General features: G+C 66.9%; 35 protein-coding genes and 3 tRNA genes. 23 read left to right on the forward strand and 15 right to left on the reverse strand.

The window, feature by feature from the left end:
* Positions 1 to 29: 29 nt before the first annotated feature.
* The gene (gene nth, locus QRO95_RS13720; protein WP_285302820.1) at positions 30 to 722 is read left to right on the forward strand and encodes an endonuclease III; all 693 of its coding nucleotides are present in this window, start codon (positions 30 to 32) and stop codon (positions 720 to 722) included.
* A gap of 81 nt (positions 723 to 803) precedes the next feature.
* Here the strand turns inward: nth and QRO95_RS13725 are convergent, their stop codons facing one another.
* The gene (locus QRO95_RS13725) at positions 804 to 2,036 is read right to left on the reverse strand and encodes a porin (protein WP_032127900.1); all 1,233 of its coding nucleotides are present in this window, start codon (positions 2,034 to 2,036) and stop codon (positions 804 to 806) included.
* A 552-nt stretch (positions 2,037 to 2,588) separates the two neighbouring features.
* Between QRO95_RS13725 and pstS (QRO95_RS13730) the strand changes: the two genes are divergently transcribed.
* From pstS (QRO95_RS13730) to rnt, 11 genes are all read left to right on the forward strand, one after another.
* Positions 2,589 to 3,605: a phosphate ABC transporter substrate-binding protein PstS gene (gene pstS, locus QRO95_RS13730; RefSeq protein ID WP_049463600.1), complete on the forward strand. Its 1,017-nt coding sequence runs from the start codon at positions 2,589 to 2,591 to the stop codon at positions 3,603 to 3,605.
* 413 nt (positions 3,606 to 4,018) lie between these two features.
* Positions 4,019 to 5,107, forward strand: a complete 1,089-nt coding sequence (gene pstS / locus QRO95_RS13735) for a phosphate ABC transporter substrate-binding protein PstS (protein WP_049399479.1) — start codon at positions 4,019 to 4,021, stop codon at positions 5,105 to 5,107.
* Positions 5,108 to 5,189: 82 nt separating this feature from the next.
* On the forward strand, positions 5,190 to 6,158 hold the full coding sequence (gene pstC / locus QRO95_RS13740; RefSeq protein WP_008267250.1) for a phosphate ABC transporter permease subunit PstC: 969 nt from the start codon (positions 5,190 to 5,192) through the stop codon (positions 6,156 to 6,158).
* On the forward strand, positions 6,158 to 7,021 hold the full coding sequence (gene pstA, locus QRO95_RS13745; protein ID WP_032127902.1) for a phosphate ABC transporter permease PstA: 864 nt from the start codon (positions 6,158 to 6,160) through the stop codon (positions 7,019 to 7,021). Before pstC ends, pstA begins: the two co-directional genes overlap by 1 nt.
* 19 nt (positions 7,022 to 7,040) lie before the next feature.
* A complete protein-coding gene (gene pstB / locus QRO95_RS13750) occupies positions 7,041 to 7,871 on the forward strand; it encodes a phosphate ABC transporter ATP-binding protein PstB (protein WP_005408788.1) in 831 nt (276 codons plus the stop codon).
* A gap of 97 nt (positions 7,872 to 7,968) precedes the next feature.
* On the forward strand, positions 7,969 to 8,676 hold the full coding sequence (phoU, locus tag QRO95_RS13755) for a phosphate signaling complex protein PhoU (RefSeq protein ID WP_008265615.1): 708 nt from the start codon (positions 7,969 to 7,971) through the stop codon (positions 8,674 to 8,676).
* Positions 8,677 to 8,881: 205 nt separating this feature from the next.
* Complete coding sequence (locus QRO95_RS13760) at positions 8,882 to 9,241, forward strand: hypothetical protein (protein ID WP_285302810.1); 360 nt, start codon at positions 8,882 to 8,884, stop codon at positions 9,239 to 9,241.
* Complete coding sequence (locus QRO95_RS13765) at positions 9,228 to 10,103, forward strand: DUF692 domain-containing protein (RefSeq protein ID WP_180855169.1); 876 nt, start codon at positions 9,228 to 9,230, stop codon at positions 10,101 to 10,103. Before QRO95_RS13760 ends, QRO95_RS13765 begins: the two co-directional genes overlap by 14 nt.
* Complete coding sequence (locus QRO95_RS13770) at positions 10,096 to 10,851, forward strand: DUF2063 domain-containing protein (RefSeq protein ID WP_032127952.1); 756 nt, start codon at positions 10,096 to 10,098, stop codon at positions 10,849 to 10,851. The genes QRO95_RS13765 and QRO95_RS13770 overlap by 8 nt, the downstream gene beginning before the upstream one ends.
* Before the next feature lie 26 nt (positions 10,852 to 10,877).
* Entirely contained in the window at positions 10,878 to 11,399 is a 522-nt protein-coding gene (locus QRO95_RS13775; protein WP_121503829.1) for a DoxX family protein, read from the forward strand.
* A 235-nt stretch (positions 11,400 to 11,634) separates the two neighbouring features.
* Entirely contained in the window at positions 11,635 to 12,219 is a 585-nt protein-coding gene (gene rnt, locus QRO95_RS13780) for a ribonuclease T (RefSeq protein WP_005408782.1), read from the forward strand.
* Positions 12,220 to 12,314: 95 nt separating this feature from the next.
* On the opposite strand, the gene QRO95_RS13785 is transcribed toward rnt, so the two are convergent.
* From QRO95_RS13785 to QRO95_RS13795, 3 genes are all read right to left on the reverse strand, one after another.
* A complete protein-coding gene (locus QRO95_RS13785; RefSeq protein ID WP_121503830.1) occupies positions 12,315 to 15,341 on the reverse strand; it encodes a ligand-binding sensor domain-containing diguanylate cyclase in 3,027 nt (1,008 codons plus the stop codon).
* Between the two features lie 177 nt (positions 15,342 to 15,518).
* Positions 15,519 to 16,928: an ATP-binding protein gene (locus QRO95_RS13790; protein WP_285302811.1), complete on the reverse strand. Its 1,410-nt coding sequence runs from the start codon at positions 16,926 to 16,928 to the stop codon at positions 15,519 to 15,521.
* Positions 16,929 to 16,934: 6 nt separating this feature from the next.
* On the reverse strand, positions 16,935 to 17,663 hold the full coding sequence (locus QRO95_RS13795) for a response regulator (protein WP_005408779.1): 729 nt from the start codon (positions 17,661 to 17,663) through the stop codon (positions 16,935 to 16,937).
* Positions 17,664 to 17,867: 204 nt separating this feature from the next.
* Between QRO95_RS13795 and QRO95_RS13800 the strand changes: the two genes are divergently transcribed.
* Genes QRO95_RS13800 through QRO95_RS13810 form a run of 3 tightly spaced genes read left to right on the forward strand, consistent with a single transcriptional unit; the run spans position 17,868 to position 22,500 of the window.
* Positions 17,868 to 19,109, forward strand: a complete 1,242-nt coding sequence (locus QRO95_RS13800; protein WP_071228425.1) for an efflux RND transporter periplasmic adaptor subunit — start codon at positions 17,868 to 17,870, stop codon at positions 19,107 to 19,109.
* A complete protein-coding gene (locus QRO95_RS13805; protein ID WP_285302812.1) occupies positions 19,106 to 21,064 on the forward strand; it encodes a MacB family efflux pump subunit in 1,959 nt (652 codons plus the stop codon). The genes QRO95_RS13800 and QRO95_RS13805 overlap by 4 nt, the downstream gene beginning before the upstream one ends.
* On the forward strand, positions 21,061 to 22,500 hold the full coding sequence (locus QRO95_RS13810; RefSeq protein ID WP_285302813.1) for an efflux transporter outer membrane subunit: 1,440 nt from the start codon (positions 21,061 to 21,063) through the stop codon (positions 22,498 to 22,500). The genes QRO95_RS13805 and QRO95_RS13810 overlap by 4 nt, the downstream gene beginning before the upstream one ends.
* 76 nt (positions 22,501 to 22,576) lie before the next feature.
* Here the strand turns inward: QRO95_RS13810 and rlmB are convergent, their stop codons facing one another.
* The 3 genes from rlmB to rnr all read right to left on the reverse strand — a co-directional run bounded on the left by rlmB (position 22,577) and on the right by rnr (position 26,518).
* Positions 22,577 to 23,320: a 23S rRNA (guanosine(2251)-2'-O)-methyltransferase RlmB gene (gene rlmB, locus QRO95_RS13815; protein ID WP_005408775.1), complete on the reverse strand. Its 744-nt coding sequence runs from the start codon at positions 23,318 to 23,320 to the stop codon at positions 22,577 to 22,579.
* A 93-nt stretch (positions 23,321 to 23,413) separates the two neighbouring features.
* Positions 23,414 to 23,908: a GFA family protein gene (locus tag QRO95_RS13820; protein WP_279943068.1), complete on the reverse strand. Its 495-nt coding sequence runs from the start codon at positions 23,906 to 23,908 to the stop codon at positions 23,414 to 23,416.
* A gap of 144 nt (positions 23,909 to 24,052) precedes the next feature.
* Complete coding sequence (gene rnr / locus QRO95_RS13825; RefSeq protein WP_032127913.1) at positions 24,053 to 26,518, reverse strand: ribonuclease R; 2,466 nt, start codon at positions 26,516 to 26,518, stop codon at positions 24,053 to 24,055.
* Positions 26,519 to 26,646: 128 nt separating this feature from the next.
* On the opposite strand from rnr, the gene QRO95_RS13830 reads away from it, so the two are divergent.
* Positions 26,647 to 26,731, forward strand: a tRNA-Leu gene (locus tag QRO95_RS13830).
* Between the two features lie 163 nt (positions 26,732 to 26,894).
* Positions 26,895 to 26,979 (forward strand) — tRNA-Leu (locus QRO95_RS13835).
* Between the two features lie 78 nt (positions 26,980 to 27,057).
* Here the strand turns inward: QRO95_RS13835 and QRO95_RS13840 are convergent.
* Complete coding sequence (locus QRO95_RS13840) at positions 27,058 to 27,804, reverse strand: sulfite exporter TauE/SafE family protein (protein WP_285302814.1); 747 nt, start codon at positions 27,802 to 27,804, stop codon at positions 27,058 to 27,060.
* A 99-nt stretch (positions 27,805 to 27,903) separates the two neighbouring features.
* On the opposite strand from QRO95_RS13840, the gene QRO95_RS13845 reads away from it, so the two are divergent.
* The 3 genes from QRO95_RS13845 (at position 27,904) to QRO95_RS13855 (ending at position 29,542) form a co-directional block, all read left to right on the forward strand.
* Positions 27,904 to 28,803: a LysR family transcriptional regulator gene (locus QRO95_RS13845; protein WP_285302815.1), complete on the forward strand. Its 900-nt coding sequence runs from the start codon at positions 27,904 to 27,906 to the stop codon at positions 28,801 to 28,803.
* Positions 28,804 to 28,853: 50 nt separating this feature from the next.
* Positions 28,854 to 28,938: transfer RNA gene (locus QRO95_RS13850), tRNA-Leu, on the forward strand.
* Positions 28,939 to 29,263: 325 nt separating this feature from the next.
* Positions 29,264 to 29,542, forward strand: coding sequence for a hypothetical protein (locus QRO95_RS13855; protein ID WP_285302816.1), 279 nt, complete (start codon positions 29,264 to 29,266; stop codon positions 29,540 to 29,542).
* A 110-nt stretch (positions 29,543 to 29,652) separates the two neighbouring features.
* Here QRO95_RS13855 and emrB read toward each other — a convergent pair whose 3' ends face one another.
* Genes emrB through emrR form a run of 4 tightly spaced genes read right to left on the reverse strand, consistent with a single transcriptional unit; the run spans position 29,653 to position 34,370 of the window.
* Positions 29,653 to 31,239, reverse strand: a complete 1,587-nt coding sequence (emrB, locus tag QRO95_RS13860) for a multidrug efflux MFS transporter permease subunit EmrB (RefSeq protein WP_032127920.1) — start codon at positions 31,237 to 31,239, stop codon at positions 29,653 to 29,655.
* A 7-nt stretch (positions 31,240 to 31,246) separates the two neighbouring features.
* Entirely contained in the window at positions 31,247 to 32,425 is a 1,179-nt protein-coding gene (emrA, locus tag QRO95_RS13865) for a multidrug efflux MFS transporter periplasmic adaptor subunit EmrA (RefSeq protein WP_125893864.1), read from the reverse strand.
* An 11-nt stretch (positions 32,426 to 32,436) separates the two neighbouring features.
* Complete coding sequence (emrC, locus tag QRO95_RS13870; RefSeq protein ID WP_049463707.1) at positions 32,437 to 33,930, reverse strand: multidrug efflux transporter outer membrane subunit EmrC; 1,494 nt, start codon at positions 33,928 to 33,930, stop codon at positions 32,437 to 32,439.
* On the reverse strand, positions 33,927 to 34,370 hold the full coding sequence (gene emrR / locus QRO95_RS13875) for a multidrug efflux system transcriptional regulator EmrR (protein WP_032127923.1): 444 nt from the start codon (positions 34,368 to 34,370) through the stop codon (positions 33,927 to 33,929). The genes emrC and emrR overlap by 4 nt, the downstream gene beginning before the upstream one ends.
* Positions 34,371 to 34,542: 172 nt before the next feature.
* Here emrR and QRO95_RS13880 point away from each other — a divergent pair, with 172 nt between their 5' ends.
* Together QRO95_RS13880 and parC are read left to right on the forward strand one after the other, a co-directional pair.
* A complete protein-coding gene (locus QRO95_RS13880; protein WP_285302817.1) occupies positions 34,543 to 35,424 on the forward strand; it encodes an AraC family transcriptional regulator in 882 nt (293 codons plus the stop codon).
* A gap of 60 nt (positions 35,425 to 35,484) precedes the next feature.
* Positions 35,485 to 37,728 carry a DNA topoisomerase IV subunit A gene (parC, locus tag QRO95_RS13885; protein ID WP_121503835.1) on the forward strand — a complete coding sequence of 748 codons (2,244 nt, stop codon included), beginning with the start codon at positions 35,485 to 35,487 and terminating at the stop codon, positions 37,726 to 37,728.
* 287 nt (positions 37,729 to 38,015) lie between these two features.
* Here the strand turns inward: parC and bfr are convergent, their stop codons facing one another.
* On the reverse strand, positions 38,016 to 38,504 hold the full coding sequence (bfr, locus tag QRO95_RS13890) for a bacterioferritin (RefSeq protein WP_285302818.1): 489 nt from the start codon (positions 38,502 to 38,504) through the stop codon (positions 38,016 to 38,018).
* Positions 38,505 to 38,627: 123 nt separating this feature from the next.
* Here bfr and QRO95_RS13895 point away from each other — a divergent pair, with 123 nt between their 5' ends.
* Positions 38,628 to 40,955, forward strand: coding sequence for a penicillin acylase family protein (locus QRO95_RS13895; RefSeq protein ID WP_285302819.1), 2,328 nt, complete (start codon positions 38,628 to 38,630; stop codon positions 40,953 to 40,955).
* Between the two features lie 39 nt (positions 40,956 to 40,994).
* On the opposite strand, the gene QRO95_RS13900 is transcribed toward QRO95_RS13895, so the two are convergent.
* Together QRO95_RS13900 and asnB are read right to left on the reverse strand one after the other, a co-directional pair.
* A complete protein-coding gene (locus QRO95_RS13900) occupies positions 40,995 to 42,383 on the reverse strand; it encodes a cation:proton antiporter (protein WP_049399512.1) in 1,389 nt (462 codons plus the stop codon).
* Between the two features lie 100 nt (positions 42,384 to 42,483).
* Complete coding sequence (gene asnB, locus QRO95_RS13905) at positions 42,484 to 44,175, reverse strand: asparagine synthase B (protein WP_049399515.1); 1,692 nt, start codon at positions 44,173 to 44,175, stop codon at positions 42,484 to 42,486.
* Positions 44,176 to 44,206 lie beyond the last annotated feature (31 nt).

A 44,206-nucleotide genomic window follows, 5' to 3' on the forward strand; every position in this document is an offset into this window, starting at 1 on the left:
AAGGCCCGCGCCACCGGCAAGGAGCAGTAATGGCCGCTGCGAAGAAGACCCCGCGCGCGCCGGCGCGACGCGGTGGCAGCATGCCGCGCGCCGACGTGGTGGAGATGTTCACCCGCCTGCGCGAACTCAATCCGCACCCGAAGACCGAACTAAAGTACAGCTCACCGTTCGAACTGCTGGTGGCGGTCGCGCTGTCGGCGCAGGCCACCGACGTGGGCGTCAACAAGGCCACGCGCCGCCTGTTCCCGGTGGCCAATACCCCGGCAAAGATCCTCGCGCTTGGCGAGGACGGGCTGAAGCAGTACATCGCCACCATCGGTCTGTTCAACGCCAAGGCGAAGAACGTGATCGCCACCTGCGCGATCCTGCTGGAGAAGCACGGCGGTGAAGTGCCGCGCGATCGCGATGAACTGGAAGCGCTGCCGGGCGTGGGCCGCAAGACCGCCAACGTGGTGCTCAACACTGCGTTCGGTGAGCCGGTGATGGCGGTGGACACGCATATCTTCCGCGTCTCCAACCGTACCGGCCTGGCCCCGGGCAAGAACGTGCGCGAAGTGGAAGACAAACTGGTGAAGGTGATTCCGGCCGAGTTCCTGCTCGACGCGCATCACTGGCTGATCCTGCACGGACGTTATGTGTGCAAGGCGCGCAAGCCGGATTGCCCGGGCTGCGTGATCGCCGACCTGTGCCGGTTCAAGGAAAAGACCACGGCCGAGGCGTGAACGCGTTCGTGGTGTGACAAAACAAGGACGGCGGGCACAGGGCCCGCCGTCTTTGCTTGTAGACAAGAGTGCTTCAGGACATCAGAACGACAGGTCGCCCCAGACGCCGAACTCCTTGGTCTTGTCGTTCTTCTTGTCGCTGGCGTTGGCCAGGTGCGTGTACTTGTACACGGTCGACAGCTTGAGGTTCTTCATGACCGGGAACTCGACGCCGACGTTCCAGTACTTGTCGCTCAGGGTCGGGTCCAGCGTCTTGCTGACGTCGGTGTCATCGTAACGACCGAACACGTTGATGCCGCCGTCGGTGACGCGCACGCTGCCCCACACCGACCAGCCGCTGGTCTTGTCGGTGGCAACGGTCATCACGTTGTTGAGGTTCTTGGCCTGGAAGTACTCGCCACCGACGCGGAAGTCGCTGCTGGCGTAGGCCACCATCGCGTTGGCGCGGGTGTAGGTGTTCTCGGCGCTCTGGATGTCGGTTTCCTTGCCCAGCTTGCCACTGTAGCCACCGACGGCAACCACGAAGTTCTCGTTCGGGGTATAGGCCGCGCGGCCTTCCACGTCCATGCCCTTGCTGCGGGTCGGGTTCTTGTAACCGGCGCCGGACACGACCGAGACCGCGTAGTTGAAGTTGTTGCCCAGGTTGCCGAAGCCATGCAGACCCCAGTCGGACGAGTTGCCGTACTTCAGGCGATCGGTCAGGGTGTTCTCGACATAACGCATGCCGTAGAACTTCTCGACGTACGGAATCCACGGCATGTCGGCGGCACCGACGCGCAGATTGAAGGCCGGGTCGAAGCTACCCTGCACGTAGGCCTTCTTGACGAACAGTTCGGTGTTGCCGATGGCCGAGCTGTACTGGAAGTCGGTGGTCAGGTTGGCCGACCAGATGTCGTTGAACTTGTGGTCGACGGTCAGGTAGAAGCGCTTGACGTCCAGACCCGTGCCGCTGGCGGCGGTGTCCTTGCCGTTGCTGGTCTTGTCGATGTTGGTCAGGTCGAAGAACATGCGACCGCCGATCTTGTTGTCATTGACCAGCTTGGCCAGCTTGTCGACGCTGGTCTGGGTCTTCTGCGCACCTTCCAGGGCCTGGGCCTGGGTGATGTTCACTTCGGACTGCGCGTCAGATTGTGCCTGCAGCGCCTGCGAATCGTTCTGCAACTGCTGGACCTGGGCCTGCAGGGCAGCGATCTGCGCCTGCAGCTGCTGCAGCTGTGCCTGGGATACGCCCGTGCTGGCGGGAGCTGCGAAGGCGTCGGCGGAAACCAGACCGAGGCTTGCAACGACCGCGGCGGCGAGCAAATGGGAACGCATTTTGGATTTCTCCAGAGGGTTGGAATGGCTTGGGCAGAACGCCACGCCGGCTGGCCGGTCAAGCGTTTTGCGAACATTCCGTTAAAACCATGACAGCCGAATGACAACCTGAGCACCAACCACAGATTTCTTCGTGCGGTCATGCGTACGACTCATTTGCCGCCACATGCTTGTCGATCCCTTGCGGCATATGGCGTCACGTATCAGCGTCCCGGCCCGGGCCGACCGCCGCGCAGCGCTCAACTGCATTGGTGGTTTCGTGTGGATGACGCGGCATCACTGCGGAATGCCAGGCCGGGATGGCATTGACGACCACACCGGGCAGTCCATCAGCGACATATAGAACGTGATCGCAACCGGGCCACGGCCGTCTCCGGCGCATGGTCATCACGTTGCCCGCAGCACTCAGAACCTTCACGCCCCTGGCTGTGCGGGCGCCGGGCAGCGCTGTAACGGTTGCGTCATACAACGGTCCCTGCGCTGTCATCGAACCGTTATGGAATGTGCGCCGGGCGGGTAACCCCGCATCCCAATCAACCCAGGAGCCACCCCGTGATCCACGCCTTCAAGTCGCGCGTTGCCGTTGCCGTCTTCGCAGCGTCGTCCGTGTTCGCCGCCAACGCCGCTGAAATCACCGGCGCGGGCGCCTCGTTCATCTACCCGGTGATGTCGAAGTGGTCGGCCGACTACAACGCCGCCACCAGCAACAAGGTCAACTACCAGTCGATCGGTTCCGGCGGTGGTATCGCCCAGATCAAGGCCAAGACCGTTGATTTCGGCTCCTCCGATGCTCCGCTGAAGCCGGAAGAACTGGCTGCTGCGGGCCTGGCCCAGTTCCCGTCGGTGATCGGCGGCGTGGTGCCGGTGGTCAACGTTGCCGGCATCGCCCCGGGCGCGCTGAAGCTGGACGGCACCGTGCTGGCCAACATCTTCCTGGGCAAGATCAAGACCTGGAACGACCCGGCCATCGCCGCACTGAACCCGGGCGTGACCCTGCCGAGCGCCAAGATCACCGTCGTGCACCGTTCGGATGGCTCGGGCACCACCTTCAACTTCGTCAACTACCTGTCCAAGGTCAGCCCGGAGTGGAAGAGCTCGGTCGGTGAAGGCACCTCGGTCCAGTGGCCGGCCGGCATCGGTGGCAAGGGCAACGAAGGCGTTGCCGCTTACGTGAAGCAGATCAAGGGCGGCATCGGCTACGTCGAACTGTCCTACGCGCTGCAGAACAAGCTGTCGTACACCGCGATGAAGAATGCCGCCGGCCGCTTCGTGCAGCCGAGCGACGCCTCGTTCGCCGCCGCTGCTGCCAGCGCCGACTGGGCCAGCGCCAAGGACTTCTACCTGGTGATGACCAATGCCCCGGGCGCCGAGTCCTGGCCGATCACCGCCACCAACTTCATCCTGGTGCACAAGAAGCCGAAGAACCCTGCCAACGGCAAGGCCACCCAGGAGTTCTTCCGCTGGGTCTACAAGAGCGGCGATGCCCAGGCCCGCCAGCTGGACTACGTGCCGCTGCCGGACAGCCTGGTCCGCCAGATCGAGACCTACTGGTCGCAGAACCTGAAGTAAGCAAGCGCGTTCCCCCGCAGGAACGGGATCGGCGGGTCCTCTCTCCCCCGCCGATCCCACCCCGGGCGCGAGATCCTCGAGATCTCGCGCTCTTCTTGTTTTTGGGGGCACCTGCCTCTGTAGAGCCGAGCCCACGCTCGGCTGGGTGCTGGAGCGTGCGGACCAACGGTCCGCACCTACCGAGGGCAGGGAGCAGCTGAGCGTGGGCTCGGCTGTACCTTGTGCCTGCCGTCATATCGGTGCGCAGATCCGGGGTCTCCGGGGAGCTTCCGGATGGAGGCCAACCCCGTGAAACCCTTGTCAGAACGTGATCCAGGACACCTCTGTCATGGTCGTAATACGGCTGTAACAAAAACATCATTTCATAGCCGCATCCGCCGACGACGTCGGCTCTTCCCCGCTATGGAGTGACCATGAAACTGCACTCGGCCGGCCTTGCCGCTCTTTCCCTGGCCATCGCCCTGGGCCTGTCGGCCTGCGGTGGCGACAAGCAGGCCGCGCAGCAGCCGGCTGCCGACGGTGCCGCCGCCCCGGCCGCTGCCGGTGCCAAGGTGACCGCCGAAGTGTCCGGCGCGGGCGCGTCCTTCATCTTCCCGCTGGTCTCCAAGTGGTCGGCTGACTACAACGCCAGCACCGGTGCCAAGATCAACTACCAGTCGATCGGCTCCGGTGGCGGTATCGCCCAGATCAAGGCCGGCACCGTCGACTTCGGTTCCTCCGACAAGCCGCTGAGCAGCGAAGAGCTGGCCCAGGCCGGCCTGGCCCAGTTCCCGTCCGCCATCGGCGGCGTGGTGCCGGTGGTCAACATCGAAGGCCTGGAAACCGGCAAGCTGCGCCTCAGCGGCGCCCTGCTGGCCGACATCTTCCTCGGCAAGGTCAAGACCTGGAACGACCCGGCCATCGTCGCCGCCAACCCGGGCGTGAAGCTGCCGGACGGCAAGATCACCCTGGTCCACCGTTCGGACGGTTCGGGCACCACCTTCAACTTCTCCAACTACCTGTCCAAGGTCAGCCCGGAGTGGAAGAGCAAGGTCGGCGAAGGCACCTCGGTGCAGTGGCCGGACGGCGTCGGTGGCAAGGGCAATGAAGGCGTCGCTTCCTACGTGAAGCAGATCAAGGGCTCGATCGGCTACGTCGAACTGGCCTACGCGCTGCAGAACGGCATGCCGTACACCGCCATGCAGAACGCCGCCGGCAACTGGGTCGAGCCGAGCGCGGAAACCTTCGCCGCTGCGGCTGCCAGCGCCGACTGGGCCAGCGCCAAGGACTTCAACCTGGTCATCACCAACGCCCCGGGCGAGCAGGCGTGGCCGATCACCGCCACCAACTTCATGCTGATGCAGAAGCAGCCGAAGGACGCCAAGCGGAACCAGGACACCCTGGCCTTCTTCAAGTGGGCCTTCGAGAACGGCCAGGCCCAGGCCAACGAGCTGCACTACGTGCCGCTGCCGGCCGAACTGGTCAAGCAGATCGAGGCCTACTGGGCGACCGACCTGAAGTGATGGACACGACGGTGCCCGCCCCGAGCGGGCACCGCTTCTTCCACGCCGTGCCGCCCCGCCCCTTCCTGGCCCTGCCGTCCCCATGAATGCCATCGCCCAGCCTGTAGCCGCCCCGTCCACGCGTGATGCGCGTGATGCCCGCAACGACAAACTGTTCCGATGGGTGCTGGTCGGCACCGTCATCTTCGTCCTGATCGCGCTGGCCTGCGCCGCGCTGTCGATGCTGTGGGGCGGCCGCCATGCCCTGCAGATGCAGGGCCTGAGCTTCTTCTTCTCCGCCGACTGGAATCCGGTCGAAAACAAGTTCGGCGCCCTCGCCCCGATCTACGGCACCCTGGTCACCGCACTCATCGCGATGGTCATCGCCGTGCCGGTCAGCTTCGGCATCGCCTTCTTCCTCACCGAAGTCGCGCCGCGCTGGCTGCGTGGCCCGGTCGGTACAGCCATCGAACTGCTGGCCGGCATTCCCTCGATCATCTACGGCATGTGGGGCCTGTTCGTGCTGGTGCCGGTGATGACCGAGTACGTCACCCCGTTCCTCAACGAGACGCTGGGCGAATGGCCGATCATCGGCCCGATGTTCCAGGGTCCGCCGCTGGGCATCGGCATGCTCACCGCCGGTTTCGTGCTGGCCATCATGGTCATTCCGTTCATCTCCTCGGTGATGCGCGAAGTGTTCCTGACCGTGCCGACCCGCCTGAAGGAATCGGCCTACGCGCTGGGCTCCACCAAGTGGGAAGTGAGCTGGGACATCGTCCTGCCCTACACCCGCTCGGCAGTGATCGGCGGCATCTTCCTCGGCCTCGGCCGCGCCCTCGGCGAGACGATGGCAGTGGCCTTCGTGATCGGCAACAGCGTGCGCCTGTCGCCGTCGCTGCTGGAGCCGGGCACCACCATCGCCGCACTGATCGCCAACGATTTCGGCGAAGCCACTGAAACCTACCGCTCGGCCCTGCTGCTGCTCGGCTTCGTCCTCTTCATCGTCACCTTCGTGGTGCTGGCCATCGCCCGCCTGATGCTGATGCGCCTGTCCCGCAAGGAGGGCAACTGATGTCCACCACCGCTGATTCGCTGTACCTGCGCCGCCGCATCGGCAACGTCGTTGCGATCACCGCCTCCTGCGCCACCGCCCTGTTCGGCCTGTTCTTCCTGGGCTGGATCCTGTTCACCCTGGCCTCCAAGGGCCTGGCCGGCATCAACTGGGATCTGTTCACCAAGATGACGCCGCCGCCGATGCAGGAAGGCGGTCTCGCCAACGCCTTCTTCGGCAGTGCCGTGATGTGTGCGCTGGCGATCGGCATCGGCACCCCGCTGGGCGTGCTTGCCGGCACCTGGCTGGCCGAGTACGGCAACGCCCGCAAGGCCGGCACCGTGGTCCGCTTCGTCAACGACATCCTACTGTCGGCGCCGTCCATCGTGCTTGGCCTGTTCGTCTACACGCTGTACGTGATGCAGACCGGCGGCAACTTCTCGGCGTTCGCCGGTGCCCTGTCGCTGGCCTTCATCGTGCTGCCGGTGGTGGTGCGCACCACCGACGAGATGCTGCGCCTGGTGCCCTCGCAGATGCGTGAGGCAGCCCTGTCGCTGGGTATCCCGCAGTGGAAGGTGATCGTGCAGGTGCTGTACCGCAGTGCGTCGGCCGGCATCATCACCGGCATCCTGCTGGCGCTGGCCCGCATCTCCGGCGAGACCGCACCGCTGCTGTTCACTGCCTTCGGCAACCAGTACTGGAACAACAACATCTTCCAGCCGATGGCCTCGGTGCCGGTGGTGATGAACCAGTTCGCCGGCAGCCCGTATGAATCCTGGCAGGTGCTGGCCTGGGCCGGTGCCCTGGTGCTGACTGTCTTCGTGTTGCTGGTCAGCCTTGCCGCCCGCGGCATCCTGCTGCGCAACCGTATCTCCCATGACTGACCTTTCCGTGGATAACGCCATGAACGACCTTTCCAACGCCGTGCCGATGCAGCGCATCGCCGTGCCGTCCTCGCACGAGAGCCTGCACACGCCGTCGCCGGTGAAGCTGGCTGCGCGTGGACTGGACTTCTACTACGACAAGTTCCATGCCCTGAAGGGCATCAACCTGGAGATCCCGGAAAAGCGCGTGACCGCGCTGATCGGTCCCTCCGGCTGCGGCAAGTCGACCCTGCTGCGCATCTTCAACCGCATCTACGCGCTGTACCCGAAGCTGGAGGCGCGTGGTGAAGTGCTGCTGGACGGCGAGAACATCCTGTCGCCGAAGTACCCGATGAACCGCCTGCGCAGCAAGGTCGGCATGGTGTTCCAGAAGCCGGTGCCGTTCCCGATGACCATCTTCGAGAACGTGGCCTACGGCATCCGCCACCACGAGAAGCTGAGCAAGGCCGACATGGCCGACCGCGTCGAGCAGGCACTGCGCCAGGGCGCGCTGTGGGACGAAGTGAAGGACAAGCTGGGGCAGAGCGCACTGGGCCTGTCCGGTGGCCAGCAGCAGCGCCTGTGCATCGCCCGTGCCGTGGCCCTGCGCCCGTCGGTGCTGCTGCTGGACGAGCCGACCTCGGCGCTGGATCCGATCTCGACCAGCCGCATCGAGCAGCTGGTGGAAGAGCTCAAGCACGAGTACACCATCGTCATCGTCACCCACAACATGCAGCAGGCCGCGCGCGTGTCCGACTACACCGCCTTCATGTACCTGGGCGACCTGATCGAGCACGACCGCACCGAAGTGATCTTCTCGCAGCCGTCGCAGCGGCAGACCGAGGATTACATCACCGGTCGCTTCGGCTGAAACGTCAGTCGACAGACAGACAATGTCAGTCGAGCATGGCTCGACTCTACAAATCACGCCAGCCAGGCATGGCCTGGCTCTACCCGGATTGCAGACCATGAATCTTCCCAACGACCACATCGTCAAGAGCTACGACGAAGAACAGCAGCGGCTGGTGGCCGAAATCGTGCGCATGGGCGAGATGGCCGTCGCTCAGCTCGAAGCGGCGATGGACGTGATCGAGAAGCGCGACGAGAACGCCGCCCATCGCATCATCGCCAACGACGAAGCGATCGATGCGCTGGAGCAGCAGATCAGCCATGACGTGATGCGCCTGGCGCTGCGTGGGCCGATGGCGCGCGACCTGCGCGAGATCCTGGCCGGCCTGCGCATCCCGGCCGACATCGAGCGCATCGGCGACTATGCGGCCAACGTTGCCAAGCGTTCGATCGCGCTGGGCAAGGTACCGCCGCTGCCGCAGATCCAGGGCCTGCGGGCGCTCGGCCGCCTGGCCGCGCAGCAGGTCCGTCGTGCCATTGCCGCCTACCGCGACAACGATGCCGATGCTGCGCTGGCGCTGCGCGAGGACGACGCCCGACTGGACGCGCAGTACACCGCGCTGTTCCGCGAGCTGCTGACCTACATGATGGAAGACCCGCGCAACATCACCCCCTGCACGCATCTGCTGTTCATGGCGAAGAACCTGGAGCGCGTGGGCGACCACGCCACCAACATCGCCGAGAACGTGTGGTTCCTGGTGCATGGCGAGCAGCCGCTGCCGCCGCGTGAAAAACGCGATGAAACCTCCAGCACCGGCCAGCCCTGACGCTGCACTGCAACACCGGAGTTGACTCCAAGGTGGCCGCTGTCCTGGTGACAGCGGCCCTTTTGTTGTGGGCGTTCCGGCCACCGGTCTCCCGCTCTGTAACAAATCTCACGAAAATTTGAGTTCTTGGCGAGGATTCGTTGAGTAGGATCGCTGCACCATCGATTCACCCCGGGCGCCTGCCCACCACCTAGGAGTAAGACCGATGAGCAGTTCCAACAAGACCCTGTCCCTGCTGACCGCTACGGCCCTGGCCGCCGGCCTGGGCATGACCGCCAGTGCCTCGGCCCTGAGCATGAGCGACCTGGCCCAGGGCTACCTGGTGGCTGGCCAGGCGGCAAAGGCTGCCGATACCAAGCACGCCGAAGGCAAGTGCGGCGCCGACGGCAAGACCGCTGAAGGCAAGTGCGGCGGTGACAAGGGCAAGGCTGGCGAAGGCAAGTGTGGCGAAGGCAAGTGCGGTGCCGACAAGGGCAAGGCTGCTGGTGCAGCCGCTGCCAAGACAGGCGACAAGAAGTCGGCTGAAGGCAAGTGCGGCGAAGGCAAGTGCGGTGGCAAGCACTGACGTCCGCGCCAGCCTCGTCCACCCGCGGTCGCCGCTTCGTGCGGCGGCCGCCGGGTTGGGCCTGCGCCGGGCGCTGCTACAGGACCTGCGTGACGCCCCGGCAGGCGACTTCGATTTCCTCGAATGCGCGCCGGAGAACTGGATCCATGTCGGTGGTCCCGCCGGGGATGCACTGGCCGAACTGGCGCAGCGCCATCCGTTGAGCTGCCACGGCCTGTCGTTGTCGCTGGGCGGCAGCGCGCCACTGGATACGCAGCTGCTGGAACAGGTCGGCCAGTTCCTGGAAAAGCACCGCGTGCCGCTGTACAGCGAGCACCTGAGCTACTGCAGCGACGACGGCCACCTGTACGACCTGCTGCCGATTCCGTTCACCGACGAAGCCGTGCGCCATACCGCCGCACGCATCACCCACGTGCAGGACCTGCTGGGTCGCCGCATCGCGGTGGAGAACGTGTCCTACTACCTGGCGCCGGAGCCGGCGATGGACGAACTGGCCTTCACCAATGCCGTGCTCGCCGAAGCCGACTGCGACCTGTTGCTCGACGTCAACAATGTCTACGTCAACGCCTGCAACCACGGCTACGATGCCGACAGCTTCATTGCCGGGCTACCCGCAGAGCGCATCGTCTGCCTGCACGTGGCCGGGCACCTGGACGAGGCACCGGACCTGAAGATCGACACCCATGGCAGCGCGGTGATCGACCCGGTCTGGGAGCTGCTGGCGCGTACCTACGCGCGCATCGGCCCACGCCCCACCCTGCTCGAACGCGATTTCAACTTCCCCCCGTACGCCGAGCTGCAGGGCGAACTGCAGACCATCCGCCGCCTGCAGTCCCGCCATACCGGTATCGCCCATGGCTGATACCTCCCACACTCTGCGCGCACAGCAGCATGCGTTCACCGCACACCTGCGCGATCCGCAGGCGGTGGCCGCACCCGCCGGGCTGGAACCACGCCGGGTCGCGGTGTACCAGCGGCTGCTGTTCAACAACCTGCTCGGCCTGTTGAGCAACGGCTTCCCGGTCTGCGTGCGCCTGCTCGGCGAACCGGCCTGGAGCGACCTGGTGCGCCACTACTTCGCCACCCATCGCTGCCAGACGCCGCTGTTCACCGAACTGGCCGCCGAATTCGTGCAGTGGCTGCAGGCACAGCCGCAGCTGCCGCACCCGGCGTTGGCCGAGCTGGCCCACTACGAGTGGGTGGAAACCGCGCTGTACCAGCTTCCTGCCGAGCCGCTGCCGGTGCGGGGTGAGATCGATCCGCTGCGGGTGCCACTGCAACGCTCGCCGCTGGCGTGGCCGCTGCTGTACCAGTGGCCGGTGCACCGGCTGGGCGCCGAGGATGCACCAATGCAGCCGCCCACCGAGCCGACCGGCCTGCTGGTGCGCCGTGAGGCTGACGGCGAAGTGCGCTTCGCCGCACTCAGCCCGCTGGCGGTATACCTGCTGTCCAGCATCGGCGAACAACCCGGCCTCGATGGACATGCCTATCTGCGGCAATTGGCCGCCGCGCACGGCCTGGCTGAGGAGGCGCTGGCCGAACCCGGTGCTGCACTACTGCAGCAGTTCCTGCAGGCCGGCGTGATCGGCCCGCTCACAGTCCCTGGCTGACGCCCCTTCCCCCCGGAGAACCACCGATGAACCTTCCGACCCTGGCCGCCGCGCGCGGCCAGCTGGACCGTCTCGCCCCCTGGCTGGCCCCGCTCGGCCTGCGCCTGCTGCTGGCCTGGGAATACTTCGAATCCGGCCGCGAAAAGCTGCACGGCCAGAACTGGTTCGCCGACCTGCAGGACGCCTTCCCGTTCCCGTTCGACCAGCTGCCGGCCACCCTGAACTGGCAGCTTGCAACCTGGTTCGAGCTGATTGGCGCGGCCTGCCTGCTGGTTGGCTTCGGCACCCGGTTTGCCGCCGCCAGCCTGCTGGTGCTGACCGTAGTGGCCACCTATGCGGTGCATTGGCCGATGGAGTGGAACTCGCTGGCCGACCTGGCCATGGGCTACGCGATCACTGACCAGGGCTTCGGCAACTTCAAGCTGCCGGTGCTGTTCATGGCCATGTTGCTGCCGCTGATCTTCACCGGCGCCGGCAGGCTGAGCGTGGATGCGTGGTTGGCGCGGTGGTCTCCCTCGGCCACGCCTGCACGGCCAGCAGTCCGGTAATCGCCAAACCTGGTCGGCGCACCGTGTGCCAACCAAGGTTGGCACCTACCGGAATCCTGAGCGCGCGGTGCCCCGGTAGGTGTCGACCTTGGTCGACACACGCCCGCGCAGGGAACGCATGCACCGAGGGCTGGCCGGGCGCTCAGGGTCGCTCTGCTAGAATTCACGCATGACTGACCCCACCCCCGCACCTGCCGCCGCTCACGATTCCGCAGTCCCCCAGGCGCAGCGCGCGATGTCACAACGCTTCCGCGGCTTCCTGCCGGTGGTGGTGGACGTGGAAACCGGCGGCTTCGACAGCCAGCGCAACGCGCTGCTGGAAATCGCCGCCGTGCCGATCGAGATGGACGAGAACGGCCTGCTCTACCCCGGCCAGACCGCCAGTGCCCACGTGGTGCCGGCCGAGGGCCTGGAGATCGACCCGAAGTCGCTGGAAGTGACCGGCATCATCCTCGACCACCCGTTCCGGCTGGCCAAGGAAGAAAAGGCGGCACTGGACCACATCTTCACCCCGGTACGCGCGGCCATGAAGAAGTACGGCTGCCAGCGCGCGATCCTGGTCGGCCACAACGCGCATTTCGACCTCGGCTTCGTCAATGCCGCCGTGGCGCGCACCGGCCACAAGCGCAATCCGTTCCATCCCTTCAGCGTGTTCGATACGGTGACCCTGGCCGGCATCGCCTACGGGCAGACCGTGCTGGCGCGTGCGGCCACCGCCGCCGGGCTGGGCTGGGATGCCAACGAGGCGCACAGCGCGGTATATGACACCGAGCAGACCGCGCGGTTGTTCTGCACCATCGCCAACGCCTGGCCGCGGTAAGCCAGCCAACGGCGCAACCGCATCCACGCAGTGCGGACCAACAGTCCGCACCCACCACTCACCGGACGGTAGATCCACGCCATGCGTGGATGCAATCAACCGATGCTCGTTCGATCCCGGCCATCGCTCTTGGCGCGGTACAACGCGCGGTCGGCACGCTGGTACAGCAACGCCGGGGTACGGTCGTCGGCATCCAGCTCCACCAGCCCTGCGCTGAAGGTCACGCGCAGGCCGTCCACGCCGGCCCAGTCGGGGTGGTCGTGGAACAGGCCGCGCAGGCGCGCGCACAGCTGTGCGGCTTCCTCCAGACGGGTGTCGTTGAGCAGCAGCGCGAACTCTTCGCCGCCGGTGCGCGCCGGCAGGTCCGAGTCGCGGCTGGCGGCGGCGATCAACCGCGCCACCTGCACCAGCACCGCATCACCGATGCTGTGGCTGTGGCGGTCGTTGACGTCCTTGAAGTGGTCGATATCCAGCACCACCAGGCACAGCGGATGACCGCTGCGCTGCGAACGCGCGAAGTCACGCGCCAGCGTTTCATCGAAGGCACGGCGGTTGGCCAGGCCAGTCAGTGCATCCTCGCGGGCCTGCCGTTCGAATGCCTCGGCCTGGCGTGCGAGGCGCTCGGCCAGTTCGGTCTTTTCCTGGTTCAGCGCCTGCAGGTGCACGGTCTTGGCCTGCAGGTCGAAGGTCGCCTCGTCCACGCGCCGTGCCAGGCGCAGGTTGCTGGCCTTCAGCTGCTGCAGCAGCAGCCGGTACAGCGCCACCAGCCCGGCCAGCAGCAACAGGCCACCCAGCACCTGCACGCTGCGTCGCTGCCACCAGAACGGCTCCACGGTGAAGCTCCATACCGCTTCCTGCTGGCCCCAGCTGCCACTCGGATGGGCAGCGGCCACGTGCAGGGTGTAGTCGCCTGGCGGCAGGCCGACGAACTCCACGCTGCGCTGCGGGCCGCGTTCGACCCACCCCGTATCCAGGCCGTCCAACCGCGTGCGGTAGCGGATCCGGTCAGACATCAGGTAGCTCAGGCCGACATAACTCACCGCCAAGCGGCGGCCGCCGGGAATGTAGTTGCGGTCCGGGCCTTCCCAATGCACCGGTGCGCCATCCACCTGCACGCTTTCAATCGCTGCCGGCGGTGAAAGACGCTCGCGGAAACGCTGCAGGCGCTGCGGATCGACGGTGCTCAGGCCTCCGGCGGTGACCACCCAGAACGTGCCGTCCTGGCGCAGGATCGCCGATGGCCCGGAGCTGCCGTTGGCCTGCGCGTTGGCCATGCCGTCAATCTCGTTGTAGCGCTCCACCACCACCCGGGGTGCGCGGCCATCGGCCACGGCGTTGAGGGTGGCCATGTCGGTGCGCAGCACGCCGCGGTTGCTGCTTATCCACACGTTGCCAAGGCGATCCGGCACCAGTTGGAACACCGCATCCACCGGCATGCCCTGCTCCAGCCCCACCCGTGCCAGCGTGCCGTTGCGCCAGCGGTACAGGCCACGGTCGCTGCTGATCCACATCGCGTCACCCAGCTGATGGAAGCCGAACACGCTGCGGCCACCGCCCATCGGCGCGAGGTCGATCGACTGCACGTGGTCGCCGCGCAGTACGCGGATGCCCTCGATGGTGCCGATCCACAGGTTGCCCTGGTGATCGTGCTCAAGCGCGGTGATCAGGCCGCTGGGCATGCCCGCAACGCTTGATACCTGCACGCGGTCACCGTCGATGCGGACCACGCCCTTCTGGGTGCCGGCCCAGACCACACCCTGCGGGTCCACGCTGATCGCGCGGATGTTGCCGCCCGGCATGCCATCGGCGGCGGCATAGTTGTGCCGCAGCCGGCCATCGGGGCCAAGACGGTAGACGCCATCACCGAACGTTCCGACCCAGAGGTCACCGTCCGGGCCCTGCGCCAGGCTGAGCACCGAAGGTGCCTTGCCGCCGCGGTTGTGCAGCGGCATCGCGCGGAAGCGGCCATCAGCAGCCTGCAGGTCGAGGCCGCTGGCACTGCCGACCCACAGCTGGCGTTCGCGGTCCTCGAACACGGTCCGCACATAGTCGCCACTGAGGCCATCGCGCTCGGTGTAGCTGCTGAACAGTGTTTCGCGCAGGCGGTACAGGCCACCGTTGGCACCCACCCAGATGCTGCCCTCGGCATCCTCGCGCAGGCTGACCACGCGCCCACCCGGCAGGTTCAGGCCCGCCGGCAGGCGCTCCAGGCCATGCGCTGAGATCCGCAGCAGGCCCTGGTTCTCGGTGCCCAGCCACAGGTCACCATGGCGATCCTGCAGCATCGAGGTCAGGTGCAGCTGCCCCGGCAGGCGGTGCATCAGCACCAGCTGATCATCCTCCACCCGGTACAGGCGCTCGCCGGCGACGATCCACAGCGCGCCATCCGGAGCGCGGTACGGCCACGACAGGCCACTGCCGGCGCCCAGCCCCCACGCCGCGGGCGCCCGCTTGAGCACGCCATCGTTGTCGCGCAGCACCAGTCCATCCAACGTGCCGGCCCAGACCCGGTCCTGCGCATCGACCACCAGCTTGGTGAAGCTCATCGCCATCGGCAGGTCGGCGGCCGGAGCCTGGTAGACGATGCCGGTGTCCGGCGTCAGATAGCCGATGCCCTTGCCTTCATACAGCAGCCACAGGCGGCCCTGGCTGTCCATCTGCATGGACTGGATCAGGACCTGCGGGGTATCGGCCTGGTGCTCCCAGACACGCCACTGGCCATCGTTGCCGCGATGGCTGACATTGCCCCGCGAATCACTGATCCACAGCCCACCCTGGCGGTCGACGAACAGCGCGCCGATGCCATTGTCGCGCAGGCCCGGGCGGGTACTGCGGTCGAACACGGTGAAATCCAGCCCGTTGTAACGCACCAGGCCTTCCCAGGTGGCGAACCAGAGGTGGCCTTCGGGGGTCTGCGCGATGTCGCGCAGCGAGTTGTGCGGCAGGCCGTTGCGCGACGTCCATACATCAATGGCGTAGTCTCGCAGTGGCGGAGCCCCCTCCTGCGCTGCCACCGGCAGTGCAAGGGCCAGCAGCAGCCACAGCAGGCCCTGTCGCAGCCATCGACCGATATCTGATCCGCAGCGCTCCACCCAGCGCCCGATGTCCCCCTGTCCGGCCATCAGTGCAGCGGCGGCGGCCAGGCAGGGCTGCCGGGCCTGGCAGCATGCGGGAACTGCCGGGCAGCGCGGGACGGCATGCCGGCGGGGACGGGCTGGCTCATCGGGGGGGAACTGGGAAGATGCGCAGATGATAGGCCAAACCCGGCCCACGGCGTCACCATCGCCAGCCGCGAAGGCTCAGCCCGCGCGGCCCGGCGGCGTCACCTGTGCACTGGCCGGCCACTGCACTACCGCCTCCAGCCCGCCTTCAACGCGGTTGCGCAGCCACAGCCGCGCCCCGTCTTTCTCAGCCAAGGCGCGTGCGATGGTCAGGCCCAGACCGGCGCCGCCGGTTTCGCGCGAACGCCAGGTTTCCACCCGCACGAACGGGTCGAACACGGCTTCCAGCTGATCCTCGGCCAGGCCCGGGCCGTCATCGGCCACCACCACGGTGATCGCGCCACCACTACGCTCGATCCGTACCCGCACCCGGTAGGCATACATCACCGCGTTGTCCACCAGGTTGGAAAACAGGCGATGCATGGCCAGCGGACGCAACATCAACACCGCTCCGCTGCCACCTTCGAAGACGACATCTCCGCCGCCCTCAGCCGTGTCTTCAACGATGCTCTCCAGCAACGAATCCAGGTCCAGTGCGGCGCGCTGCTCGGCGCTCTCCGCGCTGCGCGCCAGCTCCAGGCCTTCGCGCACCAACGCCTGCATCGCGGCCAGATCGCCGATCAGGCGCTCACGCAGCACCTCGTCGCTGACATTCTCCAGGCGCAGGCGCAGCCGGGTCAGCGGGGTCTGCAGGTCATGGGTGATCGCCGCCAGCATCTGCGTGCGCTCGGCCAGGTGCCGCTGCAGGCGATGCTGCATGGCGTTGAAGGCCTCTGCGGCGCGCTGCACTTCGCGCGGGCCGCGCAGCGGCAGTGGATCGCGCTGCAGGTCGTCGCCCAGGTCTTCGGCGGCTGCGGCCAGTTCCTGCAGCGGCGCGCTGGCCATGCGCGCGACGATATAGGCCAGCACCGCGATCGCCAGCACCAGCAGGGTCAGGAACCACGGGTCCACGGCGAGGATGCCGTTGTGTGCCACCGCCGGCGAATCCAGCGCCAGCTTCAGCAGCGTGCCGTCGTTGAGGGTCACGTCGACCGCACGGCACTTGGGCGGGATGAACGCCGGATCACGTTCGCGCGGATGCTTGCGATGCCCCGGTGGCGGCGGGGGCAGCAGGTCCTGCAGCTTGGGAATGCAGGAGCGGAACGAAGCGAAGTGCACATGCGCGCGTGCGACCGGCCCGGGCCGGTCATCGAGTACTTCCATCAACGCGGTATCGGCCCGCCCCAGGCGTGCGCCGGGTTGCAGCGCACGCACGCTCGGCCCACCGATTTCGAGCAGGCGCTCGCGCAGTTCGGGGTTGCCGTCGAGCAGGTTGACGTAGCCCTGGAGGCGGTCGGCGATGCGGTTCAGGTTCTGCCGCTCGAACTCCTGCTGGCGTTTGGAGGTAGCCAGCATGGTCGCGCCGATCGCGGCCACGCTCATGCCCAGCAGCAGGATCACGAACAACCGCCCGACCATCGAGGACAGGAAATGGCGCAGGCGCTTCATCGCGGCTTATTCCAGGTTCACCGAGGAGGCCAGTACATAGCCTTCGTTGCGCACGGTCTTGATCAGTCCGTCCGGGCCACCGTCGTCGCCCAGCTTGTTGCGCAGCCGGCTGACCTGCAGATCAATGGCGCGGTCCTGTGCCTCGTAGTTGCGGCCGCTGCTGAGCGCGACCAGCTGCTCGCGCGACAGCACCTTGTTGGCGTGGGCGATGAACACCCGCAGCAGGCGGAACTCGGCGCCGGACAGCACCACCACGCGATCGTCCGGATCGACCAGGTGGCGATGCTCCAGATCGAACACCCAGCGCGAGAAGCGCGCACGGCGCACCGCCAGCGGCTCCAGGTTCGCCGGCAGCGCCTCGGTCCGGCGCAGCACGTTGCGGATGCGTGCCAGCAGCTCGCGCGGTTCGAACGGCTTGGCCAGGTAGTCGTCGGCGCCCATTTCCAGGCCCAGCACGCGGTCGATCGGCTCGGCACGCGCGGTCAGCATGATCACCGGTGTGTTCGAGCGCGCGCGCAGGTCGCGGCACAGGGTCAGGCCATCCTCGCGCGGCAGGTTGAGGTCGAGCACGATCAGGTCCACGTGTTCGCGGTCCAGCAGCTGGCGCATGGCGGTGCCGTCTGCGGCCGTGCTCACCTGGTAGCCGGCCCGGCCGAGTTGTTCGGCCAGCAGGGTGCGGATGTCGTTGTCGTCGTCGACGATCAGCAGTCGATGCATCGTGTTTTCAGTCTCCATGTCGCGATCATCCCGTGTCGGCAGCTGAACCGCATCCGGGGCAATGCGGACCAGTGTATCCAGCCATGGGCGGGATACCTGTGGTTACGCGTATTCACCGACAGTGTTACATAGAGACATACCCCGAGGATTGAGCCGCCCATCGCCCGGTCTTCACAATGCCCACCAACGCCGCCACCGCGGCCCCGAGAGTGAAGCCACGACGTGACGTTCCGCCTGCTGCCCGCGACCCGCCGGGGTCGCCTGATACTGATCGCCCTGCTCGCCCTTGCCGTTGCCGCAGCCGCCTGGTGGCTGCTGCGCAAGCCCGCCGCCCCGGCGGTGGCGACCACGCCCGTCAGCCGTGGTGACATCGAGCAGACGGTGGACGCCACTGGCGTGATCGACGCCTACAAGCTGGTCAGCGTCGGTGCCCAGGCCTCGGGCCAGATCAAGTCGCTGAAGGTGCAGCTGGGCGACACCGTGAAGGAAGGCGACCTGATCGCCGAGATCGACGCCACAACCCAGCAGAACCAGGTGCTCAATGCGCAGGCCTCGCTGGACCAGGTCACCGCCCAGCGCGCCGTGCAGCAGGCCACCCTGCGCCAGGCCGAACTGGAATTCGCGCGCCAGCAGCAGATGCTGGCCGCCGAGGCCACCTCGCGCCAGGAATACGATGCCGCCGAGGCGCAGCTGAAGACCGCCCGTGCCCAGCTGCAGTCCTACGAGGCGCAGATCAAGGGCCGCGAAACCGAGCTGGGCACCGCCCGCGCCAACCTGGCCTACACCCGCATCACCGCGCCGATGGACGGCACCGTGGTGGCGGTGGTGGCCGAGGAAGGTCGCACCGTGAACGCCAACCAGACCGCACCGACCATCGTCATGCTGGCACGGCTGGACGTGGTCACCGTCAATGCCGAGATCTCCGAGGCCGACGTGGTCAAGATCAAGGCCGGCATGCCGGTGTACTTCACCACGCTGGGCGACCCGGACCGCAAGTACCACGCCACGCTGCGCCAGATCAATCCGGCGCCGGCCTCGATCGCCAACGAGAGTTCGTCCAGTTCCAGCAGTTCGTCCAGTTCCAGTTCCAGCAGCGCGGTCTACTACAACGCGTTGTTCGACGTGGAGAATCCGGATGGCACCCTGCGCATCGACATGACCGCGCAGGTCTCGGTACTGCTGAAGCAGGCCAAGGGCGTGCTGATGGTGCCGGCGGTGGCACTGGGGCCGAAGCGCCGTGGCGACGAGCGCATGGTGCGGGTGCTGGACGACAAGGGCCAGCCGCAGCCGCGCAAGGTTACCGTGGGCATCAACAACGGCGCCTCGGCCGAGATCCTGTCGGGACTGAAGGAAGGCGAGCGAGTAGTGGTCGGCGAAGCCGGTGCGGCTGGTGCCAGCGCCGGCGGCGGCAACCGCGGCGGCATGCAGATGCGGGTCGGCGGCCCGGGCATGGGGCGCCGATGAGCACGACGGCGCCGCTGCTGCGCCTGCGTGACCTGCGACGCGAATTCCCGGCCGGCGACGATGTGATCGCCGTGCTGCGTGACGTCAACCTCGACATCCACGCCGGTGAGATGGTGGCCATCGTCGGCCAGTCCGGCTCAGGCAAGTCGACGCTGATGAACATCCTCGGCTGCCTCGATCGTCCCACCCGTGGCAGCTACCAGGTGGCCGGCCGCGAAACCGGGAAGATGGAGCCGGACGAGCTGGCCGAACTGCGCCGCGAGCATTTCGGCTTCATCTTCCAGCGCTACCACCTGTTGGGCGACCTCGATGCACGCGGCAACGTGGAAGTGCCGGCGGTGTACGCCGGCAGCCCCGGCCCGGTGCGCAACGCGCGTGCCGAACAACTGCTGCAGCGGCTGGGCCTGAGCGACCGCATGCACCACAAGCCGGGCCAGCTGTCCGGCGGCCAGCAGCAGCGCGTGTCGATCGCCCGTGCCCTGATGAACGGCGGCGAGGTGATCCTGGCCGACGAACCGACCGGCGCGCTCGACACGAAATCCGGCGAGGAAGTGATGGCGATCCTCGGCGAGCTGCACGCCGAAGGCCACACCATCATCATTGTCACCCACGACATGAGCGTGGCCGAACACGCGCAGCGCATCATCGAGATCCGCGACGGCGAGATCATCGCCGACCGCGCCAATCCGAATGCACCGACCTACCGCGCGCAGCGCGAGGCCAGCACCGGCGTCGCCCGCGGCAACAGCTGGCGGGCCGCGCGCGACCGCTTCACCGAAGCATTCCGCATGGCGTTGCTGGCGATGAATGCACATCGGCTGCGCACCTTCCTGACCATGCTCGGCATCATCATCGGTATCGCCTCGGTGGTCTCGGTGGTGGCGCTGGGCAACGGCTCGCAGCAGCAGATCCTGCAGAACATCAGCGCGCTCGGCACCAACACCATCGATGTCTATCCCGGCCGTGGTTTCGGCGACATGCGCTCGGCCCGCGTGCAGACGCTCAAAGCCAGTGATGCCGATGCGCTGGCCCGGCAGAGCTACGTCGACAGCTCCACGCCCAGCGTGTCGACCTCGGTCACCGCGCGTTACCGCAACCAGTCCTCCACCGCCCAGGTCAGCGGCGTCGGCGAGCAATTCTTCCGGGTCAAGGGCGTGACCCTGCTCAGCGGCAGCTTCTTCGATGCCGATGCGGTGAAGGGCCTCGGCCAGGTGGCGGTGATCGACGAAAACACCCAGACCCAGTTCTTCCCCGATGTCGATCCGATCGGCCAGGTGATCCTGCTCGGCAACGTGCCGGCGCGCGTGGTCGGCGTGGCCAAGCGCCAGAGCTTCGGGTTCGGCGGCAGCACCAGCCTGAGCGTGTGGCTGCCGTACACCGCGGTGATGTCGCGCATGCTCGGCCAGAGCCACGTGTCCAGCATCACCGTGCGCGTGGACGACGCCACGCCGATGGATGCGGCACAGGAAGCAATCACCCGCCTGTTGACGATGCGCCATGGCACCGAGGACTTCTTCCTCAGCAACAGCGCCGAGATCCGCCAGACCATCGAGCAGACCACGCGCACGATGACCCTGCTGATCGGCGCCATCGCCGCCATCGCACTGCTGGTCGGTGGTATCGGTGTGATGAACATCATGCTGGTGTCGGTGACCGAGCGTACCCGCGAGATCGGCGTGCGCATGGCCGTCGGTGCACGGCAGAGTGATATCCGCCAGCAGTTCCTGATCGAAGCAGTGCTGGTGTGCCTGCTCGGCGGCGTGCTCGGCATCGGCCTGGCCCTGCTGCTGGGCTCGATGATCGGCCGCTTCGCCAGCGACTTCCAGGTGCTGTTCTCCACTGCCTCGATCGTTGCCGCGTTCGCCTGCTCGACCCTGATCGGCGTGGCGTTCGGCTTCCTGCCCGCGCGCAACGCCGCGCAGCTCGACCCGGTGGAGGCCCTGGCCCGCGAATGAAGATGATGACCCGACTGCCCTTCCCTGCCCCCTCGCGCCTGCTGCTGGTGGGCGCTGTACTGCTCGCCCTGTCCGGCTGCGCATCGATGGGCCGCTATCCGGTGCAGGCCCCCGACGTGGCGGCGACCTACGGTCGTGGCGACGCCACCCTCAATGCGCCGGCCGACGATCCGCGCAGCAGCCTGGATACTCCGGGCCGCGACATCCGCCAGGACACCTGGTGGACCGGTTTCGGCGATGAACGTCTCGACCGTCTGGTGGCGCAGGCGCTGGCCGCCAACAGCGATCTTGCCGCCGCTGGCCTGGCCGTGCAGCGTTCGCGCCTGCAGGCCGGCCTGGCCAGCAACGCGCTGTGGCCACAGCCGTCGTCGTCCGGCGTCAGCGGCAATGCCAGCCGCGCCACCGACCAGGCCGACGACTGGCGCCGCAGCTATTCCACCGGCGTCTCGCTGGGCTGGGAAGTGGACCTGTGGGGCCGCCTGCGCACCCAGCGCGACATCGCCCGCTGGGAAGCCGAGGCCAGCGAGGAAGACCGGCAGAACACCGCGCTGCTGGTGATCAGCGACACCATCACCCAGTACTGGACGCTGGCTTACCTCAACCAGTCGATTGCCACCGGCCAGGCCAACCTGGAGCGCCTGGAACGCACCCGCGAACTGGTGCAGGCACGCTTCGACGCCGGTGCGGTATCGCGCCTGGAAGTACGCCAGGCGCTGCAGAACCTGCAGTCGCAGCGGTCTTCGCAGAGCGCACTGGAGCAGCAGCGGGTGGAGGCCCGCAATGCACTGACCGTACTGCTGGACGGCACGCCCTGGCCGCAGCAGGACGAACCGCAGGACCTGCTCGGCGCAAGCAGCCCCAGCATCGCGGAGGGCCTGCCGACCGACCTGCTCGGTCGCCGTCCCGACCTGCGCGCGGCCGAACTGCGCCTGCGCAACAGCCTGAAGACCATCAAGGTGACCGCTACCCAGTACTACCCGGCGCTGAGCCTGACCGGCAGCCTCGGCTCCAGTGCAACGTCGCTGGGTGATGTGCTGCGCAACCCGGTGGCCACGCTGGGCGCCGGCCTGCCGCTTCCGTTCCTCAACCTGCAGCGCGCGCAGCTGGATACCGATATCGCCGGCACCGCCTACCAGATCGCCGCGACCAATTTCCGCAAGACGCTGTATACCGCGCTCTCGGAAGTGGACAACGCGCTGTCGGCACGCGAGCAGCTGGCGCGCCAGGTGGCGGCCTCGCAGGCTTCGTACGACGAAGCGGTGGAAGTGGAACGGGCGCAGGAAGTGCGCTACCGCGTGGGTGCCACCGACCTGCGCACCTGGCTGGAAGCGCAGCAGACCCGGCGCGATGCCGAGCTGTCGCTGGCGCGCGTGCGCCAGGGCCAGCTGAACAACGACGTCACCTTGTTCAAGGCACTGGGCGGCAGCGCGGGGTGAGGCGGCAAGAGCGCCAACCAAGGTTGGCGACTACCTGGTGGGTGTCGACCTTGGTCGACACAGCCGCTGCTGCCGATCAACCGCGCTGGCGCACGGCCTCAAACAGGCTGACACCGGCCGCGACGGAGACGTTCAGGCTCTCGATCTCGCCCGGCATCGGGATCTTGACCAGGCCATCGCAGTTCTCGCGGGTCAGGCGGCGCAGGCCATCGGCTTCACCGCCCAGCACCAGGGCGATGTTGCCCTTCAGGTCCAGCTGGTACAGCGAGGCGGTGGCTTCGCCGGCCAGGCCGTAGATCCACACGCCCTGCTTCTGCAGGTCCTTCAGGCAGCGCGACAGGTTGGTCACCGCCACCACCGGGATCAGATCGGCGGCACCCGCCGAGGTCTTGCGCACGGTGGCATTGACCGTGGCCGACTTGTCCTTGGGGATGATCACGGCAGTCGCGCCGGCGGCAGCCGCCGAGCGCAGGCAGGCGCCCAGGTTGTGCGGGTCCTGCACCTCGTCCAGCACCAGCAGCAGGGCCTTGCCCTCGGCTGCAGTGACCAGGCCTTCCAGCTCGTTCTCGCTGTAGGTGCGGGCGGCGGCATAGCGCGCGGCCACGCCTTGGTGGCGTACCGAACCGCCGACACCGTCCAGCGCCTGGCTGTTCACCTTGCGCACGTCGATGCCCTTGCGGCGGGCGTTTTCCTCGATCTCGGTCAGGCGCGGGTTCTTCGCACCGGCCTCGACCAGCACTTCGCGGACGTTCTCGGCGTCGTTCTCGATGGAGGAGGCGACGGCGTTGACGCCGACAATCCACTGGCTGTTCTTGCTCATGCGGGCGGGGACCGGAAAGGGGGTGGCTATGGTAGAGCATCGGCGCCGACCGCGCTGCGCGCTCGCCGGGCACGGCCCGGCGCTACCCGCCGCTCAGCCTTCGGCGGAGCGGCTGCGCGGCGGCCAGTGCGGGGTGTCGTGGTCTGGGTGCTGGTGGGACACGATGGTGGCCAGGAACTCCAGCGCCGCGACGTCTTCCTCGGTACGTCGCGCCGGCAGGCTGGACAAACTGTCGACGAACGGCAGCTTGCGCTCCACCCCGTACTGGATGGTCGGTGGCAGGCGTTCCGGCTCGTCGAAGGCACCAGCGGCCACGGCCACGCCGTCGGGGGCTTCATAGGTCAACGGGGTACCGCAGTCGGCGCAGAAGCCACGCCGCACCACGTTGGACGACTGGAAATAGCGCGGCTGGCCGCGGGTCCAGCTGAACTGCACGCCGCGCACCGACACCAGCGGCGCATAGTAGGCACCGAAGGCCTTCTGGCACATCCGGCAGTGGCAGATCGAGCTGTCGGTCAGCTCGCCTCGCGCCTGGAAGCGGATCGCGCCGCACTGGCAGCCGCCGCTGTATTCGGGTTGGCCCTGCATTGTGAGTTCCTCCGAAACGTCGTGCCAACCAACGGTTGGCACCTACCGGGTGAGGTGGGTGCCGACCGGGTGAGGTGGATACCTACCGGGTGAGGTGGATACCTACCGGGTGAGGTGGGTGCCGACCGTTGGTCGGCACACCTTTCAATACTGCTTCTTGGTGCGCTTGGCCGGCTTGCCACGCTCGGGCAGCGGCGGCAGGCCATCACCCTCGTCCTCGCCCTTGTGCTCGACCAGTCGGAAGTCGATCTTGCGCTCTTCCATGCTGGCCTTCAGCACCAGGATCCGCACGCGGTCACCCAGCCGGTAGCTGCTGCCGCGGCGCTCGCCGGTCAGCGTCTTGCGGGTCGCGTCGAACTTGTAATAATCCTGCGGCAGCTGGGTGACGTGGACCAGGCCCTGCACCTTCGACTCGTCCAGCTCCACGAACAGGCCGAAGCTGGTCACGCCGCTGATCACGCCATCGAACTGGCCGCCTACGTGCTTTTCCATCCACGCGGCGCGGTAGCGCTCGTCGACCTCGCGCTCGGCCTCATCGGCACGGCGCTCACGCTCGGAGCACTGCAGCGCCAGCGCAGCCATCTCGCGTGCGTTGTAGGTGAACTTGTCCAGCGGCTTGCCGGACAACGCGTGCTTGATCGCGCGGTGCACCAGCAGGTCAGGGTAGCGACGGATCGGCGAGGTGAAGTGCGCGTACGCCTCCAGCGCCAGGCCGAAGTGACCGTGATTCTCCGGGCTGTAGATCGCCAGACTCTGGCTGCGCAGCAGCACCGATTCCAGCAGCGTGGCATCGGGGCGATCCCGGATCTTCTTCAGCAGCTTGGTGTAATCACCCGGACGCACCTTGGACCACGGCGGCAGGCTCAGCTTGAACTCCTTGAGGAATTCCAGCAGGTCGGCGTACTTGGTTTCCGGCGGCTTCTCGTGGATGCGGTACGGGGCCGGCACATGGCGCGACAGCAGGTACCTGGCCGCCTCGACGTTGGCCGCGATCATGCATTCCTCGATCAGCTTGTGCGCGTCATTGCGCACCAGCATGCCGGCCTGGGTGACTTCACCGCGGTTGTCCAGCACGAAGCGCACTTCGCTGCTTTCGAACTCGATGGCGCCGCGCTTGGCACGTGCCTTGGACAGCACCTTGTACAGCTGGTGCAGGCGCTGCACCTGCGGCAGCAGGTCGCCCATCCAGGCCTTGGTATCGGCATCGTCCTCGCCCACCGCCTTCCACACCTGGGTGTAGGTCAGGCGCGCGTGCGAGTTCATCACCGCCTCGTAGAAGCGCGAATGCGTGACCAGGCCGTCGCGGTCGATCTGCATGTCGCAGACAAAGCACATGCGGTCGACCTTCGGCATCAGCGAACAGATGCCGTTGGACAGCGTCTCCGGCAGCATCGGCACCACGAAGCCCGGGAAGTACACCGAGGTGGCGCGCTTCTGCGCCTCCTCATCCAGCGGCGTGCCGGGGCGCACGTAGTTCGAGACATCGGCGATCGCCACCACCAGGCGGAAACCCTCGGCATTCGGCTCGCAGTAGACCGCGTCGTCGAAGTCCTTGGCATCCTCGCCATCGATGGTGACCAGCGGCGTGCTGCGCAGGTCGACGCGGTCGCCGATCATCGCCGGTTCGACCACCAGCGGTACCGAGGCGGCTTCGTCCAACACTTCCTGCGGGAACTCGAACGGTAGCTCATGACCGTGGATGGCGGTTTCCACCACCAGCGAGGCGGTCAGCTTGTCGCCGAGCACGGCGATGATGCGGCCGATCGGCGGGCGGCGGCTGTCCGGCGCCTGGGTCAGTTCACAGACCACCAGCTGGCCATCGCGCGCACCACCGGTCTGGTCCGGCGGCACCTGCACGTTGCGCTGCACGCGCTTGTCGTCGGGCACCACGTAGTTGATGCCCATCTCGATGCTGAAGCGGCCGATCAGGCGGGTCATGCCGCGCTCGAGCACGCGGGCGATGCTGCCTTCGCGACGGCCACGATGGTCGATGCCGGTCACACGGGCCAGCACCTTGTCGCCGTGCATGACCTTGCGCATTTCATACGGCGGCAGGAACAGGTCGTCACCGCCCTCGACCGGGCGCAGGAAACCGAACCCTTCCGGGTTGGCGATCACCACGCCAGTGACCAGGTTCAGGGTCTGGATCGGGGCGAAACCGCCGCGACGGTTCTGCACCAGTTGGCCGTCGCGGACCATGGCACCGAGCCGGCGCGACAGCGCCTCGGCCCGGTCCGGCGCGGTCAGGCCCAGGCGCGCGCCCAGTTCTTCGGCGGTCTGCGGCCCTTCGCAGCGCTCCAGCAGGGCCAGGATGGCCTCGCGGCTGGCGATGGGTTGTTCGTACTTCTCGGCTTCGCGGGCGGCATAGGGATCGTCGATCACCTTGCCGGTCGGCGGCAGCTTGCGGCCCGGGGCCGGGCCCGGAGCGGCGGCATCGGCGCTGCGGACCTTGCGACCACGCGGTGGTGCGCCGCCTTCATTCAATTCGGGGAACCAGCCCGGCAACGGCTTGCCCGGCTTGGTGGTGCGGGCCGTGCCCGCCTTGGCGCCCTTCTTCGGGGCCTGGCTGCGGGAGGTGCTCCCGCCCTTGCTTGGTTTTTTGGTAGTCATCGCCCTACATGGTAGCCGCTGACGGCGTGCAGAACGGGTCAGCGGCTGTCTTGAAGGCCTTGCATGAAAAATATTCAGGAAGTCGTTGACAGCCTGCGGATTCATCTTCACAATTGCGCCTCTGGAACGCCCAGGTGGCGGAATTGGTAGACGCACTAGTTTCAGGTACTAGCGGGTAAAACCGTGGAGGTTCGAGTCCTCTCCTGGGCACCAACGAAAAAACTCCTCGCTTCGGCGGGGATTTTTTTTGCCTGTAATCCGGTCCTGAGGCTCGACTCTTTCTCCTCCAGGAAGGAACTCCGACCCGGAATCGGCAATGATCTTCACAAGGGTGTTGACACCCCCGTAACAACACCCCATAATCTCGCTCCTCGACGCCCAGGTGGCGGAATTGGTAGACGCACTAGTTTCAGGTACTAGCGGGTAAAACCGTGGAGGTTCGAGTCCTCTCCTGGGCACCACGTCGAGAATGAGAAAAACCCGCGAAAGCGGGTTTTTTCATGCCCGTGATTCGGCATCGCCGCGACCGGCGGCCGGCATCACAACAGCGGCCGCAGCACCAGCTCCAGCCCGAGCAGCAGCAGGAAACCCAGGAAGCAGGCGCGGAACACCCGCGCACTGATGCGCTGCCGGATCACCTGCCCCAGCCACATGCCCAGCAATGCCGGCAGCACCGCCAGCGTACTCAGCCCCAGCTGCTGGATGCCGAATGCGCCGTGCAGCACCAGGCCAGTGGTCAGCGAAATCGTCGACACAGTGAACGCCAGTCCCAGCGCCTGCACCAGCTCCTCGCGCTGCAACCCCAGCGACTGCAGGTACGGCACCGCCGGCATCACGAACACGCCGGTGGCGCCGGTCACCACACCCGACAACGCCCCCACCAGCGGCCCCAGCCATCGCTCGCGCCGCTGCGGCACGCGGAACACCGGCGCAAGCAGGGCATAGGCCGCATAAACCACCAGCGCAACGCCCAGCGCAACACGCGACAAGGTGCGATCGACCCGCACCAGCAGCGCCGCCGAACCCAGCGTCACCACCACCACGGCCAGCATCATCGGCCACAGGCGCCGCACGATGTGGCCCAGCGATGGCCCGGACAACAGCTGCCACGCATTGGTGACGAAGGTGGGGATGAACAGCATCGATGCCGCCGCCACCGGCGACAGCACGCCACCGAGCAGACCCATCGCCACTGTCGGCAAGCCCATGCCGGTCACGCCCTTGACCACACCGGCCAGCACGAACACCACCACCAGCAGCACGTAGAAGTACATCGATTCATTCATGCCTTCATTGGATCGGCCGGCCGCTCGGCGCACAATGCGGTCTTCCCGGCCTCGCCTTCGGCTGATCCGAAGGCGCAGGCGTTGCGATGAGGGCATCACATGCGGATGGATATCGCCGACCTGCGCCTGTTCCTGGCCATTGCCGAGGCGGGCAGCATCACGGCCGGTGCCGCGCAGGCAAACCTGGCACTGGCTTCCGCCAGCGAACGCCTGCGCACGATCGAAGCCGATGCCGGCACCGTACTGCTGAACCGCCATCCGCGCGGCGTCAGCCTGACCGAAGCCGGTGCCGCTCTCGCCCACCATGCACGTTTGATCCTGCAGCAGCAGGCGCAGCTGCGCGGTGAACTGCAGGCGTTCGCGCACGGTGCGCGCGGCACCCTGCATCTGTATGCCAACACCGCAGCGCTGACCAACTACCTGCCCTCGCGGCTCGCACCGTGGCTGGCCGAACGCCCGCGCCTGCACGTGGAGCTGCTGGAGCGCACCAGCCCCGAAGTCGTGCGCGCGATCAGCGCTGGCCAGGCCGAGGCCGGCATCATCAGCGATGCGGTCGACGCTGCCGGCCTGCAGCAGCATGTGGTCGCCGAAGATCCACTGGTGATGCTGCTACCCGCAGACCACCGCTTCGCATCGCAGCGCAGCGTGGCCTTCACCGATGTTGCCGGCGAGACCTTCGTCGCACTGGCCGATGGCAATGCACTGCAGACCTACATCGAGGACCAGGCGCGCGACATCGGGCGCCGCCTGGACGTACGCATCCGCATGAAGACCTTCGAAGGCGTATGCATCATGGTCGGCCACGGCATTGGTGTCGGCATCGTGCCGCGGACCATCGCCCGCCAGCATCGGCGCAGCACGCATACCGTCGGCGTACCGCTCGCCGATGCATGGGCACAGCGCCGCCTGTGCGCCTGTTTTGCCGAGTGGGCGCAGTTGTCATCGGCGATGCGCAGCCTGCTGCTTCACCTGGGCGTACAGCCGCAGAAAAAGGTGTGAAATGTTGTTGACACATCTTCTGTCGCTCCCCATAATTCATCTCCTGAGTCGCCCAGGTGGCGGAATTGGTAGACGCACTAGTTTCAGGTACTAGCGGGTAAAACCGTGGAGGTTCGAGTCCTCTCCTGGGCACCATGACTCAAGATGATCAAACCCGCGAAAGCGGGTTTTTTCGTTTCCGGGATTTGGCGAACCTGGCATCGCATCTACCGCTGGAACTGTCGTATCTCGCACCACCCGGCAGTCGCCTGCTGCTGCATATCTCCTCCCGGCGCGTCGTTACCAGGCCTTGAACGGCCCCCTTTTTGGGGCGGATTTCACGTTAGCCGTTCAATTCGTACTTTTCCTAGTCGAGATTTACCCGATTCCTTTTCGGTGGAAGGCAGATTTACAGAAGCCGGTTGCAGGTGTATCGCCACGACCTGACCAGCGCCCTCCCCCTTCCCCAAAGGACGCACCCATGCAGCGCAGCATCATCTGCCCTCACTGCCATACAGGCTCGAACCACGGCGTACGCGTATGCGTGGGATGCCAGGCCGAGGTCCACTACGGCGCATCGAAGGAGGCCGTAATGCTGGTCTTTGTTGCCGCCATCATCTGCGGCGCACTGGTCGGCAGCCGATTGCAGGCCACTGCTGGCTGGCTCACATGCGGCGCCGTACTTGTGGCGGGAATGTGGGCCATCTCCCGATTGTTCCGCGATCGGGTGGAGTTCAAGCGCGTCTATCGCACGCGCTGAACCTGCGCCACGGCAGGACCCCAAGGGCAGGGCCTGTGCGACCCGCGGTGCACAAACAAAAACCCCGCCTTGCGGCGGGGTCAAAATACAGCACGTGTTTCCAGGGAGTTTCAGTGTCCGCCACCGGCGGCCGCACCTGCGCCTGCGCCAAACGGCGGTTTGGCCAGCCACAGGAACGCGATGATCGCCAGGAAGATCCAGCCCAGCAGGAAGAAGATGTCGTTGAAGCCCATCTGCGATGCCTGGTGGTTGATCATGTTGTTCAGTACCGCTGCGCCATGTTGCAGGTCGCCCTGCCCCATCGCTGTCACCTGGTCCTGCATGCCCGGCTGATAGACCGAGATGTGCTCGGTCAGGTCGGCGTGGTGCACCTGGGTGCGCCGCGCCCACAGCCACGTCGTCAGCGACGCCGCGAAGCTGCCGCCCAGCGTACGCAGGAAGGTGGCCAGGCCTGAGCCCGCCGCGATCTCGCGCCCATCCAGGTCCGACAGCAGGATCTGCAGCACCGGCATGAAGAACAGCGCGACGCCGATGCCCATGATCAGCTGCACGCCCGCCACATGGTTGTAGTCCACCTGCAGGTTGAAGTTCGAACGCAGGAAGCTGGTCATCGACAACACAATGAACGCAATCGTAGCCAGCATGCGCATGTCGAAGCGCGATGCATACTTGCCCACGAACGGGGTCATGATCACCGGCAGGATGCCGATCGGCGCTGTCGCCAGGCCCGCCCAGATCGCGGTGTAGCCCATGTCACGCTGCAACCACTGTGGAATCAACAACGCCACGCTGAAGAACGCCGCGTAGGCCACCACCATCGCCAGCGTACCGGCGCGGAAGTTCCGATGCCGGAACAGCTTCAGGTCGACGATCGGATCCTTGTCGGTCAGTTCCCAGATCAGGAACACCGTCAGCGTGACCACGGCCACACACGCCAGCACCACGATCTTCATCGACGAGAACCAGTCCTCGTCGTTGCCCAGGTCGAGCACCAGCTGCAGCGCACCGACACCGATCACCAGGGTGACCAGGCCGACGTAGTCCATCTTCGGCTTCTCGATGTGCTCCGGGCGCCCCTTCAGCTGGTTGCCCACAACGAGCGCAGCGAAGATGCCCAGCGGCACATTGATCAGGAAGATCCATTCCCAGCTGTAGTTGTCGGTGATCCAGCCACCGAGAATCGGGCCGCAGATCGGCGCCACCACCGTGATCATCGCCAGCAGCGCCAGTGCCTGCCCGCGTTTCTCCCGTGGATAGATCGAGACCAGCAACGACTGCGTGATCGGGTACATCGGGCCGGCCACGAAACCCTGCAGCGCACGCGACAGCACCAGCATGCCCATGCTCTGCGCCAGGCCGCACAGCAGCGAGGTGATGACGAAGGCCAGCGTGGCCCAGACGAACAGCTTGCGTTCGCCGAAGCGGCGGCTGAGCCAGCCGGTCAGCGGCAGCGCGATGGCTGTGCTGACCGCGAACGAGGTGATGACCCAGGTCGCCTGCTGCGAACTGGCGCCGAGGTTACCGGCGATGGTCGGCAGCGAGACGTTGGCGATGGTGGTGTCGAGCACCTGCATGAACGACGCCATCGCCAGGCCGACGGTGCACAGGGCGACGCTGGGCGGCAGGAACCCGGAGGCCGCACCCGGCGCCGCCGGGGCGCCCGGAGCACCGGGCGCGGCTGGAGCTTGTGCGGACATGGCGACCTCAGCCCACCTTCGCCTGCTGCGGCAGGTTGCCCTGGATGATCGTGTGGATCACCTCGTCGGCATCATGCAGCTGCTTGGCATACACGTCGGTGTCGAACACCGTGCCCTTGGCCGGGGTGCTCGGCAGCACTTCGCCCTTCTGGTCGCGCAGGCTCACTTCGGCCTTCATCGACAGGCCGATGCGCAGCGGGTGTTCGGCCAGCTGCTTGGCATCGATGGCGATGCGTACCGGCACGCGCTGAACGATCTTGATCCAGTTGCCGCTGGCATTCTGCGCCGGCAGCAGCGAGAACGCCGAGCCGGTGCCCAGGCCCAGGCTCTGGACGCGGCCCTTGTACTTCACGTCACCGGCGTACAGGTCCGACTTCAGCTCCACTTCCTGGCCCAGGCGCATGTGGCGCAGCTGGGTTTCCTTGAAGTTGGCCTCGACCCACATCTGCTCGGTCGGCACCACCGCCATCAGGGCATTGCCCGGCTGCACGCGCTGGCCGACCTGCACCGAACGACGGGCGACGTAGCCGGTGACCGGCGCAACGATGCCGGCGCGGGCGTTGTTGAGGAAGGCCTGGCGCAGCTGCGCGGCGGCGGCCTGCACATCCGGCTGGGTGGCGATCACGGTATCGTCGACCAGCGCGCGGTTGCGCTCGACCGTCTCGCGCGAACCGGCCACGGCCGCTTCGGCAGCGGCCAGCTCATCGCGGGCGTGGGCCAGTTCTTCGTTGGAGATGGCGCCGGTGGCGGCCAGATCCTTACGGCGGGCGAAGTCGTCGCGCACGCGCTTCAGGGTCACCTGGCGGGCGTTCAAGTCCGCCTGCGCACCTTCCACGCTGCGGTACAGGCCGCGGGTCTGGCGCACGGTCTTGGCCAGGTTGGCTTCGGCCTGCTGCAGGGCTACTGCGGTGTCGGACGGATCCAGCTGCACCAGCAGCTGGCCGCGCTCCACGCGCATGCCGTCATCGGCGTTGATGGCGACCACGGTACCGGCCACCAGCGGGGTGATCTGCACCTGGTTGCCCTGCACGTAGGCGTCGTCGGTCTCTTCGAACCAACGGCCGAACATGAAGTACCACAGCGCCAGTGCGGCAAGCAGCAGCACGACGATCACGAACAGGCCGCGCAGCAGGTTGCCGCGGCGGTTGGGGGCGGCCGGGGCCGCAGTGTCTTGGGTCTGGCTCATGGCGGAAGTCTTCAGGAATGCGAGGAATCGGAATGGGAGGCGATCGGTGCGCGGTCGGCGTCAGAGGGCTGGAAACCACCGCCCAGCGCCTTGCTCAGGCGCACCGAGGTCTGCACCTGCTGCGACTGCAGGCCGGCCAGCTGCTGCTGCGACTGCAGCAGGGTGGACTGCGCGGTCAGCACGTCCAGGTAGCTGCCGATGCCGGCGCGGTAGCGCTGCTGGGCCAGGTCGAAGGCCGAACGTGCGGTATCCACCGCCTGCTGCTGCGAATGCGCCTGCTGTGCCAGCGAACGCACCGCGTTGACCTGGTCGGCCACGTCGCGCAGTGCATCGAGCACGGTCTGGTTGTAGTTGGCCACCGCCAGGTCGTACTGCGCATCGGTGTTGGCCAGGTTGGCGCGCAGCTTGCCGCCTTCGAAGATCGGCAGGCTCAGCGCCGGTCCGATGTAGGCGAAGGTCGAACTGCTTTTCAGCAGATCGCCCACGTTCGGTGCGACGACGCCAGCCAGTGCGGTCAGGTTGAAGCTCGGGTAGAACTTGGTCCTGGCGACCTTGATCTGCTTGTCGGCCGCTTCCACGCGCCAGCGCGCGGCAACGATGTCCGGGCGACGACCCAACAGTTCGCTGGGCAGCACGCCCGGCAGCTGCAGCGCCATCGGATTCAACGCCTGCGGGCGCTGGATCGACAGGCCACGGTCCGGACCCTTGCCGACCAGCGCGGCCAGCGCGGTGCGGGCCGCATCGATGCGCTGCTGCGCGGCCTGCACCTGCTGCTGCGCGGCGGGCACGCGGGCCTCGGCCTGGCGCACCTGCAGATCACTGTCGATGCCGGCGCTGCGGCGTTGGCGGGTCAATTCCAGCGACTTCTGCGAGCGGCCCAGCTCTTCTTCGGCCACGTCATTGAGCTGCCATGCATACGCCAGGTCGGCATAGGCCTGGGTGATGCCGGTGGACAGGTTCAGGCGTGCAGCCTGGGCTTCGACAGTGGCGGCATGGGCGCCGTCCACGGCCGCTTCCCAGGCAGCGCGCTTGCCGCCCCACAGGTCCACGCCATAGCTGAAATCAAACGCGACCTGGCTGCTGCCAGCGTAATGGCCACCCATCTCGCTGCCGGCCATCGACTCGGGCAGGCGCAGACCGGTGTAACCACCGGACACCGACAGGCTCGGCAGGCGATCGGCACGCGCGGTACCGACCTGCGACTGCGCCTGGCGCAGGCGCGCATCGGCAGCGTCCAGGCTCGGGTGGCCAGCCAGGCCCTCGGCGACCAGCGCGTCCAGCTGCGCATCGCCCAGTGCCTTCCACCAGTCCTGCGCCGGGAAGCCGGTGGCGCTCAGGTCGGTGTCGGCCAGGGTGCGTTCGCTGTGCAGGCTGTCCACGTCGAGCACGTGGCCCTGCGGGTTGAGGCCACGACTGCTGGCGCAGGCGGCCAGGGCCAGGGCCAGCGCTGATACCAGCAGCGCGCGCCCGGACCGGCGGAGAGTGGATTGCGGGATCGGGTTCATGGGGTCGTCAGGGAATCGCGGATTCGGGTGAGGAGGGACAGCAGCTGCGTGCGCTCGTCGGCGGAAAGATCACGCAGGGCGTAATCCATCACCGCGTCGCCACGCAGCTTCAGCCGCGCCCACAGTGCGCGGCCTTCATCGGTCAGCACGATCTGCAGCGCACGCCGGTCCTGGGCATGCGGTTCGCGGCGGACGCAGCCCAGCGACTCCAGCTTGTCCAGCAGGCGGGTCACCGCACTGGGCACCTGGTCGATGGCCTGGGCCAGCTCGTTGGCCGTGCACGGAGCCATGTTGGAAAGCACCTTCAGCCCGATGTAATGGGTGAAGCCGATACCCAGGTCTTCTTCAGCCATGGATGCGTCGAGTTGACGGACCAGGCCGTCGCGCACCTGGCGCAGCAGCAGGCCGAAGCTGGGGGGAGTGGTTGCAGGGCAGATCATGGGGGAGCATTCTCTTCCAAAAAAAATATTTCTCAATGGAAATATTCGATCTGGCATCGAATGCTGTGTTGCAGCAGCGGGCTGGATCAACGAAGGCGCCTACCTTAATGATCTGGTCAGGTGGCCCGGTAGTACAATTCAGCCAATGGATGACACATTTCAGCCAGCGGATATGATGAACAAGGCAGAAATCCCCCCTCCCAAGCGGTTGCTGCGCGACGACGCCCTGGATTGGTTCGAGCGCAATGACGGGCCACCGGTTGTCGCCTTCCGCTTCGACAGCCCCTTGGGCCTGGTCCGTGAAGTGGACTGGCACCACCATCAGCGCGCGCAGCTGATCTGCGTCGAACGCGGCCTGTTGACCACCCGCACCTCGCACGGAACGTGGTCACTGGCGCCGGGCTCGGCCGGCTGGATGCCGCCGCTGGAGCCGCATACGGTCACCCTCGACGGCCCGCTGCGTGGCTGGGGCATGGCGCTGGCCGCACCGGCCTGCGCCACCCTGCCCGCCGATCCCTGCGTACTGGGCCTGTCCAAGCTGGCGCAGGCGCTGGCCGACCGCATCTGCGAATGGCCGCTGGGCTACAACACCACGCCCGAGCGCCAGCACATCATCGAGGTGCTGCTGGACGAGATCCGTACCGCGCCGCGCCAGCGCATGCACCTGCCGATGCCGCATGACCGGCGCCTGCTGAAGATCGCCTCGCAGCTGCTGGCCGACCCGTCCGACGAGCGCAGCCTGGCCGAATGGGCGCACTGGGCCGGACTGTCGCCGCGCAGCCTGACCCGCCACTTCCGCGACGAGACCACGCTCAGCTTCGCCCAGTGGCGGCAGCAGGCCCGGCTGTCCGAAGCCCTGCGCCAGCTGACCGACGGCCGCAGCGTGGCCGATATCGCCCACGCGCTGGGCTTCAGCAGCGCCAGCGCCTTCGTCACCGTGTTCCGCCGCCACTTCGGGCTGCCACCGGGGCGCTACCTGGCACGGGCCGGACACGGCCTGGAAACCGGGCTGGACCCTGCGCGCGGCTTGGCATCCCCCGCCGCATCCGGATAATCACAGGATTGCGAGCGGCGACCGCCGTCGCCGCCTCCCGACAACAGGTAACAACGCCGCATGACCGAACTTGCCCGCCCCGTGTTCCACGGATTCGAACAACTGCCGCTGCGCGAGTACGCTGAACGCGCCTACCTCGACTACTCGATGTACGTGGTCCTGGACCGCGCCCTGCCGTTCATCGGCGACGGCCTGAAGCCGGTGCAGCGCCGCATCATCTATTCGATGAGCGAGCTGGGCCTGAATGCCGCGTCCAAGCCGAAGAAGTCCGCGCGCACCGTCGGTGACGTCATCGGTAAGTACCACCCGCATGGCGACAGCGCGTGCTACGAGGCGCTGGTGCTGATGGCACAGCCGTTCTCGTACCGCTACCCGCTGATCGAGGGCCAGGGCAACTTCGGCTCCAGCGACGACCCGAAGTCGTTCGCGGCGATGCGTTACACCGAATCCAAGCTGACCCCGATTGCCGAAGTGCTGCTGGGCGAACTGGGCCAGGGCACCACCGACTGGGCACCGAACTTCGACGGCACCCTGCAGGAGCCGACCTGGATGCCGGCACGGCTGCCGCACCTGCTGCTGAACGGCACCACCGGCATCGCCGTGGGCATGGCCACCGACGTGCCGCCGCACAATCTCAACGAGATCGTCAGCGCACTGCTGCACCTGCTGGACAACCCCGATGCCAGCGTGCGCGACCTGTGCGAGCACGTGCAGGGCCCGGACTATCCGTCCAGCGCCGAGATCATCACCGCGGCCAACGATCTGCGGAACATCTACGAAACCGGCAACGGCAGCGTGCGCGCACGTGCGACCTTCACCAAGGAAGCACACAACATCGTGGTCACCGCGCTGCCGTTCCAGGTGTCGCCGTCGAAGGTGATCGAGCAGATCGCCGCGCAGATGCGCGCCAAGAAGCTGCCGTGGCTGGAAGACATCCGTGATGAGTCCGACCACGCCAACCCGGTGCGCGTGGTGCTGGTGCCGCGTTCCAACCGCGTCGACGCCGAGCAGCTGATGGGCCACCTGTTCGCGACCACGGACATGGAACGCAGCTACCGCGTCAACCTCAACGTGATCGGGCTGGACGGCCGTCCGCAGGTGAAGAACCTGAAGATGCTGCTCAGCGAATGGCTGACCTTCCGCAGCAACACCGTCACCCGCCGCCTGCAGCACCGCCTGCAGAAGGTCGAGCGCCGCCTGCACCTGCTGGAAGGCCTGCTGGTCGCGTTCCTCAACCTGGACGAGGTGATCCACATCATCCGTACCGAGGACGAACCGAAGGCGGCGCTGATCGCGCGCTTCGGCCTGTCCGACGACCAGGCCGAGTACATCCTGGAAACCAAGCTGAAGCAGCTGGCCCGCCTGGAGGAGATGAAGATCCGTGGCGAGCAGGACGAGCTGGCCAAGGAGCGCGAGAAGATCCTCGGCATCCTCGACAGCAAGGCCAAGCTGAAGAAGCTGATCCGCGACGAACTGACCGCCGATGCCAAGAAGTTCGGCGACGCACGCCGTTCGCCGCTGGTGCAGCGCCAGGCCGCGCAGGCCATCGACGAGACCGAGCTGGTGCCGAGCGAGCCGATGACCGTCGTGCTGTCGGAGAAGGGCTGGATCCGCGCCGCCAAGGGCCACGACGTCGATGCGTCCGCCCTGTCCTACCGTGATGGTGACGCCCTGCAGGGCGCGGTGCGTGCGCGCAGTACGCAGCAGGTCGCGTTCCTCGACAGCGAGGGCCGCGCCTACTCGACGCCGGTGCACACCCTGCCCTCCGCGCGTGGCAACGGTGAACCGCTGACCGGCCGCTTCTCGCCGGCCGCGGGCACCAGCTTCGTGACCCTGGCCAGCGCCGAGCCGGACACCCGCTTCGTGCTGGCCTCCACCCACGGCTACGGCTTCGTCACCCGCTTCGAGAACCTGATCGGCCGCAACAAGGCCGGCAAGGCGATGCTGAACCTGTCAGCCGGCTCGACCGTGCTGACCCCGTCGGTGGTGGCCAACGTCGCCACCGACCGCATCGTGGCGGTGACCAGTTCCGGCAACCTGCTGGCGATCGCCGCCAACGACCTGCCGGAACTGGACAAGGGCAAGGGCAACAAGATCATCGAGATCCCCAAGGCCAAGCTCGCCACCGAACGCGTGGTCGCCATCGTGGCCATCAGCCCGGGGCAGACCCTGCAGGTGCGCAGTGGCCAGCGCACGATGGGCCTGAAGTTCAACGAGCTTGACGCCTACCTCGGCGCCCGCGCCACCCGCGGCCACCTGCTGCCGCGCGGCTGGCAGAAGGTGGAAGGGCTGTCGGTGGAATAAAGGCTGGGGCCTTCCTCCTGGTGGATGTCAACCTTGGTTGACACGCCTTGCCGGAGACCAGACACGAAAAAGCCGGGGCATTCCCCGGCTTTTTCGTTGTCGGCTGGCGGGCGGTGGAGCAGCTGGCTGGCGAAGGCTGGCTGGCGGTGCTCCGATGCTGGCGGGCGACAGAACGCTGTGCTTCTTCTGGTAGAGCCGACCGCTGGTCGGCTGTCTTTTGAAGAGCAGCCGACCAGCGGTCGGCTCTACCGGGTGGTCACCGGGCATGGCCCGGCGGCGCCTGCGGCTCAGTGCGCCGGAGCGCCGTTGCCGTCGATCTTGCTCAGCTGGTACAGCTCCAGGCCGATGCGCTTGATCAGGCCCAGCTGCTGCTCCAGCCACCAGGCGTGGTCTTCCTCGGTGTCCTTCAGCTGCGCCAGCAGCATGTCGCGGCTCACGTAGTCACCCTTCTCTTCGCACAGCTTCATGCCGGCGGCGAGATTGTTCCGAACCGCGTATTCAGTATCCAGATCCTTCTGCAGCATCTCTTCCACGGTCTTGCCCGGCTCGGTGGCATGCGGGCGCATGTCCGGGTCGCCGCCGAGGAACAGGATGCGGCGCAGCAGCGCGTCGGCGTGCTGGGTTTCCTCTTCCATCTCGTGGTCCAAGCGTTCGTACAGCGCGAACAGGCCCTGGTCCTCGTAGCGGCGGGAATGGATGAAGTACTGGTCGCGGGCAGCAAGCTCGCCGCGCAGCAGTTCCTTCAGGCAGGCGATGACGTCCGGGTTGCCTTTCATGGGGGGCTCCTGTGAATCGATGTGGCATAGGGTGCCGCATTTCAAAATACGGTGATCTAATCGGAATCAGTCGCAGTTGCGCCTGCGGCTACAATCGGCCCACGAGTTCGGAAAGGACGTGCGATGCGACGTACATGGCGTTGGGTGCTGGGTGTGTTGGTCGCCATCGTGCTGGTCACCGCACTGGCCCTGTGGCTCCTGCTGCGCGGCAGCCTGGCCGACCTGGACGGCGAGCATGCGCTGCCGGGCCTGGCCAAGCCGGTCACCATCGAGCGCGATGCGCTGGGGGTGGTCACCATCACTGCCGGCAGCCAGGCCGACGCGATGCGCGCACTCGGCCATGTGCATGCGCAGGAACGCTATTTCGAGATGGACCTGATGCGCCGCAGTGCCGCCGGCGAGCTGTCGGCATTGTTCGGGCCGAAGGCCATTGAAGCTGACAAGCGCATGCGCGTGCACCGCCTGCGCGCCCGCACCGAGGCGCATCTGGATACCGCGCTGGGCGACAACGGCGCGGTCGTGCGCGCCTATGTGGATGGCGTCAACGAAGGCCTTACCGATCTCTCCGTGCGGCCATGGGCCTACCTGCTGCTGCGGCAGTCACCGCAACCGTGGCAGGCCAGCGACAGCGTGCTGGCCGGGCTGGCCATGTACGCCGACCTGCAGGACCCGAACAACCAGACCGAGCTTGCCCTCAGCCGCATCCGTGCGGTGGTGCCGCCGGCGCTGTACGCGCTGATTGCCCACGACGGCACCGAGTGGGATGCACCGCTGTTTGGCGAAGCCACCGGCAATGCGATTCTGCCCGATGCCAGCCAGCTCGATCTGCGCACATTGAAGGGAAAGCCGGGCACCGAGCAGGAGGAGGCGGACGTCATCGGCAGCAACAACTTCGCGGTGGCCGGCGCACTCACCGCGGACGGCCGCGCCATCGTCGCCGACGACATGCACCTGGGCCTGCGTGCGCCGGGGCTGTGGTTCCGGGTGCGCCTGCGCTATCCGGACCCGCAGGCCGCCGGCGGCCAGGTCGACGTCACTGGCTTCTCGCTCCCTGGCCTGCCGGCGGTGATCGTCGGCAGCAACGGCCACGTCGCCTGGGGCTTCACCAACAGCTACATCGACACGGCGGACTACCGCACGGAACCGGCCAACGCCACGGTGACCGTGCACGAAGAACGCATTGCGGTGGCCGGCCAGGCCGACGTGCTGTTCCCGGTACGCGAAACCGCCTGGGGGCCGATCCTGCACACCCATGCCGATGGCAGTGGCGATGCCCTGCGCTGGGTCGCACACCTGCCCGGCGCCGTACGCCTGGATTTCGCTGATCTGGCCCGCGCCGGTGACCTGGACGGTGCACTGCACTTCGCCGACCGCGCCGGCATTCCCGCGCAGAACCTGGTGGTCGGCGACCGCAGCGGCCGCATTGCCTGGCGGCTGATCGGCGCCCGCCCTGACCGCGGCCCCGGCTGTGCGCCGGCCGGCTTCACGGCCGCCAGCAACCAGGACTGCGCACCGTGGCCGATCCGCAGCGATGCCTCGCCTGCATTGATCGATCCCCCCAACCATCGCCTGTGGACCGCCAACGGACGCGTCCTCGACGGCGAGGCACTGGCCAGCGTCGGCAACGGTGGCTATGACCTCGGCGCGCGTGCGCAGCAGATCCGCGACCTGCTCGCCATCCAGGACCGCTTCGACGAACACGACCTGCTGGCGATCCAGCTCGATGATCGCGCCGTGTTTCTGCAGCGCTGGTGGGCGTTGCTGCATGACGTCATCGAACCCAGTGACGACCCTGCACTGAAGCGCTTGAAGGCGGTCAGCCATCAATGGGGCGGCCGGGCCTCGGCCGGCTCGGTCAGCTACCGGGTGGTGCGCGCGTTCCGCACGCAGGTGATGGATACCCTGTCCGAAGCACTGCTGGCACCGGCCAACGCGCAGCTGGGCGATGACTATCTGGACCCGCGCCTGGCACAACTGGAAGGCGTGGCCTGGCCGATGCTGCAGCAGCGCCCCGCCAACCTGCTGCCACCGGCCTACGACAGCTGGGACGCGCTGCTGCTTGATGCCGCACGCCGCACCGAGAGCGAGCTGGCCAAGCAGGGCCCACTGGCCCAGCGCACCTGGGGAGAGCGCAACACCGCGGCGCTCTGCCATCCCATCGCGCGTGCATTGCCGGACATCGCCAAGCGCTGGCTGTGCATGCCCGCCGACCCGCTGCCCGGCGACCGTGACATGCCGCGCGTGCAGACGCCGAACTTCGGCGCCTCCGAACGCATGGTGGTTTCGCCCGGCCACGAGGCCGACGGCATCGTACACATGCCCGGCGGCCAGAGCGGGCACCCGCTGTCGCCGTACTGGGGCGCCGGCCACGAGGACTGGGTGCATGGGCGGCCGACACCGTTCCTGCCCGGCAAGGCGCAGCACACGATGACGCTGGTACCGGCGCGGTAGCGGTCGTGCCGGCCGCTGGCCGGCACGACCGTCCAGCGCTCAGCCCCGGCGCCGCTCGATCAGGTTCAGCAGCGGCCCGGTCATCGCCGTGGTCACCAACGCCATGATCACCAGCACCGCGAACAGCCGATCGCCGAGCAGGCCCAGCTCGTAGCCCAGGTTGAGCACGATCAGCTCCATCAGACCACGGGTGTTCATCAGCGCCCCCAACCGCCACGCTTCGCGCGTGGGCATGCCCGCACTGCGCGCGGCACTGAAGGTACCCAGCAGCTTGCCCGTCGTGGCCACCGCGATCACCACCACGCACAACACGACATCGCTGGCCTGCAGCGCATCGGCGCGCATGCGCAGGCCGGTCATGGCGAAGAACAGTGGCAGCAGCAGGGTCACCGCGAACGGTTCGACGCGGGCCATCAACAGGTCGCGCAGCTGCGCGTTGGACGATACCGCGACGCCCGCAGCGAATGCACCGAACAACGCGTGGATGCCCAGCATCTCGGTGACCAGCGCACTCGCCAGTGACAGCAGCAGGATACCCAGCAACCAACGTCCCTCACGGCCCGGCGCGATCTGCTGGCGGGCAAACCACGGCTTCACCAGCCCCAGCATCAGCGCCACGAACACGACCACGCACAGCAGGTTGAGGCTGGCCGGCAACCAGCCGCTGGCCTGGGCGGCGGCGACGATCAAGGCCAGCAGGCACCAGGCGGTGGCATCGCCCAATGCCGCGCAGGCGATCGCGGTCTGGCCCAATGGCGTCTGTGTGATCCCACGATCGGCAAGGATGCGCAGCAACACGGGGAACGCGGTGATGCTCATGGAGATGCCGACGAACAATGCGAATGCAGTAAAGCCCACACCCTGCGGACCGTGCTGCGGATACAGCCAGATCGCCAGCGCCACGCCGAGCACGAACGGCACTGCAATACCGGCATGGCTGACCGTGAAGGCGAAGCGCCGGCGGCCACGCAGCGCCGCCAGGTCCAGCTCGGCACCGGCTACCAGCAGGAACATCAGCACGCCCAGCTGGCTGAGCATGCCCAGCGGACCCAGCGAGCTGGCCGGGAACAACGCACCATGCAGCTGCGGCAGCAGGCTGCCGAGCACCAGCGGCCCCATCATCAGGCCAGCGGCCATCTCACCGATCACCGCCGGTTGTCCAAAGCGCTTGAGCAGCGCACCCGCGCCCTTGGCCACCAGCAGCAGCACCAGCAGCTGCAGCAGGAACAGGCCCAGTGGGGACGCCAGATGCTGAGCCCAGCCGCCTTCATCGGCGGCGGTGGCGCGGGCAACCGCCTCGGGCGCCGCCGGCCCGGCATACCGCGCCAGCAGTACGCCAGCCAGCAACGGCACCCCGGCCCAGGCCAGATAACGCCATCCCCATTTCGTGGGCGGCACGTCGCCACCTGCCTGTACGTCCATGAACATTCCCCAATGCGCAGGGGGCGATCATACAAAAAGGGGACGGAGGGGATTAAGTCGTTAGTGGCACAAACGACTTAATCCCCTCCGTCCCCTTTTTGAGGGCTTAGGCCAGTGCCTGTTCGTGCACCCCGGCGATCGCGCGGCCCGACGGATCTGCCGCCGCGGCAAAGCTGGCGTCCCAGGCAATGGCGGCCGGCGACGAACAGGCGATCGACTTGCCACCCGGCACGGTCTCGGCCGCCGCACGGCTGGGGAAGAACTGCTCGAACAGGTGGCGGTAGTAGTACGCCTCCTTGGTCTGCGGCGGGTTGTGCGGGAAGCGCTTGTCGGCCGCCGCCAACACACGGTCGCTCACCTGTGCTTCGGCATGCGCCTTCAGCCCATCGATCCAGCCGTAGCCAACGCCATCGCTGAACTGTTCCTTCTGCCGCCACAGGATGCTGTCCGGCAGGTAGCCGTCGAACGCCTCGCGCAGCACCGCCTTTTCGATGCGACGCCCGCCAAAGCCGGCGCCGACCATCTTGTGCGCGGCATCGAAGCGCATCGCCACATCAAGGAACTCACGATCGAGGAACGGCACGCGCGGCTCCACGCCCCAGGCCATCATCGACTTGTTGGCGCGCAGGCAGTCGTAGTTGTGCAGCGCGTCCAGCTTGCGCACCAGCTCGTCGTGGAATTCACGTGCGTCCGGCGCCTTGTGGAAGTACAGGTAGCCACCAAAGATCTCATCGCTGCCCTCGCCGGACAGCACCATTTTCACGCCCATCGCCTTGATCCGCCGTGCCAGCAGGAACATCGGCGTCGAGGCGCGGATGGTGGTGACGTCGTAGGTTTCGATGTGGCGGATCACTTCCGGCAGTGCGTCGAGGCCTTCCTCGAAGGTGTATTCGAAGCCGTGATGCACGGTACCAAGTGCCTCGGCAGCGATCGCCGCGGCCGCCAGATCGGGCGAGCCCTTCAAGCCGATCGCGAACGAATGCAGGCGCGGCCACCAGGCTTCGGTCTGCCCGCCATCCTCGATGCGGCGACGCGCATAGCGCGCGGCCACCGCCGCCACCAGCGACGAGTCCAGGCCACCGGACAGCAGCACCCCATACGGCACGTCGCTCATCAGCTGGCGCTCCACCGCATGCTCGAAGGCCTGGCGCAGTTCGGCCAGGTCGGCCTGGCGGCCCTGCACGTCGGCGTAGTCGCGCCACGGCTGCTGGTAATAGCGCACCAGCTCACCGCTGGCACTGTCGAAGTAGTGACCCGGCGGGAACTGTGCGACGTCGGCACAGGTGTCGACCAGCGCCTTCATTTCCGAGGCCACCCGCAGGCGCCCCTGGGCATCGTGGCCCCAGTACAGCGGCACCACGCCCACCGGGTCACGCGCCACCAGCACGCGCCCGCTGTCTCGGTCCCACAGCGCGAAGGCGAAGATGCCGTTGAGCTGTTCCAGCCACTGCGCCGGCGAACTGCCCTGGCGATACAGCGCGTTGATCACCTCGCAGTCCGAGCCGGTCTGGAAGTCGTAGGCGGTGGTCAGCGCCGCCTTCAATGCCTGGTGGTTGTAGATCTCGCCGTTCACCGCGAGCGCCAGCTGGCCATCGGCCGACAGCAGCGGCTGCGAACCACCGGCCGGGTCGACGATGGCCAGCCGCTCATGGACCAGCAGCGCACCTTCGTCGAGGTACACGCCGCTCCAGTCCGGGCCACGGTGGCGCTGGCGCTGCGACAGTTCCAGCGCATGGCGACGCAGGGCGGGAAGATCGTCACCGGCCTGCAGGCCGAAGATTCCGAAGATCGAACACATGGGAGAGCTCCTGTTGGGGGATTTCACGGGT

It is taken from the genome of Stenotrophomonas maltophilia group sp. Smal13 (genome assembly GCF_030236855.1).
Classification (GTDB): domain Bacteria; phylum Pseudomonadota; class Gammaproteobacteria; order Xanthomonadales; family Xanthomonadaceae; genus Stenotrophomonas; species Stenotrophomonas maltophilia_A.

What these genes read in the sequence shown, in the direction of transcription:
- nth (WP_285302820.1), top strand. Translation starts at nt 30, where the DNA reads ATGGCCGCTGCGAAGAAGACCCCGCGCGCGCCGGCGCGACGCGGTGGC.
- QRO95_RS13725 (WP_032127900.1), bottom strand. Translation starts at nt 2,036, where the DNA reads ATGCGTTCCCATTTGCTCGCCGCCGCGGTCGTTGCAAGCCTCGGTCTG.
- pstS (WP_049399479.1), top strand. Translation starts at nt 4,019, where the DNA reads ATGAAACTGCACTCGGCCGGCCTTGCCGCTCTTTCCCTGGCCATCGCC.
- pstC (WP_008267250.1), top strand. Translation starts at nt 5,190, where the DNA reads ATGAATGCCATCGCCCAGCCTGTAGCCGCCCCGTCCACGCGTGATGCG.
- pstA (WP_032127902.1), top strand. Translation starts at nt 6,158, where the DNA reads ATGTCCACCACCGCTGATTCGCTGTACCTGCGCCGCCGCATCGGCAAC.
- pstB (WP_005408788.1), top strand. Translation starts at nt 7,041, where the DNA reads ATGAACGACCTTTCCAACGCCGTGCCGATGCAGCGCATCGCCGTGCCG.
- phoU (WP_008265615.1), top strand. Translation starts at nt 7,969, where the DNA reads ATGAATCTTCCCAACGACCACATCGTCAAGAGCTACGACGAAGAACAG.
- QRO95_RS13760 (WP_285302810.1), top strand. Translation starts at nt 8,882, where the DNA reads ATGAGCAGTTCCAACAAGACCCTGTCCCTGCTGACCGCTACGGCCCTG.
- QRO95_RS13770 (WP_032127952.1), top strand. Translation starts at nt 10,096, where the DNA reads ATGGCTGATACCTCCCACACTCTGCGCGCACAGCAGCATGCGTTCACC.
- QRO95_RS13775 (WP_121503829.1), top strand. Translation starts at nt 10,878, where the DNA reads ATGAACCTTCCGACCCTGGCCGCCGCGCGCGGCCAGCTGGACCGTCTC.
- rnt (WP_005408782.1), top strand. Translation starts at nt 11,635, where the DNA reads ATGTCACAACGCTTCCGCGGCTTCCTGCCGGTGGTGGTGGACGTGGAA.
- QRO95_RS13785 (WP_121503830.1), bottom strand. Translation starts at nt 15,341, where the DNA reads ATGGCCGGACAGGGGGACATCGGGCGCTGGGTGGAGCGCTGCGGATCA.
- QRO95_RS13790 (WP_285302811.1), bottom strand. Translation starts at nt 16,928, where the DNA reads ATGAAGCGCCTGCGCCATTTCCTGTCCTCGATGGTCGGGCGGTTGTTC.
- QRO95_RS13795 (WP_005408779.1), bottom strand. Translation starts at nt 17,663, where the DNA reads ATGGAGACTGAAAACACGATGCATCGACTGCTGATCGTCGACGACGAC.
- QRO95_RS13805 (WP_285302812.1), top strand. Translation starts at nt 19,106, where the DNA reads ATGAGCACGACGGCGCCGCTGCTGCGCCTGCGTGACCTGCGACGCGAA.
- QRO95_RS13810 (WP_285302813.1), top strand. Translation starts at nt 21,061, where the DNA reads ATGAAGATGATGACCCGACTGCCCTTCCCTGCCCCCTCGCGCCTGCTG.
- rlmB (WP_005408775.1), bottom strand. Translation starts at nt 23,320, where the DNA reads ATGAGCAAGAACAGCCAGTGGATTGTCGGCGTCAACGCCGTCGCCTCC.
- QRO95_RS13820 (WP_279943068.1), bottom strand. Translation starts at nt 23,908, where the DNA reads ATGCAGGGCCAACCCGAATACAGCGGCGGCTGCCAGTGCGGCGCGATC.
- rnr (WP_032127913.1), bottom strand. Translation starts at nt 26,518, where the DNA reads ATGACTACCAAAAAACCAAGCAAGGGCGGGAGCACCTCCCGCAGCCAG.
- QRO95_RS13840 (WP_285302814.1), bottom strand. Translation starts at nt 27,804, where the DNA reads ATGAATGAATCGATGTACTTCTACGTGCTGCTGGTGGTGGTGTTCGTG.
- QRO95_RS13845 (WP_285302815.1), top strand. Translation starts at nt 27,904, where the DNA reads ATGCGGATGGATATCGCCGACCTGCGCCTGTTCCTGGCCATTGCCGAG.
- QRO95_RS13855 (WP_285302816.1), top strand. Translation starts at nt 29,264, where the DNA reads ATGCAGCGCAGCATCATCTGCCCTCACTGCCATACAGGCTCGAACCAC.
- emrB (WP_032127920.1), bottom strand. Translation starts at nt 31,239, where the DNA reads ATGTCCGCACAAGCTCCAGCCGCGCCCGGTGCTCCGGGCGCCCCGGCG.
- emrA (WP_125893864.1), bottom strand. Translation starts at nt 32,425, where the DNA reads ATGAGCCAGACCCAAGACACTGCGGCCCCGGCCGCCCCCAACCGCCGC.
- emrC (WP_049463707.1), bottom strand. Translation starts at nt 33,930, where the DNA reads ATGAACCCGATCCCGCAATCCACTCTCCGCCGGTCCGGGCGCGCGCTG.
- emrR (WP_032127923.1), bottom strand. Translation starts at nt 34,370, where the DNA reads ATGATCTGCCCTGCAACCACTCCCCCCAGCTTCGGCCTGCTGCTGCGC.
- QRO95_RS13880 (WP_285302817.1), top strand. Translation starts at nt 34,543, where the DNA reads ATGATGAACAAGGCAGAAATCCCCCCTCCCAAGCGGTTGCTGCGCGAC.
- parC (WP_121503835.1), top strand. Translation starts at nt 35,485, where the DNA reads ATGACCGAACTTGCCCGCCCCGTGTTCCACGGATTCGAACAACTGCCG.
- bfr (WP_285302818.1), bottom strand. Translation starts at nt 38,504, where the DNA reads ATGAAAGGCAACCCGGACGTCATCGCCTGCCTGAAGGAACTGCTGCGC.
- QRO95_RS13895 (WP_285302819.1), top strand. Translation starts at nt 38,628, where the DNA reads ATGCGACGTACATGGCGTTGGGTGCTGGGTGTGTTGGTCGCCATCGTG.
- QRO95_RS13900 (WP_049399512.1), bottom strand. Translation starts at nt 42,383, where the DNA reads ATGTTCATGGACGTACAGGCAGGTGGCGACGTGCCGCCCACGAAATGG.
- asnB (WP_049399515.1), bottom strand. Translation starts at nt 44,175, where the DNA reads ATGTGTTCGATCTTCGGAATCTTCGGCCTGCAGGCCGGTGACGATCTT.